Source organism: Aureimonas sp. SK2, assembly GCF_029813115.1.
In the GTDB taxonomy this organism is placed as follows: domain Bacteria; phylum Pseudomonadota; class Alphaproteobacteria; order Rhizobiales; family Rhizobiaceae; genus Aureimonas.
On record NZ_JAPZDS010000010.1, the window covers coordinates 113,200 to 167,248 of the forward strand.

The 54,049-nt window shown below is 69.3% G+C and carries 54 protein-coding genes (2 of these 54 running past the window's edge); 30 read left to right on the forward strand and 24 right to left on the reverse strand.

The window, feature by feature from the left end; genetic code table 11:
• Positions 1–135: the 3' portion of a mannonate dehydratase gene (gene uxuA, locus O5O54_RS14005; RefSeq protein WP_279482417.1), read on the forward strand. Its footprint begins 1,083 nt before the window's first position; the window shows 135 of its 1,218 coding nt (coding positions 1,084–1,218); the start codon falls outside the window, past its left edge; its stop codon occupies positions 133–135.
• Between the two features lie 440 nt (positions 136–575).
• Here uxuA and O5O54_RS14010 read toward each other — a convergent pair whose 3' ends face one another.
• The 7 genes from O5O54_RS14010 to O5O54_RS14040 form a co-directional block, all read right to left on the reverse strand.
• Positions 576–764, reverse strand: a complete 189-nt coding sequence (locus tag O5O54_RS14010; RefSeq protein WP_279482418.1) for a hypothetical protein — start codon at positions 762–764, stop codon at positions 576–578.
• Positions 765–914: 150 nt separating this feature from the next.
• Entirely contained in the window at positions 915–2,069 is a 1,155-nt protein-coding gene (locus O5O54_RS14015; protein WP_279482419.1) for a Gfo/Idh/MocA family oxidoreductase, read from the reverse strand.
• Between the two features lie 4 nt (positions 2,070–2,073).
• A complete protein-coding gene (locus O5O54_RS14020) occupies positions 2,074–2,832 on the reverse strand; it encodes a sugar phosphate isomerase/epimerase (protein ID WP_279482420.1) in 759 nt (252 codons plus the stop codon).
• Between the two features lie 102 nt (positions 2,833–2,934).
• On the reverse strand, positions 2,935–4,029 hold the full coding sequence (locus O5O54_RS14025; RefSeq protein ID WP_279482421.1) for a sn-glycerol-3-phosphate ABC transporter ATP-binding protein UgpC: 1,095 nt from the start codon (positions 4,027–4,029) through the stop codon (positions 2,935–2,937).
• Positions 4,026–4,946, reverse strand: coding sequence for a carbohydrate ABC transporter permease (locus O5O54_RS14030; RefSeq protein ID WP_279482422.1), 921 nt, complete (start codon positions 4,944–4,946; stop codon positions 4,026–4,028). Before O5O54_RS14030 ends, O5O54_RS14025 begins: the two co-directional genes overlap by 4 nt.
• Positions 4,946–5,830 (reverse strand): sugar ABC transporter permease, encoded by an 885-nt coding sequence (locus O5O54_RS14035; RefSeq protein ID WP_279482423.1) that lies wholly within the window; start codon positions 5,828–5,830, stop codon positions 4,946–4,948. Before O5O54_RS14035 ends, O5O54_RS14030 begins: the two co-directional genes overlap by 1 nt.
• Before the next feature lie 60 nt (positions 5,831–5,890).
• The gene (locus O5O54_RS14040; protein WP_279482424.1) at positions 5,891–7,138 is read right to left on the reverse strand and encodes an ABC transporter substrate-binding protein; all 1,248 of its coding nucleotides are present in this window, start codon (positions 7,136–7,138) and stop codon (positions 5,891–5,893) included.
• A gap of 54 nt (positions 7,139–7,192) precedes the next feature.
• Here O5O54_RS14040 and O5O54_RS14045 point away from each other — a divergent pair, with 54 nt between their 5' ends.
• The 7 genes from O5O54_RS14045 (at position 7,193) to O5O54_RS14070 (ending at position 16,703) form a co-directional block, all read left to right on the forward strand.
• A complete protein-coding gene (locus O5O54_RS14045) occupies positions 7,193–8,350 on the forward strand; it encodes a LacI family DNA-binding transcriptional regulator (protein ID WP_279482425.1) in 1,158 nt (385 codons plus the stop codon).
• A 273-nt stretch (positions 8,351–8,623) separates the two neighbouring features.
• Positions 8,624–8,710 carry a K(+)-transporting ATPase subunit F gene (gene kdpF, locus O5O54_RS22455; RefSeq protein ID WP_407061712.1) on the forward strand — a complete coding sequence of 29 codons (87 nt, stop codon included), beginning with the start codon at positions 8,624–8,626 and terminating at the stop codon, positions 8,708–8,710.
• 28 nt (positions 8,711–8,738) lie between these two features.
• The gene (kdpA, locus tag O5O54_RS14050) at positions 8,739–10,448 is read left to right on the forward strand and encodes a potassium-transporting ATPase subunit KdpA (protein ID WP_279482426.1); all 1,710 of its coding nucleotides are present in this window, start codon (positions 8,739–8,741) and stop codon (positions 10,446–10,448) included.
• A gap of 80 nt (positions 10,449–10,528) precedes the next feature.
• Complete coding sequence (kdpB, locus tag O5O54_RS14055) at positions 10,529–12,583, forward strand: potassium-transporting ATPase subunit KdpB (RefSeq protein WP_279482427.1); 2,055 nt, start codon at positions 10,529–10,531, stop codon at positions 12,581–12,583.
• Positions 12,584–12,605: 22 nt separating this feature from the next.
• Entirely contained in the window at positions 12,606–13,229 is a 624-nt protein-coding gene (gene kdpC / locus O5O54_RS14060; RefSeq protein ID WP_279482428.1) for a potassium-transporting ATPase subunit KdpC, read from the forward strand.
• 124 nt (positions 13,230–13,353) lie between these two features.
• Positions 13,354–16,029 carry a sensor histidine kinase KdpD gene (locus O5O54_RS14065; RefSeq protein ID WP_279482429.1) on the forward strand — a complete coding sequence of 892 codons (2,676 nt, stop codon included), beginning with the start codon at positions 13,354–13,356 and terminating at the stop codon, positions 16,027–16,029.
• Positions 16,026–16,703 carry a response regulator gene (locus O5O54_RS14070; RefSeq protein ID WP_279482430.1) on the forward strand — a complete coding sequence of 226 codons (678 nt, stop codon included), beginning with the start codon at positions 16,026–16,028 and terminating at the stop codon, positions 16,701–16,703. Before O5O54_RS14065 ends, O5O54_RS14070 begins: the two co-directional genes overlap by 4 nt.
• Positions 16,704–16,719: 16 nt before the next feature.
• Here the strand turns inward: O5O54_RS14070 and O5O54_RS14075 are convergent, their stop codons facing one another.
• Positions 16,720–18,045 (reverse strand): FAD-binding oxidoreductase, encoded by a 1,326-nt coding sequence (locus O5O54_RS14075; RefSeq protein WP_279482431.1) that lies wholly within the window; start codon positions 18,043–18,045, stop codon positions 16,720–16,722.
• Between the two features lie 203 nt (positions 18,046–18,248).
• On the opposite strand from O5O54_RS14075, the gene O5O54_RS14080 reads away from it, so the two are divergent.
• Positions 18,249–18,725: an Lrp/AsnC family transcriptional regulator gene (locus tag O5O54_RS14080; protein ID WP_279482432.1), complete on the forward strand. Its 477-nt coding sequence runs from the start codon at positions 18,249–18,251 to the stop codon at positions 18,723–18,725.
• Between the two features lie 59 nt (positions 18,726–18,784).
• Here the strand turns inward: O5O54_RS14080 and O5O54_RS14085 are convergent, their stop codons facing one another.
• From O5O54_RS14085 to O5O54_RS14105, 5 genes are all read right to left on the reverse strand, one after another.
• On the reverse strand, positions 18,785–20,446 hold the full coding sequence (locus tag O5O54_RS14085; protein WP_279482433.1) for an ABC transporter ATP-binding protein: 1,662 nt from the start codon (positions 20,444–20,446) through the stop codon (positions 18,785–18,787).
• On the reverse strand, positions 20,443–21,306 hold the full coding sequence (locus tag O5O54_RS14090; protein WP_279482434.1) for an ABC transporter permease: 864 nt from the start codon (positions 21,304–21,306) through the stop codon (positions 20,443–20,445). The genes O5O54_RS14085 and O5O54_RS14090 overlap by 4 nt, the downstream gene beginning before the upstream one ends.
• Positions 21,303–22,259: an ABC transporter permease gene (locus O5O54_RS14095; protein ID WP_279482435.1), complete on the reverse strand. Its 957-nt coding sequence runs from the start codon at positions 22,257–22,259 to the stop codon at positions 21,303–21,305. Before O5O54_RS14095 ends, O5O54_RS14090 begins: the two co-directional genes overlap by 4 nt.
• Before the next feature lie 85 nt (positions 22,260–22,344).
• Positions 22,345–23,955, reverse strand: coding sequence for an ABC transporter substrate-binding protein (locus O5O54_RS14100; protein ID WP_279482436.1), 1,611 nt, complete (start codon positions 23,953–23,955; stop codon positions 22,345–22,347).
• A 57-nt stretch (positions 23,956–24,012) separates the two neighbouring features.
• Complete coding sequence (locus tag O5O54_RS14105; protein WP_279482437.1) at positions 24,013–24,717, reverse strand: HAD-IA family hydrolase; 705 nt, start codon at positions 24,715–24,717, stop codon at positions 24,013–24,015.
• 496 nt (positions 24,718–25,213) lie between these two features.
• Between O5O54_RS14105 and O5O54_RS14110 the strand changes: the two genes are divergently transcribed.
• The gene (locus tag O5O54_RS14110) at positions 25,214–26,491 is read left to right on the forward strand and encodes an FAD-binding oxidoreductase (protein WP_279482438.1); all 1,278 of its coding nucleotides are present in this window, start codon (positions 25,214–25,216) and stop codon (positions 26,489–26,491) included.
• Positions 26,492–26,800: 309 nt separating this feature from the next.
• On the forward strand, positions 26,801–27,277 hold the full coding sequence (locus O5O54_RS14115; protein ID WP_279482439.1) for an Lrp/AsnC family transcriptional regulator: 477 nt from the start codon (positions 26,801–26,803) through the stop codon (positions 27,275–27,277).
• A 182-nt stretch (positions 27,278–27,459) separates the two neighbouring features.
• Here the strand turns inward: O5O54_RS14115 and O5O54_RS14120 are convergent, their stop codons facing one another.
• Genes O5O54_RS14120 through argE form a run of 6 tightly spaced genes read right to left on the reverse strand, consistent with a single transcriptional unit; the run spans position 27,460 to position 33,887 of the window.
• A complete protein-coding gene (locus O5O54_RS14120; protein ID WP_279482440.1) occupies positions 27,460–28,836 on the reverse strand; it encodes an aspartate aminotransferase family protein in 1,377 nt (458 codons plus the stop codon).
• Positions 28,837–28,867: 31 nt separating this feature from the next.
• Positions 28,868–30,331 carry an NAD-dependent succinate-semialdehyde dehydrogenase gene (locus tag O5O54_RS14125; protein WP_279482441.1) on the reverse strand — a complete coding sequence of 488 codons (1,464 nt, stop codon included), beginning with the start codon at positions 30,329–30,331 and terminating at the stop codon, positions 28,868–28,870.
• 17 nt (positions 30,332–30,348) lie between these two features.
• Entirely contained in the window at positions 30,349–31,392 is a 1,044-nt protein-coding gene (locus O5O54_RS14130; protein ID WP_279482442.1) for a tartrate dehydrogenase, read from the reverse strand.
• A 52-nt stretch (positions 31,393–31,444) separates the two neighbouring features.
• The gene (locus O5O54_RS14135) at positions 31,445–31,801 is read right to left on the reverse strand and encodes a cupin domain-containing protein (RefSeq protein WP_279482443.1); all 357 of its coding nucleotides are present in this window, start codon (positions 31,799–31,801) and stop codon (positions 31,445–31,447) included.
• Positions 31,802–31,833: 32 nt separating this feature from the next.
• Positions 31,834–32,769 (reverse strand): glyoxylate/hydroxypyruvate reductase A, encoded by a 936-nt coding sequence (locus tag O5O54_RS14140; RefSeq protein WP_279482444.1) that lies wholly within the window; start codon positions 32,767–32,769, stop codon positions 31,834–31,836.
• A complete protein-coding gene (argE, locus tag O5O54_RS14145) occupies positions 32,766–33,887 on the reverse strand; it encodes an acetylornithine deacetylase (RefSeq protein WP_279482445.1) in 1,122 nt (373 codons plus the stop codon). Before argE ends, O5O54_RS14140 begins: the two co-directional genes overlap by 4 nt.
• Before the next feature lie 278 nt (positions 33,888–34,165).
• Between argE and O5O54_RS14150 the strand changes: the two genes are divergently transcribed.
• Positions 34,166–35,035, forward strand: coding sequence for a GNAT family N-acetyltransferase (locus tag O5O54_RS14150; protein WP_279482446.1), 870 nt, complete (start codon positions 34,166–34,168; stop codon positions 35,033–35,035).
• A 90-nt stretch (positions 35,036–35,125) separates the two neighbouring features.
• On the opposite strand, the gene O5O54_RS14155 is transcribed toward O5O54_RS14150, so the two are convergent.
• A complete protein-coding gene (locus tag O5O54_RS14155; protein ID WP_279482447.1) occupies positions 35,126–36,055 on the reverse strand; it encodes an EamA family transporter in 930 nt (309 codons plus the stop codon).
• Between the two features lie 121 nt (positions 36,056–36,176).
• Between O5O54_RS14155 and O5O54_RS14160 the strand changes: the two genes are divergently transcribed.
• From O5O54_RS14160 to mnhG, 9 genes are all read left to right on the forward strand, one after another.
• Complete coding sequence (locus O5O54_RS14160; protein WP_279482448.1) at positions 36,177–36,632, forward strand: Lrp/AsnC family transcriptional regulator; 456 nt, start codon at positions 36,177–36,179, stop codon at positions 36,630–36,632.
• A 257-nt stretch (positions 36,633–36,889) separates the two neighbouring features.
• A complete protein-coding gene (locus tag O5O54_RS14165) occupies positions 36,890–37,054 on the forward strand; it encodes a hypothetical protein (protein WP_279482449.1) in 165 nt (54 codons plus the stop codon).
• 439 nt (positions 37,055–37,493) lie between these two features.
• The gene (mbhE, locus tag O5O54_RS14170; protein ID WP_279482450.1) at positions 37,494–39,809 is read left to right on the forward strand and encodes a hydrogen gas-evolving membrane-bound hydrogenase subunit E; all 2,316 of its coding nucleotides are present in this window, start codon (positions 37,494–37,496) and stop codon (positions 39,807–39,809) included.
• Positions 39,806–40,216: an MnhB domain-containing protein gene (locus tag O5O54_RS14175; RefSeq protein ID WP_279482451.1), complete on the forward strand. Its 411-nt coding sequence runs from the start codon at positions 39,806–39,808 to the stop codon at positions 40,214–40,216. The genes mbhE and O5O54_RS14175 overlap by 4 nt, the downstream gene beginning before the upstream one ends.
• Positions 40,213–40,596: an NADH-quinone oxidoreductase subunit K gene (locus O5O54_RS14180; RefSeq protein ID WP_279482452.1), complete on the forward strand. Its 384-nt coding sequence runs from the start codon at positions 40,213–40,215 to the stop codon at positions 40,594–40,596. The genes O5O54_RS14175 and O5O54_RS14180 overlap by 4 nt, the downstream gene beginning before the upstream one ends.
• The gene (locus O5O54_RS14185) at positions 40,596–42,119 is read left to right on the forward strand and encodes a proton-conducting transporter membrane subunit (protein ID WP_279482453.1); all 1,524 of its coding nucleotides are present in this window, start codon (positions 40,596–40,598) and stop codon (positions 42,117–42,119) included. Before O5O54_RS14180 ends, O5O54_RS14185 begins: the two co-directional genes overlap by 1 nt.
• Entirely contained in the window at positions 42,116–42,457 is a 342-nt protein-coding gene (locus O5O54_RS14190; protein ID WP_279482454.1) for a Na+/H+ antiporter subunit E, read from the forward strand. Before O5O54_RS14185 ends, O5O54_RS14190 begins: the two co-directional genes overlap by 4 nt.
• Positions 42,454–42,744, forward strand: a complete 291-nt coding sequence (locus O5O54_RS14195) for a monovalent cation/H+ antiporter complex subunit F (RefSeq protein WP_279482455.1) — start codon at positions 42,454–42,456, stop codon at positions 42,742–42,744. Before O5O54_RS14190 ends, O5O54_RS14195 begins: the two co-directional genes overlap by 4 nt.
• On the forward strand, positions 42,741–43,109 hold the full coding sequence (gene mnhG, locus O5O54_RS14200) for a monovalent cation/H(+) antiporter subunit G (RefSeq protein WP_279482456.1): 369 nt from the start codon (positions 42,741–42,743) through the stop codon (positions 43,107–43,109). Before O5O54_RS14195 ends, mnhG begins: the two co-directional genes overlap by 4 nt.
• Before the next feature lie 147 nt (positions 43,110–43,256).
• Here mnhG and O5O54_RS22460 read toward each other — a convergent pair whose 3' ends face one another.
• Positions 43,257–43,487, reverse strand: a complete 231-nt coding sequence (locus tag O5O54_RS22460; RefSeq protein WP_407061708.1) for an Rmf/CrpP family protein — start codon at positions 43,485–43,487, stop codon at positions 43,257–43,259.
• A 214-nt stretch (positions 43,488–43,701) separates the two neighbouring features.
• Here O5O54_RS22460 and O5O54_RS14205 point away from each other — a divergent pair, with 214 nt between their 5' ends.
• Genes O5O54_RS14205 through O5O54_RS14240 form a run of 8 tightly spaced genes read left to right on the forward strand, consistent with a single transcriptional unit; the run spans position 43,702 to position 50,669 of the window.
• The gene (locus O5O54_RS14205; protein WP_279482457.1) at positions 43,702–44,196 is read left to right on the forward strand and encodes a Na+/H+ antiporter subunit E; all 495 of its coding nucleotides are present in this window, start codon (positions 43,702–43,704) and stop codon (positions 44,194–44,196) included.
• The gene (locus O5O54_RS14210) at positions 44,193–44,477 is read left to right on the forward strand and encodes a monovalent cation/H+ antiporter complex subunit F (protein WP_279482458.1); all 285 of its coding nucleotides are present in this window, start codon (positions 44,193–44,195) and stop codon (positions 44,475–44,477) included. Before O5O54_RS14205 ends, O5O54_RS14210 begins: the two co-directional genes overlap by 4 nt.
• Positions 44,474–44,797 carry a monovalent cation/H(+) antiporter subunit G gene (locus O5O54_RS14215; protein ID WP_279482459.1) on the forward strand — a complete coding sequence of 108 codons (324 nt, stop codon included), beginning with the start codon at positions 44,474–44,476 and terminating at the stop codon, positions 44,795–44,797. The genes O5O54_RS14210 and O5O54_RS14215 overlap by 4 nt, the downstream gene beginning before the upstream one ends.
• Positions 44,794–45,729: a hydrogenase subunit MbhD domain-containing protein gene (locus O5O54_RS14220; protein ID WP_279482460.1), complete on the forward strand. Its 936-nt coding sequence runs from the start codon at positions 44,794–44,796 to the stop codon at positions 45,727–45,729. The genes O5O54_RS14215 and O5O54_RS14220 overlap by 4 nt, the downstream gene beginning before the upstream one ends.
• The gene (locus O5O54_RS14225; RefSeq protein ID WP_279482461.1) at positions 45,726–46,040 is read left to right on the forward strand and encodes an NADH-quinone oxidoreductase subunit K; all 315 of its coding nucleotides are present in this window, start codon (positions 45,726–45,728) and stop codon (positions 46,038–46,040) included. The genes O5O54_RS14220 and O5O54_RS14225 overlap by 4 nt, the downstream gene beginning before the upstream one ends.
• Complete coding sequence (locus O5O54_RS14230) at positions 46,037–47,515, forward strand: complex I subunit 5 family protein (RefSeq protein WP_279482462.1); 1,479 nt, start codon at positions 46,037–46,039, stop codon at positions 47,513–47,515. Before O5O54_RS14225 ends, O5O54_RS14230 begins: the two co-directional genes overlap by 4 nt.
• Positions 47,512–48,984, forward strand: coding sequence for a complex I subunit 5 family protein (locus tag O5O54_RS14235; protein ID WP_279482463.1), 1,473 nt, complete (start codon positions 47,512–47,514; stop codon positions 48,982–48,984). The genes O5O54_RS14230 and O5O54_RS14235 overlap by 4 nt, the downstream gene beginning before the upstream one ends.
• Positions 48,981–50,669 carry a proton-conducting transporter membrane subunit gene (locus tag O5O54_RS14240; RefSeq protein WP_279482464.1) on the forward strand — a complete coding sequence of 563 codons (1,689 nt, stop codon included), beginning with the start codon at positions 48,981–48,983 and terminating at the stop codon, positions 50,667–50,669. The genes O5O54_RS14235 and O5O54_RS14240 overlap by 4 nt, the downstream gene beginning before the upstream one ends.
• Before the next feature lie 19 nt (positions 50,670–50,688).
• Here O5O54_RS14240 and O5O54_RS14245 read toward each other — a convergent pair whose 3' ends face one another.
• Genes O5O54_RS14245 through O5O54_RS14255 form a run of 3 tightly spaced genes read right to left on the reverse strand, consistent with a single transcriptional unit; the run spans position 50,689 to position 53,635 of the window.
• The gene (locus tag O5O54_RS14245; RefSeq protein WP_279482465.1) at positions 50,689–51,444 is read right to left on the reverse strand and encodes an ABC transporter ATP-binding protein; all 756 of its coding nucleotides are present in this window, start codon (positions 51,442–51,444) and stop codon (positions 50,689–50,691) included.
• Positions 51,438–52,505 (reverse strand): iron ABC transporter permease, encoded by a 1,068-nt coding sequence (locus O5O54_RS14250; RefSeq protein ID WP_279482466.1) that lies wholly within the window; start codon positions 52,503–52,505, stop codon positions 51,438–51,440. The genes O5O54_RS14245 and O5O54_RS14250 overlap by 7 nt, the downstream gene beginning before the upstream one ends.
• Complete coding sequence (locus O5O54_RS14255; RefSeq protein WP_407061709.1) at positions 52,502–53,635, reverse strand: ABC transporter substrate-binding protein; 1,134 nt, start codon at positions 53,633–53,635, stop codon at positions 52,502–52,504. Before O5O54_RS14255 ends, O5O54_RS14250 begins: the two co-directional genes overlap by 4 nt.
• Positions 53,636–53,726: 91 nt before the next feature.
• Here O5O54_RS14255 and O5O54_RS14260 point away from each other — a divergent pair, with 91 nt between their 5' ends.
• Positions 53,727–54,049 carry the start of a class I SAM-dependent methyltransferase gene (locus O5O54_RS14260; RefSeq protein WP_279482513.1) on the forward strand. It continues 487 nt past the right edge of the window, so the window shows 323 of its 810 coding nt (coding positions 1–323); the start codon lies at positions 53,727–53,729; its stop codon lies off the right edge, out of view.

Here is a 54,049-nt window from a genome sequence, read left to right on the forward strand (position 1 = left end):
GGGCAGGACATCATCGACGACCTCAACCGTCGGGGCCAGCCGGGCTATCCGACGATCGGGCGATTGAAGGGCCTGGCCGAGCTTCGCGGCATCATGACCGCGCTGACCCATCCCAGCGTTTCGGTAAGCCCGTAACCAGGGCGATCCACGGCCCCGTCCTTGGGGAAAGGCCGGGACATCGATCCGACGCTGGATGCGAAGGCACCCGATACCAAAACCCGCACCGCCAAGGTTTCGCGGGGGCGGGCCGCCGTCCGGAAGCGCGTTTCCGGCGACCGCCGCCTCCAGGCAGCGCCCCGTCTCTAGAATCTCGCGGGCGCCGAAGCGGGAAGCCGCGAGGGAGCCTGCCCGGCGGCGGCATGCGCGCGGTGTTTCCCTCGTCCCGGCTGCGGCCGGCACGGGTGTCGACCTTTGTCGACAGGCTGGTGTCGTGCTTCAGGAGCGCTTAGCCGAGCACCGCGGCTTCGACGAGACGCCAAGCCTGCCGTCGTCCTGCCCGCCCCGAGCGGGACGGAGCCCTTGCCGTTCTGCTGGACGAAACGCGGTGGACCGGGCGCTGTACCGCCGGTGGAAGCTCACTTCGGCGAGGGCGGCAGCCACCGCGGCTTCGGCGTGCAGGGCGGTCGCATCGACGATCGGCACGAGGACGTCGAGCCCGTATCGCCCGGCGAGGCGGCCCTTTCGGACAGATGGAGCCTTTCGAAGCCGGCCTTGCGCGCCTGGACGGCCAGGTCGGGATCGTCTTCGACGAGAAGGATGCGCATGAAGGAAGCCTCGCCGGCCGGCCGTTCCGGGGTGGGAACCCACCTATAGCAGACCTCTTCGGCGACGAAGAGGCGGCCGGTCGGCCGGCGTTTCGCTTCATCGTCGCCGGCAGGACGTCGAACCCTCGGGCAATCGCCGCCGGCCCCGGTTCAGCCGACCCGGCGCAGCGGCGCCTCATGGAGCAGCGAGAGAGCCTCGTCGTCGGTCAGGGCCTCCGGTCGCGCGCAGCGCGAAGCCACGGCCAGACCGCGCCCCTCCTCCGCCGACCGAAGAATGGCGAGCATCACGTCGAGGATATGGAAGGCCCATGCGCCGCCGACGCGCGGCTCGCGCGCCCCTTCGATCGCGTTGGCCATCTCCGCGAGGCCGAGGCCGCGGTAGTTGGCATGGATCGGCTTGGCCGCGGGATAGTTCGCCCGGCCGTAGAAGCGGTCGGCCATGTCGGCGCCCGTCCAGCTGTCGCGGTCGACCGCCCGCTCGACGCGCCCGCCGAAGAAATTCGGGTCGGGCACCCGCAGCGAGGCGGTCTCGCCATGCAGTTCGATCGGCGCGTGGGCGTGTTTCCAGACGTCCCAGCTGGCCAGGAGCGTCACCTGCGCGCCGCTCTCGAAACCGAGGACGGCGTGAACCGTCGTCGGGACCTCGACGCGGATGCGCTGGCCGACATTCGGCCCCTCGGCCGTCACCACCCGCTCCGCCAAACCGACCCGGCCGACGGCCGTCACCTGGGCGACGGGTCCGAGCAGCGTGACGAGGGCGCCGATATAATAGGGGCCCATGTCGAGCACCGGGCCGCCGCCCGGCTGGAAGTAGTAGGCCGGCGCCGGGTGCCAGTGCTCCATGCCGCGCGACATGATGGTGGCGACGCCCGAGATCACCGGGCCGACCGTCCCGTCGTCGATCATGCGGCGGCAGGTCTGGAGGCCCGGCCCGAGGATCGTGTCGGGCGCTGAGCCGACCTGAAGCCCTTTTTCGCGCGCCTTGGCGACGATCGCCTCCCCGTCGGCGCGGGAGGTCGCCAGCGGCTTCTCGGTGTAGACGTGCTTGCCGGCGTCGAGTGCCTGGAGCGAGACGGCGGCGTGGGCCTCCGGGTTGGTGAGGTTGAGGACGATGTCGACCTCGGACGAAGCGTAGAGCTCGTCCGGCGACATCGCCCGCAGGCCGTATTGCGCGGCCCGCGCCTCGGCGGCCTCGGCGCGCATGTCGGCGCAGGCGGTGAAGCGGATGTCGCGGAAAAGGGCGGCGTTGCGCAGGTAGATGTCGGAAATGACCCCGCAGCCGATGAGGCCGATGCGCTGGACCATGGTCTCAATTCCCCTTGTCGAAGCGCCCGAAGGCTTCGATCGTGTTGCGTGCGAAGCGGCTGAAGTCGCTCGGATTGTCGTGCTCGGCGATCATCAGGTCGGCTCCCGCCGCCCGGCCCCTGGCCCAGAGCGAGGCCCAGTCGAGCGTGCCCTCGCCGACGTCGGCCCATCCGTCCTCGTCGGTCTTGGTGCCGGCTTCCGCGATGTCCTTGACGTGCAGCGCCGAGACGCGGCCGGAATAGCGATCGAGCCAGGCCGCCGGATCCTCTCCGCCGCGCACGACCCAGGCGAGATCGGCCTCCCATTCGAGCGCCGGATCGGCGTCGAGGATGTAGTCCAGCGGCCGCCCGCCGCCCTCGACCTCGCGCAGTTCGAAGTCGTGGTTGTGCCAGGCGGCGCGCAGGCCCTCCGCCTTCACGCGGCGTGCGACGGCCCCCATGCGGGAACCGAAGTCGCGCCAGCCGGCGGCGTCCGCCGGACGCTGGTCCGGCAGGAGGTAGGGCACAACCAGGATCTCGTTTCCGAGGGTGCGGGCGATCTCCAGCGAGCGGTCGAACTCCTTCTCCAGGAGATCGACGCTGAAATGGCCGCTGCGGGCCGTGAGACCGTTGGCCTGGAGGCCGGCCTTCAGCGCCGGCAGGTCGTCGTAGAGGCCGCGAAAGCATTCGACGTCGGTGTAGCCGAGTTCGGCGACCTCACGCAGCCGGTCGGCGAGCGGCGGAGCGTTGCGGGCGGAATAGAGCTGCATGGAGAAGGTGGTCATGAGGCACTCCGTGGATGCGAAGGATTGAAGGCGCGGGCACGGTCCGGCCGGCCGCGGACGTCGGACGGGCGTGCGGCGCGAGGGGTTGGGGAACGGCGGACCCTAGAGCCGCGCGCCGTCCGTGGCGAAGAGCGAGGCCTTGGGAAGGTCCAGACCGAACCGCAGCGTCTCGCCGACGCGATGGCGGCTTTCGCCGTCGGTGCGGATGGCGAGCGGCTGGCCGCCGAGGCTGGTCCAGAGCAGCGTGTCGGCGCCCATCGGCTCGACGACTTCGACGCGGCCCTCGGCCGACGCGAGGCCCGGCCCGACGGCCTCTCCGAGACGGATGTGCTCGGGCCGCAGGCCGAGGCTCGCCTCGCCGGACAGCGGGCCGGTTCCGGACGCCTCGTATCCTTCCAGCGAAAGCGCCTGCGAGCCGGCTTTGAAGCGCCCGTTCTCGACGCGACCCTCGACGAAGTTCATGGCGGGCGAACCGATGAAGCCCGCGACGAAGCGGTTCACGGGACGGCGATAGACGTCGCCCGGCGGTCCGATCTGCTGAATCACGCCGTTCTTCATGACGACGATCCGGTCGGCGAGGGTCAGTGCCTCGATCTGGTCGTGCGTGACGTAGATCATGGTGTTGCCGAGGCTCTGGTGGAGGCGCTTGATCTCCACCCGGAGCTCGGCCCTGAGCTTGGCGTCGAGGTTCGACAGGGGCTCGTCGAAGAGGAAGACGTCGACTTCGCGCACGAGGGCCCGGCCGATCGCGACGCGCTGGCGCTGGCCGCCCGACAGCTCCGCCGGACGGCGCTTGAGATAGGGCTCGAGCTGCAGCATCGTCGCCGCCTTCGCGACGCGCGCCTGGATCTCGGCTTTCGGGACCCCGTTCATCCGGAGCCCGAAGGACAGGTTGTCCTCGACGCTCATGCGCGGATAGAGGGCATAGGACTGGAACACCATGCCGATGCCGCGGTCCTTGGGCTCGGCCCAGGTCACGTTCCGGCCCGAGATCCAGATCTCGCCGTCGGTGATGTCGAGAAGGCCGGCGATCGCGTTCAGAAGCGTGGACTTGCCGCAGCCGGACGGCCCCAGCAGCACCAGGAACTCGCCCTGCCGAACCTCGAGATCGAGTCCGTCGATCGCCTTGTGCGCGCCGTAGTGGATGTCGAGCTCGCGCACCGCGACGCTCGACGGATGGACCGTTGATATCATCATCCCTTGACGCTCCCCGCTGCGATGCCCCGCACGAACCAGCGGCCGGACAGGAGGTAGACGACGAGCGGCACGAGGGCCGTCAGGATCGTCGCCGCCATGTTGACGTTGTAGAGTTTCTCGCCCTGGGCCGAGTTGACGATGTTGTTGAGCTGCACCGTCATCGGAAGGTTCTCCCGGCCGGCGAAGACGAGGCCGAGGATGAAGTCGTTCCAGATGCCCGTGACCTGTAGGATCACCGCCACCACCAGCATCGGCGTCGACATGGGCAGCATCACATGGACGAAGATCTGCCAGAAGCCTCCGCCATCGACGCGTGCCGCCTTGAACAGCTCGGCCGGCAGCCCCGCATAGAAGTTGCGGAACAGAAGCGTCATCACCGGCAGGCCGAAGATCACGTGCACGAGCACGATGCCAGGCAGCGACCCGTAGATGCCGAGCGCCGAGAAGATGCGCACGAGCGGATAGATGAAGACCTGGTAGGGGATGAAGGCGCCGAGCAGCAGGACGACGAAGAGGACGTTGGCCCCTTTCACGCGCCAGAGCGACAGCGCGTAGCCGGTGACGGAGCCCAGCGCGATCGAGGCGATCACCGACGGGATCAAGATCTTTACCGAGTTGAGGAAGCCGACCTGGATACCGGAGCAGTCGAGCCCGGTGCAGGCGGTGGACCACGCCGCGACCCAGGCCTGGAAGCTCGGGTCGGACGGCCAGGCGAAGATGTTGGCGAGGCGCACCTCGTCCATCGTCTTCAGCGAGGTGACGACCATGATGTAGAGCGGCAGCAGGAAGAACGCCGCCGACAGGGCGAGGAAGGCGTAGAGGCCGATCCGGCCCGCCGTCAGGCGCCGGGGCTTGCGGCCCCGATGGGTGGCGGCGCGGTCGAGCGTCGCCGGCGAAAGCGTGTCGATCGCGGTCATCAGGCGCCTCCCCGCTCTTTTCGGAAGTATTCGGCGTAGATCCAGGGCGCGAGGACGCAGAGCACGGTGACGAGGAGGACGGTCGAGGCCGCCGCCGCGAGGCCGATGTTCTGCCGCTCGAAGAGGTAATCCATGACGTATTTCGCGGGCACGGCCGTCGAGGTGCCGGGGCCGCCGTTGGTCAGCGCCACCACGAGGTCGTAGACCTTCACCACCGCGATCGAGAGCAGCACGACGGAGGTGATGATCATGGGTTTGAGGAGCGGCAGGACGATCGAGGTGTAGACGCGCCAGGCAGGGATGCCGTCGACGCGCGCCGCCTTCCAGAGGTCCTCGTCGACGCCGCGCAGGCCCGCCAGCATCAGCGCCATGACGAGGCCCGCCGACTGCCAGACGCCGGCGATCACGACGGCGTAGATCGCCATGTCGCGCCGCACGACCCAGTCGAAGCGGAAACTCTCCCAGCCCATCGCCTGCACGGCTTCCTGGATGCCGAGCGTCGGGTTCATCATCCACTGCCAGACGAGGCCGGTGACGATGAAGGACATGGCGTGCGGATAGAGGAAGATGGTCCGCAGCCCGTCCTCGCCGCGCACCCGCTGGTCGATCGCGACCGCCAGGAGAAAGCCGAGGACCAGGCAGAACCCGATGAACAGGACGCCGAACAGCGCCATGTTCTGGATCGACACGAGCCAGCGCGGATCGCCGAACAGGCGCTCGTACTGCTGCGTGCCGACGAAGCTGTTGACCGGCAAAAGGCGGGAGCCGGTGAAGGACATCCAGATCGTCCAGCCCATCGTGCCGACATAGGCGAAGAGGACGATCAGGATCGTGGGGGACAGCGCGACGACCGGAGCGGCCGAGCGCAGGGTGCGCGTCGCCATGGGCGGGCCTCCATTTCGAGCGATAGGGCTGGGCCGCCCGACGGGCGACCCGCCGTAGCGTCAGTCGGCCGAGCCGATCACGGAGGCGAAGTCCGAGGCGAAGTCTTCCGCCGTCGCGGACGGGTCGTTGAAGTAGGAGGTGATCGTGTCCTGCAGCGCGCCCACCGTGTCGGCCGAGACATGGAAATTGACCGAAGGGATCTGGTTGGCCTCGTCCCTGACGAGTTCGGCCCCGCGGCGCGCGCAGGCATCCATGCCCGAGACGTCGACATCGGTCCGCACGGGGATCGAGCCCTTCTTCTCGTTGAAGGCGATCTGCGTGGCGGGGTCGAGCATGGTCCTGGCCAGGAGGTTCTGCGCCTCGGTCGCCGCGCCGCCGCCGAGCTTGGGGAAGACGAAGACGTCGCCGCCCATCACGTAGCCCGTCTCGCCCGGCACGAGGGCGCAGCCCGCGTCCTCGCCCGGAACCATGCCGGCGGCGATGAAGTCGCCCTTGGCCCAGTCGCCCATGATCTGGACGCCCGCCTGGCCGGTGATCACCATGTTGGTGGCGTCGTTCCAGTTGCGGCCCGGCGCGCCGGCATCGACATAGTCGCGCATCCGATGGAAGGTGGCCGCGACGTTCCGGAACGCCTCGGAGGCGATCGCCTCCTCGTCCTTGTCGCGATAGACTTTCAGGAACAGTTCCTTGCCGCCTTGGCCCAGCAGCACGGCGTCGAAGACGAGGGCCTCCTGCCAGGGCTGGCCGCCCCATGCGATCGGCGTGACGCCGGCGGCCTTGAGCTTGTCCATGTCGGCGAAGAAGGCGTCGAAGGTCGTCGGCGCCTCGGTGATGCCGGCCTTCTGGAGGGTCGCGGTGTTGTAGAACATCCAGTTGTGGCCGTGGATGTTGACGGGAACCGCATAGAACTTGCCCTCGCGCGAGGCCGCGTTGACGATCGGCGCGGGGATCACCTCGCGCCATCCGCCCTCGCCCGCCACGGTGTCGAGATCGACCAGCAGACCCTGGCCGACGAGATCGTCGAACTGGCGGCCGGTGTTGAACTGCGACGAAGTCGGCGGATTGCCGCCGACGATGCGGTTGATGGCGGCCGCCCGGAGATTCTGTCCGCCGGCGATCGCCGCATCCACCCAGGTGCCGCCCGCCTTCTCGTAGGCTTCGGCGAAGACGCGCACGCCCGCAGCCTCGCCGCCCGAGGTCCACCAGTGCATGACTTCGGCTCGGTTCGGCTCCTGCGCCACCGCACCCGACAAAGAGGCGCAAAGCATCGTTGCGCTCAAAAGAGCGCCGCGCATCAGTTTCGACATGGTATCTCCTCCCAGAGACGTCTCGTTCGACTGATGTAATCGATTACAGATACGATGCTATTCGACAAGGAAATCGATTACAAGTATGCCTGTGCCAAATTCGTTCTTGCGGAGCAGCATCACGTGAATGGGAGGCGGACGCAGGCTGCGGGACGGGGCGTACGAATCGGCGATGTGGCGGTGGAGGCGGGCGTCTCCACCGCGACCGTCAGCCGCGCCCTTGCCAGCCCCGACCAGGTGCGGCCTGAGCTGCGCGCGCGCGTCCAGGCCGCCGTCGCCAAGCTCGGCTACACGCCGAACGCCGCCGCGCGCCAGCTGCGCGTCAAGCGCAGCCGCACGGCGCTCGTCGTCACGCGCCGCCGCTGGAGCGCGCCCTTCTTTGCCGAAGTGCTGCGCGGGCTGGACGAGGAACTTTCCGCCGCCGGCTATGCGATGGTGCTCGGCAATCTGGACGAGGAGGGCGGCGAGCGAAGCCGCCAGCTGGTCGACATGATGTTCTCCGGCACGATCGACGGAGCGGTGCTCCTGTCCGGCCGCGTGGCGGCGGCCGACGGGCGCGACATGTTCGGCGCGGGCCTGCCGCTCGTCTCGCTTTGCGCTGCCATCGAGGGCACGCACACGATCCTGACCGACGAAGGCGCGTGCATCGCACGAGGCGCGCGCGAACTCCTGGCGCTCGGCCACCGCGACTTCCTGTATCTGCCGGGACCGGCGGACAACTACAACGAACAGGTTCGCTGGGCGGCGATGTCGGAGGTCTTCGCGTCGGCGCCGTCCGACGCACGGCTCTTCCGCGCCGATCACTGCGATTTCTCCTTGGCGGCGGGTGTCCTCGCCGCCCGGGACTTCCTGGCCATGTCCTGCCGGCCGACAGCCGTCGTGGCGGTGTCCGACGAGAACGCCATCGGCTTTCTCCAGACGGTTCAGGAAGCCGGCGTCCGCGTGCCGGAGGACGTCTCGGTGTTGGGCTTCGACGGCATCGAGTTCGCCGACTTCTGCCGCCCGGCGCTGTCGACCATCCGCCAGCCGCGCCTGGAGCTCGGCCGTGCCGGGGCGCGAGCCCTCCTGAAGGCCATCGAAGACGGCCCCTCCCTGCCGCTCGTGCGGCAGGTCCTGCCGAACGAGTTGTGCCTGCGCGGCTCCACGGGTCCGGTCCGAGAGGCCGGACGCTCGTTCACGAGAGACTCGGGTCCGGGCGTCTCGCGGACCTGACGAGGGGGCCTCGGCCGATCCCGAGACGAACGCTCCCCGCGGGCGGGGCGGCTCCCCGCCATCGACACCCTGACGGTCGGCAGGCTGCGCCGGGCCGAAGCGGCGGCGCGCGGCCGGGCGAAAACTCGTATGGATCCTTTATGCCGATCGGGTCCACTTGAACGGCGATCCCGAAAGGAGGGTTCGCATGTTCGATCTGATCTACCTGGCCGTGGGCCTGGGCTTCTTCGTCTTGATGGGCGCCTATGCGCGCTGGGCGGGCCAGGCCTGACGATGTTCGACCTCGTCCTTGGCGGCGCCACGGCGCTCGCCCTCGCCGGATACCTCGTCTACGCGCTCGCGCGTCCCGAGCGGTTCTGATCCCCATCTTTTCCGAAAGTCAGATGCCATGACCCTCGTCGGCTGGCTGCAAATCATTCTCATCCTGGCGGCCGTGGTCGCCTTCGCCGTTCCGCTCGGCGCCTATATGGGCCGCGTCTTCGCGGGCGAGCGCACGATCCTCTCGCCCGTGCTCGATCCCGTCGAGCGCGGCTTCTACCGTGCCTCCGGCATCGACCCGGCACGGGAACAGGGCTGGCTCGCCTATACGCTGGCCATGCTCGCCTTCAACGCGGCGGGCTTCGCCCTCCTCTATGCGATCCTGCGGGCGCAGGGCGTCCTGCCGCTGAACCCGCAGGGCTTTTCCGGCCTGTCGCCGCACCTTGCCTTCAACACGGCCGTGTCCTTCGTGACCAACACGAACTGGCAGAGCTACGGCGGCGAGACCACGATGAGCCTCTTCAGCCAGATGGCCGGCCTCACCGTGCAGAACTTCCTGTCGGCGGCGACCGGCATCGCGCTGGCCGTCGCGCTGGTACGCGCCTTCGCGCGCTCGGGCGCCCAGACCGTCGGCAACTTCTTCACCGACATGACGCGCGCCACGCTCTACGTGCTCCTGCCGCTCGCCATCGTCACGGGCCTGGCGCAGGTCGCCATGGGCACGCCGCAGACGCTCAACGCGTCGGCGACCGTAGAGACGCTGGAAGGCCAGCCCCAGACACTGGCGCTCGGCCCCGTCGCCTCGCAGATCGCGATCAAGCAGCTCGGCACCAACGGCGGCGGCTTCTACAACGCCAATGCCACGCACCCCTACGAGAATCCCTCCCCGCTCTCCAACGCCCTGACGATCTGGCAGATGCTGGTGGTTTCCGTAGCGCTCGTCTTCGCCTTCGGCCGCCTCGTCGGCGACCGGCGGCAGGCGGTGGCGATCCTCTCGGTGATGGGGCTCCTCCTCCTCTCCGCCACGACGGTCTGTTACTGGGCGGAAGCCGCCGGAACCCCGGTCCTTTCCGCGGCCGGCATCGATCCCGCGGGCGGCAACATGGAGGGCAAGGAGGTCCGCTTCGGGCTTGCCGCGTCCGCCTTCTTCGCCTCCGTGACGACCGGCCTGTCGGACGGCGCGGTCAACGCCATGCACGGCTCCTTCACGCCGATCGGCGGCATGGTGCCGATGGTGCTGATCATGCTCGGCGAGATCCTGCCGGGCGGCGTCGGATCCGGCCTCTACGGCATCCTCGTGATCGCGATCATCTCGGTCTTCGTGGCGGGCCTCATGGTCGGCCGCACGCCGGAATATCTCGGCAAGAAGATCGAGGCCAAGGAGATGAAGATGGCGGTGCTCGCGATCCTGATCCTGCCGGCCGCGATCCTCGGCTTCTCGGCGGTCTCGGCCGTGCTGCCCGTCGCCTTGTCGGGTCTCGGCAATGCCGGCCCGCACGGCCTGTCGGAGATCTACTACGCCTACGCCTCGGCGGCGGGCAACAACGGCTCGGCCTTCGGCGGACTGTCGGCGAACGCGCCCTGGTGGAACACGACGCTGGGGCTCGCCATGCTCCTCGGCCGCTTCGCCTATATCGTGCCGATGATGGCGATCGCGGGCTCGCTGGTGGCCAAGACCAGGCTTGCCCCCTCCGCCGGCACCTTCCCGACCCACGGGCCGCTCTTCGTCGGGCTGCTGGCCGGCATCATCCTGATCCTCGGCGGCCTCCAGTTCTTCCCCGCCCTCGCCCTCGGCCCCATCGCCGAGCAGGTGCAGATGCTGGCGGGCAGGACCTTCTGACGCTTCAGGCACGGGGCCCCCGTCATCCGTTTCCATTCTTCGTCGCTCGCCCGCGCGATCCGACCACAAGGAATTTTTCCATGGCTGCCAAGGCCGCAACATCCACCTTCCGGCCCGACCTCGTCGGCCGGGCCACGGTCGACGCCTTCAGGAAGCTCAATCCCGCCGCCCTCTTGCGCAACCCGGTGATCTTCGTCACGGAAGTCGTCGCGGCCGTCGTCACCGTCCTCTTCCTGCGCGACCTCGTCGCCGGCAACCCGCTCCTCTTCACCGGCCAGATCATGGCCTGGCTCTGGTTTACGGTGCTGTTCGCCAACTTCGCCGAAGCCATCGCCGAAGGGCGCGGCCGGGCGCAGGCGGACTCATTGCGCAAGGCGCGCACCGACACGGTGGCCAAGCGCATGGCCTCGGCGAAGGACCGCGGCGCCATCCAGTCCGTCTCGGCGCTCGACCTGAAGGTCGGCGACCACGTGCTGGTCGAGACCGGCGACCTCGTGCCGGGCGACGGCGAGATCGTCGAGGGCATCGCCTCGGTCAACGAAGCGGCCGTCACCGGCGAATCGGCCCCCGTGATCCGCGAGGCGGGCGGCGACCGATCGGCGGTGACCGGCGGCACGACCGTCGTCTCCGACTGGCTGGTGGTGCGCATCACGGCGGCACCCGGCTCCTCCTTCCTCGACCGCATGATCGCGCTGGTCGAGGGCGCCGAGCGGCAGAAGACGCCGAACGAGCTGGCCCTCACCATCCTCCTCGTCGGCATGACGCTGATCTTCCTGATCGCCGTCGTCACCCTCGCCGGCCTCTCGACCTATGCCGGTGCCGCGGTCTCCGTACCGATCCTGGTGGCGCTCCTCGTCACCCTGATCCCGACCACGATCGGCGGCCTCCTGTCGGCCATCGGCATCGCCGGCATGGACCGCCTGATCCGCCACAACGTGCTGGCCATGTCCGGCAAGGCGGTGGAGGCGTCGGGCGACGTCGACACGCTGCTTCTCGACAAGACCGGAACGATCACCTTCGGCAACCGCATGGCCTCGGAGTTCGTCGCCGTCCAAGGGGTGACGGACACGGAAGCCGCCCACATCGCGGTGCAGGCCTCGCTTGCGGACGAGACGGCCGAAGGACGCTCGATCCTCGTTCTGGCGCGCGAGACCTACGGCGTCGCCGTGCCGGAGGCGCCGGAGGCGGGATCGACCTTCATCCCGTTCTCGGCCGCCACCCGCCTGTCCGGCGTCGACATGGGAGGCAGGACCATCCGCAAGGGCTCGGTCGACGCGATCCGCCGCTTCGTGCGCGAGACGGCGGGCCGCGAGGTGCCGGAACCCGCCGCCTTCACCCAGGCCGTGGAGCGCATCGCGAAATCCGGCGGCACGCCGCTGGGCCTTGCCGAGAACGGCCGCTACATCGGCGTCATCCACCTGAAGGACGTCGTGAAGCCCGACATCAAGGAGCGCTTCGCCGAGCTGCGTCGCATGGGCATCCGCACCGTGATGGTGACGGGCGACAACCCGGTCACGGCCGCCGCGATCGCGGGAGAGGCGGGCGTCGACGACTTCATCGCGGAAGCCACGCCCCAGGACAAGCTGAACTACATCCGGGCCGAGCAGCGCCAGGGACGGCTGGTCGCCATGTGCGGCGACGGCACCAACGACGCGCCCGCCCTCGCCCAGGCCGATGTCGGCGTCGCCATGCAGACCGGCACGCAGGCCGCGCGCGAGGCCGGCAACATGGTGGACCTCGATTCGGATCCCACCAAGCTCATCGAGATCGTAGGCATCGGCAAGCAGCTCCTGATGACGCGCGGCAGTCTCACCACGTTCTCGATCGCCAACGACGTCGCGAAGTACTTCGCGATCATCCCGGCGCTGTTCATCGCGGCGATCCCCGAGCTCGGCGTCCTCAACGTCATGCACCTTGCGACGCCGGAAAGCGCGATCCTCTCGGCGGTGATCTTCAACGCGCTCGTCATCGTCGCGCTGATCCCGCTGGCGCTGCGCGGCGTGCCCTACCGAGCGATGAGTGCCGCGACGGTGCTGCGGCGCAATCTCCTGATCTACGGCCTCGGCGGCATCCTCGTGCCCTTCGCCGGCATCAAGCTGATCGACCTCGCCGTTTCCGCCCTCGGCCTCGCCTGAACCTTTTCCAGGGACCTCCCACATGCTTTCGCAACTTCGCGCCGCGGCCACGCTCCTCGGCGTCCTCACGATCCTTCTCGGGATCCTCTACCCCGCGACGATGACCGCGATTGCGGGGGCTGTGATGCCGGGACAGGCGAACGGCAGCCTCCTGACGCGCGACGGCCAGCCCGTCGGCTCCTCGCTCATCGGGCAGGCCTTCACGCAGCCCGGCTACCTCCAGGGCCGCCCGTCGGCGGCCGGCAACGGCTACGACGGCGCGTCGTCGTCGGGCACCAACCTTGGCCCCACCAGCGCCAAGCTGGCGGACCGCCTGAAGACGGACGGCGAGGCGATGAAGGCCGAGACCGGGGCGGCGCTTCTTCCCGCCGATGCGATCACCACCTCGGGCTCGGGCCTCGACCCCGACGTTTCGCCCGCCTTCGCCGACATCCAGGTCGCCCGCATCGCCGCGGCGCGGAACATCTCGGCCGACGAGGTGCGCCGCCTGATCGCCCGCAACACGGCGGGCCGCACCTTCGGCGTCCTCGGAGAACCGCGCGTCAACGTCCTGGCCGTCAACCTCGCGCTCGACACGCTGCCCCCTGCACCCACCGGCGCGAACGAGGCCATGCCGACGGCGTCAGTCGCGGCGCCCGCGAACTGAAGCGCCGAGCGGTCCGGCCCGCCGGACCGTACCCTTGACCGCGCGGCGCGGATGGCCCCAATCGGATGGCCTTCCGCGCCGATGCCCGTATCCGGGCCGCCCCCCCGCGAGATCCCGACCGGCCATGATCCAGGACGACGCGCCCCGCGCTTCCCCCGACGCCCTTCTCGGACAGGCCGAGCGCGAGGGCCGGGGCAAGCTGCGCCTGTTCCTGGGCGCCGCGCCGGGGGTCGGCAAGACCTACGCGATGCTGCAGGCCGCCCGCGCGGCGCGGGCCGGGGGACGCGACGTCCTCGTCGGCATCGTCGAGACCCATGGACGGGCCGACACGCAGGCCATGGTCGCGGACCTCGAGGTGCTGCCGCGTCGCCTCGTCCCCTACAAGGGCCGCCTCGTGCCCGAGTTCGACCTCGACGCCGCCCTCGCCCGCCGCCCGTCGCTCCTTCTCGTCGACGAGTACGCCCATTCCAACGTCGAGGGCTCGCGCCACGCCAAGCGCTGGCAGGACGTGGCGGAAGCCCTGGCGGCCGGGATCGACGTCTGGACCACGATGAACGTCCAGCATGTGACGAGCCTCAACGACGTGGTCCAGCGCATCACCGGCGTGCGGGTGCGCGAGACCGTGCCGGACACGACGCTGGACGTGGCCGACGAGATCGTGCTGGTGGACCTGCCGTCCGACGAGCTGATCCGGCGCCTCGCCGAGGGAAAGGTTTACGTCGAGGACACGGCCACCCGCGCCACCCAGAACTTCTTCAAGCCGTCCAATCTCACCGCGCTGCGCGAGCTGGCCCTGCGCCAGGTGGCGGCGCAGGTCGACTCGGACCTCGTCGAGCGCATGCAGGGCGGCGCGATCGAGGGTCCCTGGGCGGCCGGCGAGCGTCTCCTCGTCTGCATCGGCCCCGACGCGCAGGCCGAGCGCCTGGTGCGCGAGGGCAAGCGCCTCGCCGACCTCCTCGACGCGCCCTGGTTCGCGGTGACGATCGAGCGCCCCGGCGCGACGCCGGAGCCTGCCGACGCCTCGCGGCTCGACGCGTCCCTGCAACTCGCCAAGAGCCTCGGCGCCGAGACGCACAATCTCGTCGCCGCCGATCTGCCGACCGAGATCCTGCGCTTCTCGCGCTTCGAGAACGTCACCCAGATCGTCGTCGGCAAGGCCCGGTCGCGCCGCCTCCGGCTGCCCTGGTCGAAGGCGAGTCTGGCCGACGCGCTGGTGAGCCGCGCCAGGGGCGTGTCCGTCTTGGTCCTCACCGAAGGCGAACCTGCGCCGATCCGGGTGCGGCGCTGGCCCGAGGCCGGCGGCTGGATCGGCTACGGGGCGGCCCTCGCCAGCGTCGGCGTGGCGACGCTGCTCGGCACGGAGCTCGTGCGGTTCGTCTCCCTGCCCAACGTCTCGATGCTCTATCTCCTGGCCGTGCTCGGGCCGGCCCTCCTTTATGGCGTCTGGGCGGCGATCTTCGCCTCCTTCCTGTCGTTCGGCGCCTACAACTTCTTCTTCATCGATCCAGCGGGCACGTTCACCGTCGCCCGGCCGCACGAGCTTCTGGCGCTGGCGATCTTCCTGATCATCGCCGTCACCATCTCGGCCGTCGCGGGGCAGGCGCGCGAGCAGATGCGCGCCTCCGCCCGGCGCACGCGCGCCGCCCGGCGCCTCTTCGAGTTCACGCGCACGCTCTCGGCCCTTCCCGACGCGGGCGCCGTGGCCGAGGCCGCCGCCAGCGAGATCAACGCGGCCGTGGGCCGCGCGGTGACGATCCTGCAGTCCGACGGGGCGGACCTTGCCATCGCCGCCGCCTGGCCGCCGGACGACCGCCTCGACGTTCCCGCCCGCACCGCCGCGCGCTGGGCGCACGAACACGGCGAGACGGCCGGCGCCGGGACGCAGACGCTGCCCTCCAGCGGGTGGACCTTTCTCCCGCTCGTCGTCCAGGAGGCCAAGGTCGGCGTGCTCGGCATCGAGCGTGCGGCGGGGAGCGAGCCCCTGGACGCGGAGGTCCGGACGCTTCTGTCGGCGCTCGCCGAGCAGACCGCGGCCGCGCTGCACCGCGCGCTCCTCTCGACCGAGGTGCGCAGTGCGCGGACCGCGGCCGAGACCGAGCGCGTCAGGAACATCCTCCTCGCCTCGATCAGCCACGACTTCCGCACCCCGCTCGCCTCCATCCTCGGATCCGCGACCGCGCTCATCGAGTATCGAGACCGGCTGGACGCCGCCGCGCGCGAGGACCTTCTCGCCCAGGTCCGGGACGAGGCGCGCCATCTCGACCAGATGGTCCGCAACCTCCTGTCGATGACCCGCCTGGAAGCGGGCGCGCTCGAGATCACGAGGGACTGGGTCGACATCCGGGAAATGCTCGACCGGCTCGCCGACCAGGCGCGTCGGCGCGGCGCCGCGCAGCGCTTCGTCCTCGACGTGCCCGGTGCGCCGATCCTCGCCTATGGCGACGGGACGCTTCTCGACCAGGCCGTCGGCAACGTCGTCGGCAACGCCGTCAAGCACGCGGGCGCCAACGCCACCGTGACGCTCCGCGCCCATGCCGGCCCCGGCGGCGTGACGATCGAGATCGCCGACGACGGACCCGGCGTGCCGGAAGACCTTCGCGGGCACGTCTTCGAGAAGTTCACGCGGTTGCGCCGCTCCGCCGCGGACGGCGGGGACAGCGCGGGGCTCGGCCTCGCCATCACCAGGGGCATCGTCGAGGCGCATGGCGGGACGGTGGAACTCCTGCCGCCCGATGCGTCACGGCCGCGCGGCGCGACCTTCCGCATCAGGCTGCCCAACCAACCGGACGGACATCCATGACCCAGACGACCATTCTCGTCGTCGACGACGAGCCGGCGATCCACCGCTTCCTGAAGCCGGTCCTGACCGCCGAAGGCTACCGCGTCGCCCAGGCCATGACGGGTGCCGAGGCCTTGCGGCTGGCCACGGACAGCCCGCCCGACGCCATCGTCCTCGACCTCGGGCTCCCCGATCTCGACGGCAAGGAGGTGATCCAGCGCATCCGCCGGGCCTCGTCCGTTCCGATCGTCGTCCTGTCGGCGCGCGACCGCGAGGCCGAGAAGATCCAGGCGCTCGACCTCGGCGCCGACGACTATGTCGAGAAGCCCTTCGGCGTCGGCGAACTGACGGCCCGGCTGCGCGCCGCCCTCAGGCACGCGAGGCCGAGGACCGACCAGGGGAGGTTCGCAGCGGGGGACGTCGAGGTCGACATCGGTGCCCATGTGGTGCGCAAGGCCGGGGCCGAGATCCGGCTGACGCGGCGCGAGTTCGACGTTCTCGTCGTCCTGATGCGCGAGGCCGGGAAGGTCGTCACCCATTCGCGAATTCTGCGCGAGGTCTGGGGCTCGGCGAACGCGGGCGACACGCAGTACCTGCGCGTCTATGTCGGCCAGATCCGCCAGAAGCTCGAGGACGACCCCGCCGCACCGCGCCTGATCCTGACCGAGCCCGGGATCGGGTACCGCATAGGCTGACGGGCGGTCTCACGCTTCAGAAATCGGCGACCTTTCCCCAGGCGGAGGTATCGAGGCGGGCCGGCGCATAGGGCCTCGGATCGACGATGGGCTCGGCGCCGGTCACGAGATCGGCCACGAGATGGCCAGCGCCCGGCCCGATGCCGAACCCGTGTCCGCTGAAGCCGGCCGCCAGCACGAAGCCCGGAACCGCCGCGATCTCGCCGATCGCCGGCACCCCGTCGGGAGTCGAATCGATGTAGCCGGCCCAGCTATGGGTCACGGTCGTGCCGCGCAGCCCCGGCAGGAGGTCGAGGGCGCGCCGATGGGTCAGCCGGATCTGCTTCATGTCGGGTCGGGGATCGAGGATGCGCATGTGCTCCATCGGCGTCGCCGCGTCCAGGCGCCAGCGGGCCAGCGTCTCGTGGCCGGAGCGCCAGCCCTCCAGGCCGCCGGGCGCGAGGCTCTTCCAGCGGCGGGCGAACATGGGCACGAACTCGCGCGCGAAGCGGATCTGCTGCGGCGTCGGGTCGACCCGCGCGCGGCCGCTGATGGCGAGCGTGTAGCCGCCGTTGCCGCGACGCGTCACCGAGACGTCGGCCGTATGGAGGGCGTCGGGCAGGTCGTTGGCGCCGGGCGAGACGGAGAGGATGGAGGAGCGCACCGCCGATTGCGTAAAGCGCAGGCCGAGCTGGCGGCAGAAGGACGAGGCCCAGGCCCCGCCGGCCATCACGGCGATCGTCGTGCGGATCGTGCCCTTCTCGGTGACGACGGCGCTGACCCGCCCGCCCGACAGTTCGAGGCCGCGGGCGGCGCATCCCTGGTGCACCGTGCCGCCGTGGGCCATGATGGCGCGCGCCACCACGGGCACGGCGCGCGAGGGGTCGGCCGTTCCGTCGCTCGGTGAGAAGACGCCCCCCTTCCAGGCGCGGCCGGTGGCGGCGCCACGCGCCGTCGCCTCGTCGGCGGTGAGCATGTGGGTCGTCACCCCCACCGTTCGGGCGAAGTCGCGCCACCGCGCCCAGCCCTCCAGCTCGGCCTCGTTCTGCGAGAGGTAGAACAGGCCGCAGCGGCGGAAGCCGACGTCCTCCCCGGTTTCCTCCGCGAGCCGGTCCCAGAGGTCGAGGCTGCGGGTCGAGATCGGGAGTTCACGCGCGTCGCGGTTCTGCTGGCGGCACCAGCCCCAGTTGCGGCTGGACTGCTCGGCGCCCACGAGCCCCTTCTCGACGAGCGCGACCTTCACGCCGCGCCGGGCGAGATAGTAGGCCGAAAAGACCCCCGCCACGCCGCCGCCGATCACCACGACGTCCGCTTCGGCGGGAAGCCCGGGGCTCGTCTCGATCTGCATCAAAGGGGCGCGCATCGGATCTCCTTGCAACGGGCGGCCGAGATAGCGGGGGTCCGGCATCCCCTGATGCCCATATCGCCGATCGCCCCGCAGATCCTGTCGTTCCTCCGAGGTGCCGCAGACGAATGTCCCGTTCGCTCGCAGGGGCGGCGGCGGGGTGACCACGCGCCAGAGCTGCGATAAGAAATCAGCCACGACACGAAGCCCGCTGGAGGGTCATGAAGCTCGACCGGATCGACTTGAGAATTCTCTCGGAACTTCAGAAGAACGGTCGCATCTCGAATGTCGAGCTGGCCGGGCTCGTCAACCTGTCGCCGAGCCCATGCCTCATGCGTGTGCGCAGGCTCCAGAGCGAAGGCTTCATCACCAACTACTCGGCTCAGATCGACCTTTCCAAGCTCGGGCAGACCCTGACCGTCTTCACCGAGATCACGCTGAAGAACCATCACCCGATCGACTTCAACCGCTTCGTGGCGGCGATCGAGACGGTGGACGGCGTGATGGAATGCTATCTGATCTCGGGCGGCTACGACTATCTCATCAAGTTCGTGATGCCGGGCATCGTCCAGTACCAGGCGACGATGGAGCGGCTGATGAAGATGGACATCGGGATCGAGAAGTATTTCAGCTTCGTCGTCCTGAAGGCGCCGCTGATCCGAACCCATCTGCCGCTCGACAAGATGTTCCCGGCCTGAACTCTCGGAGGCTGTTCTTCGCTGATCCGACCAACGCCTGTCGAAGACCCATAACAGCCTCAGCGCTGCGCGAAGGCCTGCAGGAGTTCGGGGTCCTGCTCCAAGCCGTCCAGCCAGCCGGTCCGAAGCTGCGGCACGGAGGAGAACAGGAGCCGCGAATAGGGGTGGGCCGGCTGCCCGCCGTTCAGCGTGGGTGAAAGGTGCTCGATCTTCTGGCCCTTGTACATCACCACCACCTCGTCGCAGATCGCGCGCACCGTGGTCAGATCGTGGCTGATGAACAGGTAGGACAGGGACAGCTCGCGCTGCAGCTCCTTCAGAAGCTCGATGATCGCGGCGGCCACCACCGTGTCGAGCGCGGAGGTGATCTCGTCGCAGAGGATCAGCTTGGCGTCTGCGGCCAGCGCGCGGGCGAGGTTGACGCGCTGCTTCTGTCCGCCCGAGAGCTCGCCCGACCGCCGGTCGCGAAGGGCTCTGGGGAGGTGGACCATGTCGAGGAGCTGATCGATCCGCGCCTCGCGCTCGCGCCCTCCCGTGCCGTGGTAGAAGACCAGCGGGCGGGCGAGGATCTCGCCGATCGATTTGGCCGGGTTGAGCGCGGTGTCGGCGAACTGGAACACGATCTGAAGGTCGCGCAGTTCGCTCCGGCTGCGCTGGCGCAGGTCGCGCGCCAGCGGCTTGCCGTCGAAGACGACCTCGCCGGAGGCGGCGGGCAGGATGCCGGCGATGACGCGGGCGAGCGTCGATTTCCCGCAGCCCGATTCCCCGATGATGCCGAGGTTGCGGCCGCGCTGGAGTTCCAGGCTCACGTCGTCGAGGACGCGGATCTTGGGCGCACCCTCGGACGTGAGTTCGCCGTAACCCGCTACGATGTTGCGCACGGCAAGGAGCGGCGCGGGCGAGGCCGTGTCCGCCTCGGGCGCCTTCGCCTTTGCGGCGGGGCGGAAGGCGGCGAGAAGCTGCCGCGTGTAGGGATGCTGTGCGCGTTCCAGGATGTCCGCCGTCGTGCCCTCTTCCTGCACCTGCCCGTGGCGAAGGACGATGATCCGGTCGGCGATCTGCGCCACCACGGCCAAGTCGTGCGAGACGTAGACGCCGGCCGCGCCGCTCTTGCGCATCACCGACCGGAAGGCGCGCAGCACCTCGACCTGCGTGGTGACGTCGAGCGCGGTGGTCGGCTCGTCGAAGACGACGAGCTTGGGATCGCCGATCAGCGCCATGGCGGCCGACAGCCGCTGGAGCTGGCCGCCCGACACCTGATGCGGGAACCGGTCGCCGATGGTCTCGGGGTCGGGAAGGGCGAGCGCGCGGAACAGCTCGACGGCCTTGCGCTTCGCCTCGGCGAGCGGCATCGAGCCGTGGATGCGCGTGACCTCCACGACCTGATCGATGATCCGGTGCGCGGGGTTGAAGGCGGCCGCCGCGCTCTGCGGCACGTAGGAGATCTGCACGCCGCGCCGCTCGGCCCTCTGGCGCTCGCTGAGCGTGACCATGTCGTCGCCGGCGAAGCGGACGGAGCCGCCGGTCACGCGGCATCCCGGCCGCGTGTAGCCCATGAGGTTGAGCGCGATGGTCGTCTTGCCCGAGCCGCTTTCCCCGATCAGGGCGACGATCTCGCCCTCGGCTATGTCGAACGAGACGCCCCGGATGATCTCGACGTTGCGGCCGGCGTCGGTGCGCGCCTCGATCTTCAGGTCGCGGACTTCGACGAGGCGGCTCATGCTTCTTCGCTCCGGTCGCGGATCTTTCGGGGCAGGTTGTCGATCAGAAGGTTGACGCTGATCGTCAGGCTGGCGATGGCGATCGAGGGGAAGATCACGGCCGGAGCCGCAAAGGACAGGCCGCCGATGTTCTCCTTCACCAGGGCGCCCCAGTCGGCGTTCGGGGGCTGCACGCCGAGCCCCAGGAAGGACAGGCTGGACAGGAGAAGCACGATGAACACGAAGCGCAGGCCGAAGTCGGCGAGGACCGGACCGATGATCCCGGGCAGGATCTCGGCGCGGATCAGATAGCCGAGCCGCTCGCCTCGCGCGCGCGCCACGGTCACGTAGTCCATGGCGTTGACGTTGACCGACAGCGCCCGGGCGAAGCGGTAGCAGCCGGGAATGTAGATGAAGGCCAGCGTCAGGATCAGGATCGGGATCGACGAGCCGACCGCCGCGACGAGAACCAGCGCCAGGATCTTGTTCGGGATGGAGGTGAGGGCGTCGAAGAAGCGGCTGAGCACGCTGTCGAACCAGCCCCCGACGACCGCCGCGGTCATGCCGAAGGTGACGCCGCAAAAGCATGCGATGGACACGGCCGCCAGCGAGATGCCGACCGTGTAGCTCGCGCCGTGGATGATGCGCGACAGGACGTCCCGCCCGAGATAGTCGGTTCCCAGGGGATAGAGTTCCGACATCGGACCGAAGAAGTCGAAGTCCACGATCTCGCCCACCGGATGGGGCGCGATCCAGGGCGCGAGGACGGCGACGGCGGCCCAGGCGAGGATCACCAGGAAGGACAGGACGCCGACGGCGTTGACGCTGTAGCGGTCGCGGCGACGGCCCCGCTGCCCGCCGCTTGGGATCGAGAGCGTCATGACCGGCGAAGCCTCGGGTTGGACACGATGGCCACGAGGTCGGCGATCGTGATGAGGATGAGATAGGCGACGCAGAAGATCATCGCGCAGCTCTGGATCAGCGGGAGGTCGCGCGTCGAGACGGCGTCCAACATCAGCTTGGCGATGCCGGGATAGTTGAAGATCGTCTCCACGATGATCACCCCGCCGAGGAGGTAGGACAAGGACAGCGCCACCGCGTTGACGATGGGACCAAGCGCGTTGGGCAGGGCATGGTGCAGCACCATGCGGCGGCGCGAGGCGCCCTTCAGGAGCGCCATCTCGACATAGGGCGTGTTGAGCGTCTCGATCACGGCCGCGCGCGTCATCCGGATCATCTGCGCCGAGATCACGAAGCTCAGGGTGATGACCGGCATCGCGTAGGCCTTCAGGAGGCCCGCGAAGCTCGCCACGTCCGCCGTCATGGAGAGCGCGGGAAGCCAGCCGAGATAGACGGCGAAGATCAGAACCGCGAGCGTCGCCACGAGGAATTCGGGGATCGAGATGATGCCGATCGTCATGAAGGAGATGGCGCGGTCGTAGACCGTGCCGCGCAGGATGGCGGCCGTGATGCCGAGGCTCAGCGCGACGGGAACCGAGATGACGGCCGTGATGCCGGCGAGCTTCAGGGAGTTCCCGAGGCGGCTGCCGATGAGGTCGGCGACGGGGATGTTGTTGACGTAGGAAACGCCGAGATCGCCCGTGGCGATGTTTCCGAGCCAGAGAAAGAACCGCGCGACGGCTGGCTGGTCGAGATGCATCGCGGTTCGCAGGCCCGCGACCGCCTCGGGCGTCGCGGCCTGGCCGAGAAGAATCTCGGCGACGTCGCCGGGCAGGAGCGCGGTGGCGCAGAAGATGGTGACCGCGACGATCAGGAGCGTCACCAGCGCGACCCCGACGCGCGCCGCGACCAGGCGGAGGATGAGAGAGTTCATGGACGACCCATCCGTTGCGACGAGGTGAAAAGAGTATCGGGCGAGGGCGCGGGACGCGCCATCGCCCGATGGAACGGATGGTCGATCAGGCCTCGAGCCAAGCGTAGGCCGCCGCGTTGAAGCCCATCTGGCCGCCCAGGGGGTTGGCGACGAGCCCCCTCAGCTTGGGCGACAGGCCGTCCACGTTGGACTGGAACACCGGAATGACCGTACCGGCCTCGTTGTGGACCATGGTCTGCATCTCGCCGTAGATCTCCTTGCGCTTGGCATCGTCCAGAAGACCGCGCGCCTCGAGCAGCATGGCGTCGAACTTCGGCGACTTGAAGCCGCTTTCGTTCCAGGCCGCATCGGACTGGTACAGGAGCGAGAACAGAATGTCGGGCGTCGGGCGGGCGTTGAGATTGCCGAAGTGGACCGGATCCTTGATCCAGTGGTTCGACCAGTAGCCGTCGGAGGGAACGCGGTCGATCACCACGTTCAGGCCGATCTGGCCCGCCGCCTGCTGCACCACGGCGGCATAGTCGAGCGATGCGCTCGCCGCTTCCGACGCGGTGATATGGATGGCCTGGCCGAGCACGCCCGCCTTCTCGAACAGGGACTTGGCCCGATCGGGATCGAACTCGCGCTGCTTCAGTTCGGCGTTGAAGTACGGGTTCCAGGGCGGGATCGGATGGTCGTTGGCGATCTCGGCCAGACCGCGCATCACCGACTTCTGGATCGTTTCGCGGTTGATGAGGTACTTGAACCCTTCCGCCACGCCCGCCTTGTCGCCCGGTGCCATGTCGAGGCGGATGTTGAGATTGGTGTAGGTGCCGAGCTTGGAAATGAAGATCTGAGCTGCCGGATCGTTCTCCAGGACGCGCAAGGAGCGCGGGCTGAGATTGGCGGCGATCCCGATGTCTCCCGAAAGAAGCGCGTTGCGTCGCGCCGTCTCGTCGACGATCGCAAAGGACTCGAACGAGTCGAGATACGGACCGCTGGACTTCCAGTAGTTCTCGTTCCGCTCGACCACCGCACGCACGCCCGGCTGGAACTCGCGCAGCTTGAAGGGACCGGTGCCGTTGCCCTTCGAGAAGTCCGTCGTGCCGTCCGCCACGATCATGAAGTGGTGGAGGCCGAGGATCGTCGGCAGGTCGGCATTGGGTGCCGTGAGGACAATCTCGGCCGTGGTGTCGTCGACGGCCTTGATGTCGGCGAACTGCTTGGCGAGGGCGTTGACCTTGGAGCCGACGGCCGGATCGAGATGGCGCTTCAGCGAAAAGACGACGTCGTCGGCGGTCAGGCTCTTTCCGTCATGGAACGTGACGCCTTTGCGCAGCTTGACCGTCCACGTCGTCGCGTCGGCGCTTTCGACGCTTTCCGCCAGCTCCATCGTCGCGTTGCCGGAGCCGTCGATGAAGGTGAGACGATTGTAGACGTTGCAGCAGCGCGTGTAGTCGGTCGAGTTGGACGCTTTGGCCGGATCGAGCGTATCGGCGGTGGAAGACGTCCAGCCCGCCGACTTGAGATGGCCGCCGCGCACCGGCTCGGCGGCGACCGCTGCCGTGGCGCGGCCGAGGATGCCGGCGCCGGCCGTCAGCGCGACGCCGCCCATCAGCATCATCTGGAGAAGTTCGCGGCGGTTCGCCCCGCGCCGAATCGCATTCTCGACCGCGGCATCGTCACGAGACGTCCAGTTGGCGATCTTATCGGACATGGCATTTCCCCTGAGTTGACGGCGGATGGTCGGTTGAGGGATGGGGCGAATGGGTGGTCAGGCTTCCACAGCGTCGGCAAGGCCCGCCAGGCTGGTGAAATGGTAGTCCGGCTTGGTGAAGCCGCTCGGCTCGATCGAGCCGCCGTAACCTGCGACGCCGTGACGACGCTCGATCCAGCAATTGGTCATGCCGAGCTGACGCGAAATGCCGATGTCGTGGTATTGGCTCTGGGCGACGTGGAGGATGTCGTCCTTGGAATATCCTTCGCTTTCAACGAAGCGGAAGACCTTCTCGAAGAAGGCGGGATCCGGCTTGTCGACGCCGGTGTCGTCGACCGTGAAGCTGGCGTAGAACGGCTCTCCCAGAGTGCGCGAGAAGCCTTCGAAGGCCCAGCGCTGCGCATTGGTCATTGCCACGAGGCGGTAGCGCTTGGCGAGGCGCGCCATGGCCTCGACGCTGTCGGGGAAGGCCTTCCAGTCCTTGACTCCGTCCCGGAGGGCGTTTGCATGATCGCTGCCCTCCGGCAGGCCGAGCGCGGGCGCGATCTGATGGTAGACGCGAACAAGATCGTCGGGGAAGCGTCCGACGTCCTTGTCGGTGCGGGCCTTGCGATACAGGTTGAGCGCATGCTCCCCGTCGACCTCGCGTCCCGCCGTCGCGCCGATCTTCTTGAGCGAGGCGATGAGCCCCCCTTCGAAATCGATCAGGGTGCCGACGACGTCGAACGTCAAGTAGCGGAAAGAATTGAGGTCTTTTGCCATGGGTCGCCGTTTCCTGAACCCAACCGGTTGCTCGCCGGGCGTTCCCGGCATCCGATCGAGCCATCCGTCCAGAAGGTTTCGATCGGTCCAGTTTGCATTCTGGCTTTTGCAAATTGCGCCGAAATTCACTTCTCAGACAGCATAAAATTGCGAATATGACAGTCTGACAGCACTCGTGCGAAGATCGTCACCTGTGCTGAAAAACTGGTCAGTTGGACACGACCCGACCGGGCCGCGGTTGCGGGACGCGCGCTCGCCCATCCCATACAAAGTCTTCGGCGGGCCGGCCGGCATCCGCGGCGGGGCCGCGAGATCGCGGTCGTGTTGCCGGGCGGGAAAACACTCTGCCGCCGGGATCGAGCGATACGCAACAATCTGCTTCGCCGCGCCACCAATGCAGTCGAACGTCCGGCTGACCCGTCACTATGATCCGAGGCGTCCGGCGGCCCTCGGGCCGCCGGGAACCTCTGAGGACCCCAGGCCGGGAAGCGCAACCATGCAGTTCAAGTCCTACTGGCACGACACCGCCCCGCGCTTTGCCGGAGGCGCCACGGGTCCCGTGGAGGGGTCCTACGACGTCGCCGTGATCGGAGCGGGCTTCACCGGTCTTTCCGCCGCGCTGCAGCTCGCCAAGGCCGGCACGCGGGTGATCGTCCTGGAAGCGGGAACCGTCGGCGTCGGCGCCTCGGGGCGCAACGGCGGACATCTCAACAACGGCGTCGCTCACGGCTATGCCAGCGCCAAGGCCCATCTGGGAGCCGAGCGCGCCAAGCGGCTCTACAAGACCTACGACGACGCGGTCGACACGATCGAGCGCATCGTCCGGGAAGAAGGCATCGACTGCTCCTTCCGCCGCTCCGGCAAGCTCAAGCTCGCCTCCAAGCCTGCACATGCCGAAAGTCTGCGAAAGAACTTCGAACTGATCCATGCGGAGGTGGACCCCGATACGGCCTTCCTGACGCGCGAGGACCTGCGCGACGAGATCGGATCCGACGCCTTCCACGGGGCGATGCTGTCGAAGAAGAGCGGCATGGCCCATATGGGCCGCCTCGTGACGGGGCTCGCGGAGACCGCCGCACGCCATGGCGCGACGATCTACGAGCACACGCCCGTCTCCGAGCGCAGGACGGAAGGCGGGCGAAGCCGCCTCGTCACGTCCCGCGGCACGGTCACCGCCGACACGGTCCTCCTGGCGACCGGTGCCTATACGACGGAGGGCTTCGCCCATTTCCGGCGCCGCATCATTCCCGTCGGCAGCTTCATCCTCGCCACGCGCCCTCTCACGCAGGACGAGATCGCGCGGACCTTGCCGGGCAACCGGACCTACACGACCTCCCTGAACATCGGAAACTACTTCCGCCTTTCCCCGGACGGGCGGCTGATCTTCGGGGGACGGGCGCGCTTCTCGTCGCGATCCGACCAGACCTCGGATGCGCGCAGCGGCGCGATCCTGCGCGCCAGCCTCAAGCAATTTTTCCCGCATCTGGCCGATGTCGAGATCGACTACTGCTGGGGCGGCCTCGTCGACATGACGCAGGACCGCTTTCCCCGGGCGGGGTTCGCCGACGGCGTCTGGTTCGCCATGGGCTATTCCGGCCACGGGGCGCAGATGTCGACGCAGATGGGCACGATCATCGCCGACGCGATCCTCGGCCGGGAGAACCGCAATCCGGTGGACGGGCTCGATTGGCCGACGATCGCGGGCTATTCCGGCAAGCCCTGGTTCCTGCCCATGGTCGGCCTCTACTACAAGATGCTCGACAAGATCCGTTGAGGCTCTTCGGCCGGTGACGAAGGCGGTTTCGGCCGTCTGGGCCCCGAGCCCGACGGTCGGATGGTCGGCACGACCCGGTGGCCTCCAACGGGGCGGCCGGCGCGATCGTTCATCGAAACCGCGCAGGCTCTCGCCACCCTGGCAACGTCTTTCGCCGGAGGAGTTCGTATTGTTTCCGCCGCCGCAGCCCTTCGAGGTCGAGACACGCGACGGGGGAGAAACGCGGTCGACAGGGGGTTTCGATGTGCTAGCGTGGCGCCGATTCCCGTCCGGCGGCTCCCGTCCGGATTCGAGACTCGGATCCCATCGATGAAGCTCGACCGCATCGACATCAAGATCCTGCACGAGTTGCAGAAGAACGGTCGCGTGACCAATGTCGAACTTGCCAAATTGGTCAATCTGTCGGCGAGCCCCTGCCTGATACGCGTGAAGAAGCTTCAGGCGGAAGGCTACATTTCGGGCTATTCCGCTCAGGTCAACGTCGCCAAGCTCGGCGCGACCCTGACGGTCTTCACCGAGGTCACGCTCAAGAACCACCAGCAGATCGACTTCGCCCGCTTTCTGGCGGCCGTCGAGAAGATCGACGAAGTGGTGGAATGCCATCTCGTGTCGGGCGGTTACGACTATCTCCTGAAGGTCGTCACGGCCGGCATCGGCGAGTATCAGGCCATCATGGAGCGCCTGTCGGGCCTGGACGTCGGGATCGACAAGTATTTCAGCTACGTGGTGCTGAAATCCCCGCTCGTGCGTGCGCATCTGCCTTTGAAGTCGCTGTTTCCCTATTGAGCCTCCGCTCCCGTCCGCACATCCGAGCTATTCCGCCGGCTCGATCGGGATGAACGGCGTTGGCCGCCGGACGCGATGAGCGTCCGGCGGCATGGCGGTGAGTTCGGCCGGGGCCCTATGATCGGGCCGGCGTGTCCTGTCCGGCCGGTTGTTCGGGCGATGCCAGCTCGTGCGGGGAGGTGTCAGCCTGTCATGGCGGCCCGCACGTCCGGGTCCTCCAGCGTCTGGTCGAGCGTCCTCCTCGTGCTCTCGACGATGGCGTCGATATCGTCGTCCGTGCAGCAGAGCGGCGGGGCGAAGCCGAGGATCCCCGTCGGGAAGGCACGCACGACGAGTCCGTTGTCCCAGGCGCGGTCGAAGACGCGGCGGGCCGGATCGGCGCTTGCGGGCAGCGGCGTCTTCTTCGCCTTGTCGGTGACGAGTTCCACGGCGGCCAGCATCCCGCGCCCGCGCACCTCGCCGACCAGCGGATGGTCCGACAGGCCGCGCAAGCCCGCCATCAGCCGCTGCCCGGCACGGCGGCCGTTCTCCAGGAGGCCGTTCTCGTAGAGGTCGAGGCAGGCGAGCCCGACGGCGGCGCTCACCGGATGGGCGGAATAGGTGTAGCCGTGGCCGACGGCCGCCGCCCCCGCCCCGTCCGCGATCGTGTCGTAGACCTTGTCCGACAGGAATACCGCGCCCATCGGGCAGTAGCCGGAGGTCAGGCCCTTGGCGACCGTCATCAGGTCCGGCACGACGCCCTCGTCCTCGCAGGCGAAGAGCGGGCCGGTGCGCCCGAAGCCGGTGATGACCTCGTCGGCGACGAACAGGATGTCGAGTTCGCGGCAGGTCTCGCGCATCGCCTTGACCCAGCCGTCCGGCGGCACCAGCACGCCGCCCGAGCCCTGGATCGGCTCGAGATAGAAGGCGGCGACGCGATCGGCGCCCAGTTCCTCGACCTTGGCGCGCAGAGCCGCCACCGAGGCGTCGATGATGGCGCGCGGATCGCTGCCGACCGGGTTGCGGTAGCTGTAGTGCGAGGGGATCTTGTGCTGCCAGTCGAAGGGCAGGCCGAAGCCGGCATGGAAGGCCGGCAGGGCGGTCAGGCCCGCACCCACGGTCGAGGAGCCATGGTAGCCGTTCATCACGGAGATGAACTGGTCCTTTTCCGGCTTGCCCAGCGAATGGTAGTAGTAGCGGATGAAGCGGACGGTGGAATCCACCGCGTCCGAGCCGCCGAGCGTGAAGTAGACGTGGTTGAGATCGCCCGGCGCGCGGTCGGCGAGTTCGGAGGCCAGCCGGATCGCCGGTTCCGAGCCGAGGCCGAAATAGCCCGTCGCATAGGGAAGCTCGCGCAGCTGGCGCGTCGCGGCCTCGACGATCTTGTCCTGCCCGTAGCCGGCATTGACGCACCAGAGCCCGGCGAAGCCGTCGACGAGCTCGTGGCCGGAGGCGTCCCGGACGCGGGCCCCCCTGCCCGAGGCCAGGACCCGGACGCCAGTCTTCTCGTGGCCGCGATAGGAGGCCACGGGATGGACGAGATGGGCGCGGTCGAGCTCGACCAGCGAATTCATGAACATGGTGACACTCCTCTAAGTGGCGGCCGCTTCGTCAGGCGCTCTGACGGATGCCGCCCATGTGGAGGGTCTTCACCTCCAGATATTCCTCGATCCCGAGATGGGATCCCTCGCGCCCGAGGCCCGACTGCTTGACGCCGCCGAACGGGGCGACCTCGGTCGAGATCAGGCCCGTGTTGAGCCCGACCATGCCGAACTCCAGCGCCTCGCCGACGCGCCAGGCGCGCGACAGGCCTTCGGTGAAGAAATAGGCAGCCAGGCCGAAGGGCGTGCCGTTGGCGATGGCGACGGCCTCTTCCTCGGTTTCGAAGCGGAAGAGCGGGGCGACCGGGCCGAACGTCTCCTCCGAGGCGAGCAGCATCTCGGTCGTCGCCTCGCCGATCACGACGGGGCGCGCATACTGCGCACCGTCCGCAACGCTCTGGCTTTCGGCCAGGATCCGGCCGCCCTTGGCCTCGGCGTCCGCGACGTGGCGCTCGATCTTCTCGATCGCCGCCCGATTGATCATCGGGCCGATCGAAACGCCGTCGTCCGTGCCCGGCCCGACCTTCATGGCCCGGACCTTCTCCGCGAGGCGCTCGGCAAAGCGATCGTAGATGCCGGACTGGACGAGGATGCGGTTGGCGCAGACGCAGGTCTGGCCGCCGTTGCGGAACTTCGAGACGAGGACGCCCTCGATCGCGAGGTCGAGATCGGCGTCGTCGAAGACGATGAAGGGCGCGTTGCCGCCGAGCTCCAGGCTGAGCCGCTTGATCGTGTCGGACGCGCCCCGCATCAGGAGCGCGCCGACGCGGGTCGAGCCGGTGAAGGAGATCTTGCGGACCGCCTCGCTCTCCATCATCGCCTTGCCGATGCCGGCCGGCATGCCGGTGACGATGTTGACGACGCCTGCCGGAATGCCGGCGCGCTCGGCCAGGACGCCAAGGGCCAGCGCCGAATAGGGCGTGAACTCGGACGGCTTGATGACGACGGTGCAGCCGGCGGCGAGGGCGGGCGCGACCTTGCGGGTGATCATCGCGTTGGGGAAGTTCCAGGGCGTGATGATGCCGCACACGCCCACCGCCTCCTTGACGACGAGGATGCGCCGGTCGGGCGTCGGCGAGGGGATGGTCGCCCCGTTGATGCGCCGCGCCTCCTCGGCGAACCACTTCACGAAGCTCGCGCCGTAGCGGATCTCGCCGCGCGCCTCGCCGAGCGGCTTGCCCTGCTCCCATGTCAGGATGCGGGCCAGGTCCTCCTCGTGCTTGACCATGAGCGCGTGCCAGGCCTCCAGAAGGCTCGCGCGCTCGGCATGAGTCTTGCGTTTCCAGGGCTTGAAGGCGCGCTCGGCCGCGGCGATCGCCGCCAGCGTCTCCGTCTCGCCCATGTCGGGCACGGTGCCGATCGCGCCCTGGCTGGCGGGATCGACGACCTCGATCGTCGCACCCGAGCCCGCGTCCTGCCAGCGCCCGTCGATCAGCCCCTGGAAGCGCAGGAGATCCTTGTCCGTCAACTGCATGTCGCTCGTCCTTGTCGTCAGCCCAGCGCTTCGAGAACCGCCTTGGCGATCGCGTCCGTCTTGTCCTGGCCGGGCCGGATGCCGATCCCGCGCCCGGTCGTCGCCTCCACCGCGCGCATCACGTCCGCGGCGGCGCCCTGCTCGCCCAGATGCTCCAGCATCATGGCGCCCGACCAGATCGTCGCGATCGGGTTGGCGACACCGAGATGCGCGATGTCCGGCGCCGAGCCGTGGACGGGCTCGAACATGGAGGGCGCGGTGCGGTCTGGATTGATGTTGGCCGAGGCCGCGAAGCCGAGGCCGCCCTGGATGGCCGCGCCGAGGTCGGTGAGGATGTCGCCGAAGAGGTTGGAGGCGACGACCACGTCGAGCGTCTCTGGCGCCATGACCATGCGGGCCGCCATCGCGTCGATGTGGTAGGGCGTCACCTCGACGTCCGGATACTCGGCGGCCAGGAGCTGGGTCATCTCGTCCCAGAACACCATCGTGTGCTTCTGGGCGTTGGACTTCGTGACGGAAGCCAGCTTGCCGCGGCGCGCGCGCGCCTGCTCGAAGCCGAAGCGCAGGATGCGCTCGACGCCGACCCGCGTGAAGATCGCCGTCTCCACCGCGACCTCGTCGGGCGTGCCGACATGGACCCGGCCGCCGGCGCCCGAATACTCCCCTTCCGTGTTCTCGCGGATGCAGAGGATGTCGAAGCCCTCCTTCCGCAGGGGACCCTCGACGCCGGGCAGCAGCCGGTGCGGCCGGATGTTGGCGTACTGGCGGAAGGCCTTGCGGATCGGCAGGAGAAGGCCGTGCAGCGAGACGGAATCGGGCACCTCGGCCGGCCAGCCGACGGCCCCGAGAAACACCGCGTCGAAGCGGCGCAGCGTCTCGATCCCGTCCGCCGGCATCATCGCGCCGGTCTGGCGATAGAAGTCGCAGGACCAGGGGAAGCGCGTGGCGGACAGCGAGGCGCCGTGGCGCGAGGCGGCGCGCTGAAGCACCTCCCAGGCGGCGTCGATGACGGCCGGGCCGATGCCGTCGCCCGGAATGAGCGCGATGTCGTGGGTCTTCATGATCTTCCCTGATGATGGAGGGGGTCCGGCCGGCGCGACGGCCGGCGGTCCGTCACTCGTAGACGCAGACGTAGATCTTGCGAACCGTCTCGATCGTGCGCCAGACGCCGACGAAGCCGGGCTTCATCACGAAGCTGTCGCCCGCCTTGAACGTGTAGGTCTGCCCGTCCTTCTCGGCGATCTCCACATGGCCGGAGAGGATGTGGCAGAACTCGAACGTGGTGCCCTTGATCGAATGCGTCTCGCCGGGCGTCGCTTCCCAGACGCCGGTCTTGACCATCTCGCCCTTGGAATCGTCCTGCGCCCAGGTCTTGAAGGTCGGCGAGCCCGAGATCAGCCGCTCTGGCAGCGGCACGCCGGGCTTGGGATCGAAGGACGGGTTGGGATCGATCGGAACGATCAGCGACATGGGAACTCTCCTTGAGTGGGAAAACGAAGGGGTCAGTAGCCGCGCGCGCGGTCGACGAGGCCGACCATCGGACGGCCGGCCCGGTGGCGGCGGACATTGTCGATCACGGTGCGGGCCGCCGTGCCCGCTTGCGTCACGCTCGCCACGTGCGGCGTGATCATGATCTTGGGGTGGCGCCAGAGCGGGTCGCCGGCCGGCAGCGGCTCGGGGTCGGTGACGTCGAGGACGGCCCCCGAAAGGTGCCCGGCGTCCAGCGCCGCGAGCAGCGCGGCCGCGTCGAGCTGCGGCCCCCGCCCGGTATGGACCAGCGCCGCCCCTTGCGGCAGCCGGGCGAACAGCTCGGCGTTCAGGAAGCCGCGCGTCTCGTCCGTCAGCGGCAGGAGGCACACGAGGATGTCGGTCCGCGCCAGGAATTCGCCCAGACCCGCCTCGCCGTGGAAGCTCTCGACTCCGTCGATGGCGCGCGCCGAGCGGCTCCAGCCGGCGAGCGGGAAGCCGAAGGGCCGCAGCCGCTCCATCGCCGCCTGCGCCAGCATGCCCTGTCCCAGGAAGCCGACACGGCGCTCGCCTGCCTGCCGGGGCGGCAGGGCGCGCCAGACCTCGGCGGCCTGCTGGCCGAGATAGGCCGGCAGGTCGCGGTGGAGTGTGAGGACCGCCAGCGCGACATATTCCTGCATCATGCGGATGATGCCGTCCTCCACCATGCGCACCAGGGCGACATGCGGCGGCAGGCCGGCCGCGTCGAACTGGTCCACGCCGGCCCCGATGGAGAAGACGACCTCGAGGTTGCGGTAGCGGGACAGGTCGGGGGGCAGCGTCCAGGTGATGAGGTAGCGCACCTCGTCCGGCGCGACGGCGGCGGCGTCCGTCTCGAAGGCGATGTCGGGCAGATCCGCCGCAAAGGCCGGCCCGAAAACGGCGGCGCGTTCGGCGGTGGAGTTGAACAGGAACACGGGACGACCGGTCATGCGCGAAGCCTTTCCCCCAGGGCGAGGATCATAGCGAGGCAGGCCGCGAGCTCCCCGCGCGTGACGAACTCGTCGGGTCGATGGGCCCGGGCGATGTCGCCGGGTCCGCAGATCACGGCGTCGTAGCCGGCCTCCTGGAAGAGCCCCGCTTCCGTCCCGTAGCTCACCGCCGCGCACGGGGGCCGGCCGGTGAGCTCGCCCGTCAGCCGCGCGAGGTCGCTATCGGCCGGGAGCGCCAGCGCCGGATAGGCCGAGAGATCCGTCCAATCGACGCGAAAGCCCTTCGGCTCCAACGCCGCGAGACCGGCCCGCACCGGCTCCAGCAGGGCGCCCGGGTCGGCGCCCGCGATGGCACGGACCTCGATCTCGGCGATGCAGCGATCGGGGATCACGTTGAGCGCCCGTCCGCCCGAGACGATGCCGACCTGGAGCGTCGAATGGGGCGGCTCGAAGCGCGCGTCGAAGGGACCGCCCTCCAGGTCGCGCCCGTGCGCGGTCGCCGCGCCCAGGACCTCGATCATCGCATGCACGGCGTTGAGGCCCTGGTCGGGACGCGAGGAGTGGCCGGACCGCCCGGTGATCTCCAGCCGCGCCGCCGCCTTGCCCTTGTGGGCGAGAACCGCCTGGAGACCGCTCGGCTCGCCGACGACGACGCCGAGCGGCTTGGCGCAGAGCTTCGGCAGTTCGGCGATCATGTGCGGGACGCCCCGGCAGCCCGCCTCCTCGTCGTAGGAGAAAGCGAGGTGCAGGGGCCGCTTCAGCGGGCCGGCGGCGAGGACGGGGAGCGCGGCCAAGGCGCAGGCGAGAAAGCCCTTCATGTCCGTCGTGCCGCGCCCGTAGAGGCGCTCGCCCTCCACCCGCAGCGTAAAGGGATCGGCGCTCCATCCGTCCTCGCCGGCGGGCACGACGTCGGTATGGCCGGACAGGACATAGCCCGGCACGTCGGCGGGGCCGAGCGTGACGAAGAGGTTGGCCCGGTCGCCCTCCGGCCCCGGCAGGACATGGACCCGCGCACCGTGCGAGCGGCAGTGGTCGGCGATCCAGTCCGTGATCGGGGCATTGGGCGTGCCGACGACGGAGGAAAAGGCGACCAGCCTCGCCAGGATCTCCTCCACCATGTCAGCGCCTCCTTCGGGAATATGCGCTCAGCGTAAAGAAACGGGTGTGCCGTTCCTGCCGTAGATCGGGGATCTTCGAAACATGATGCCGAAATGCCGTTGATCTGCGGTAGAACCTTCGGCCCCTCCCGGAACACCATGAAGGCCGGAAATACGGCGCTTGCGCTCTCCCGACGGGAGGGGGAACCCGCAAGCCCCCTCCCGTCGGAACGAAGGCGGGCGGGTGCGCGATATCCGGGCGCGCACCCGAAACGCCAGCAGGGACATGCGAAGGCATCATGGATAACGCAGCCATTCGGGATCGGGAGACCGCTTTGGGAGAGGTCGCGATGGTGCCCTTCTCCACCCGCCATCTCGCGGGCGCCCACAAGCTCTCCCTGGATCTTCGCTGGCCCTACCGGCTGGAGGACTGGGCCTTCGCCCTCCACCTCGGTCGGGGCTTCGTCCTGGAGCGCGGCAGCGAGGTGGTGGGGACCGCCGCCTGGTTCCCCTATGGCGAGACCTGCGCGACGGTCGGCATGATCATCGTGTCGGGCGAGATCCAGGGGCGCGGATACGGCGCCAAGCTCCTGGATGCGCTTCTGGCGGCGGCCGGCCCGCGCACCGTCCTTCTCAACGCGACGCCGGAGGGCCAGGCGCTCTATGCGCGCCGCGGCTTCGTGCCGGCCGGGACGATCCACCAGCACCAGGGCGTCCCGTCCCGGCCGATCGCGGCGCCCCCTTCGAGTGTCGTGCGCCCGATAGCGGCCGGCGACATCGAGGCGGTCCTGCGTCTCGACCGCGAGGCGACCGGCTTCGAGCGCCGCCCGCTCCTGGAAAGGCTCCTGGAGACCGGCGAGGCGCAGGTGCTTCTCGAAGGGGGCGGCTTGGCCGGCTATGTCGTGTCGCGCGTCTGGGGGCGCGGGCATGTCGTGGGGCCGGTGGTGGCACCCACGTCCGAAGGCGCGCGTCGCCTGATCGAAGCCGCCCTGTCGCGTCTCGAAGGCTGCTTCGTGCGCCTCGACACGGAGGTCGGCACCGGCCTGTCGCCCTGGTTCGAGGCGATCGGCCTGCCGCAGGTCAGCGACGCGCTGGTCATGGTCCGGGGCACCATGCCGCCGACCGGTCCGGCGCGCGTCTTCGCCCTATCCAACCAGTCGCTCAACTGAGGGCACCGATCAGGACGCCGTCATGGACCTCGGGGACGCGTCGGATCGCCGACATTGTCCAGGTTCCCTGTCCGAGGTCCGCAACGATCTTCAGCGCGCCAAGGCGGGAGCTTTCGGCAGGCCCCTCAGCGCATTGGCAAGGGCGACCCCCGCCGCGACCGCGACGACGCCGACCAGGGTCAGGACCGTCGGCTGCTCGCCGAGGAGGGGCATGGCCGCCGCCGTCGCCAGCACCGGAGCCAGGGCGCCCATCGTGCTGCAGCGCAGGGCGCCGAGATGCCGGACGGCCAGGGCGTAGACGAGCGTCGAGACGATGCCCGTGCCCACGCCCTGCACGCCGGCAAAGAGAAGGATCTCCCGGAGATCGACGCTTGCGAGGTGGCTGTCGAAGACGCCGGCCAGTTTCAGGACCGCGATCACGATCGCCGACGGATAGGTCACCAGCATCAGGCAAGTCAGCGGCCGCACCGCGGCCATCCGCATGCCCAGCGTGTAGCCGCCCCACAGGAGACTGGCCCCGAGAAGCAGGCCGGCGCCGAGGATCGCCCGGGCGTCGAAGCTTCCCAGCCCTGCGACGAGCAGCACGACGCCGAGGACAATCGTCACGAGGCCCGGCCCGAGCGCCAGCCTCTCGCCCATGAGAAGGCGGGCGAGGATGGAGACGGCCAGCGGCGCCGTCCCCGCGACCAGGGCGCTGACATGCGCCGCCGAGGTGAAGCCGCCGCCGGCCGCGACGAGCCCGAAGAAGGGCAGGCCCGCCCCCGATGCGATCATCGCGGCCGGCGCGAGCGGAAGGGACGTCAACTCCCGCAGGCGCGAGGGCAGGAGCGGCAGCAGGATCAGGGCTGGGACGGCGAAGCGCAGCAAGGCGACGTCGCTCGGGCTGAGCGTCGAGGCGCCGATGCTGCGCATCGACAGGCTGAAGCCCGCCCAGGTGACGAGCGCGGCTCCCATGGCCGCCCAGCCGACGATCGAGCGGGTGGCGAGCGGCGGCGCGAATGTTGTCGGGGCGAGAGACACGTGGCCGTCCTTCGTCGGAGAGATGGCCGCAAAATACCAAGATGCCCGCGCTAAATCCTGCCTATCTCAACCACATCGGCATCTGATATTGGCAGATCATACCAATCGTGGGAGATGTCTGATGGATCGCAAGGACCGGCAGATCATCGCCGAGCTCCAGGCCAACGCCCGGCTCACCAACAACGAGCTCGCCGAGCGCGTGAACCTGTCGCCCTCGCCCTGCCTGCGCCGGGTGCGCCTTCTGGAGGAGGCGGGCGTTCTCAAGGCCTATACGGCGATCGTGGACGCCGAAGCCTGCGGCTACCCCGTGACGGCCTTCGTGCGCATCCGCCTGTCGCCCCACAACGGCGAAACCGTCCAGGCCTTCGAGGAGGCGATCGCGCGGATCGACGTCGTGATGGACAGCTACGTCATGGCCGGCAACGCCGACTACATGCTGCGGGTGGTCGTCAAAAGCCTCAAGCATTACGAAGCCTTCATCCGCAACGACCTCCATTCGGTGCCGGGCGTCGCCTCGATCGACACGAGCTTCACCTATGGGCACGTCAAGCGCTCGCTGGTGCTCCCGATCGACTGACGGGGCGCCCGACCAGCGCCCGGCCGCCCCGCCCATGCCGGCGGTCATGCCGCCGAGCCGAAGAGGGACGCGGACGCCATTGGCCCTGGATCGGGCTGCGCAGACCGAGGTGCCCGGATCATCGGCGCTCCCGAACGTGTGACATCCACCCCCTTGTCGGGCGGATTTCCTGTATCAATTCATGGGACGGGTGTCGGTCCATCGGGGGCCGGCAGGTCTATCGCGTTGGTCGGGCCGCCAGCGGCGGGGACCTGTGCATGACGATTGCAGACCTCTTCGTCCTTGGCGTCGTGGCCACGTTCCTCGGCTTCGTCGTCTGGGTGAACGTGCATCATCGGAAGAAGAAGGTTGCGAGAAAGGACAGGACGCGTGAAGGCTCCAGGTTCGATGCCCCTGTCACCAGCGTGAATCGAGCCGCCTGAACCCCGTGCGTCGCCGCCCTGTTCATCGGATAGTCTTCGTTGCCGAGCCACCGAGCGTTGAGCGTCGGGGCCGTCGCTCGCATGTGAGCGCCGTGGGCCGACGGCAGAGCTGTGCATCGCCGCGGCCCGGTCCCGCAGCTGCGAAGGTGCGGTTCGGCTTTCTGTCGATGGGCGTCGCCATCGACGGCGCAACCCTGCGTGAAGCGTGGGCTGCGCCCTTCCGACGGACAAGCCCAACGGGAAAATCCGGGCCGGTGCCCTCGCGAATCGCCGGCGGATCTGTTTTCACGACCCCTGCTCCGAAGGACGGGCGGAATCGCAGATCCCCTGTGGTCGGCCGTCGCCGGCCCGACGGGGCGTCGCCACGACGCTCGGATCGTGCTCCGGCTTGGAGACCGACCATCCCCAACCTCGCCGCCCAAACGGAAGGCAACGCTCCATGCCGCTGACGGCCTGTATCGCAGTCGCCTTCGTCTCCGCCCTCGTCGCCCGCCTTTCCGCCCCTCGGCTCCGGCATCCCGGCTGGGTCCTGGCCTCGATCCCGGCGGCGCTGTTCGTCGCCTTCCTGTGGCTGGGCGCGGGGATCGAGGGCACGGCGGCCGTAACGGAGCGGATCGAGTGGGTTCCGGCGCTCGGCGTCGCTCTCGATTTTCGCCTCGACGGCTTCTCGCTCCTGTTCTGCCTGCTGATCACCGGGATCGGTGCGCTGGTGACGATCTATGCGGGCGCCTACTTCGCCGAGAAGCCGCGCGACAAGGGCGCGCGCTTCCTCGCGCTCATCCTCCTGTTCATGGCGGCGATGCTGGGCACCCTCCTCTCGGACAACCTGATCGGCCTCTATGTCTTCTGGGAACTGACCAGCCTCGTCTCGTTCCTGCTCATCGGCTTCGATTCCCAGCAACTGGCCGCCCGCAAGGCCGCGCTGCAATCGCTGATCGTCACCGCCGGCGGCGGGCTCTGCCTCTTTGCCGCGATCCTCCTGACCGGGTCGGCACTCGGTACCTTCACCCTGTCCGAGGTGGTCGCGCGCGGGGGCGAACTCACGGCCTCGCCGCTGGCACCGGCCATCCTCGTGCTCCTGTGCCTCGGCGCCTTCACGAAGTCGGCGCAGGTGCCGTTCCACTTCTGGCTGCCCAACGCCATGCAGGCCCCGACGCCGGCTTCCGCCTATCTCCACTCGGCCACCATGGTGAAGCTCGGCGTCTACCTCCTCGCCCGCTTCGACCAGGCCTTCGCCGGGATGCCGGCCTTCGGCACCACGCTCGTCGTCTTCGGCACGGCGACGCTCCTGGTCGGCGGGCTTCGGGCCATGATGCAGTCCGGCTTCAAGGGCGTGCTCGCGCAGTCCACCGTCGGTTCGCTCGGCCTCCTCGTCCTCCTGATCGGCCTCGGCGGAGAGACGGCGGCCGTGGCGACGGTCGGCTTCATTCTGGCCCATGCGCTCTACAAGGCCGCCCTGTTCTTCTGCGCCGGCAACGCGATCCACGCCACTGGTAGGACCCAGATCACGCAGATGTCCGGTCTCGGCGCCCGGCTGCCGATGACGGCGCTGGCCGCCGCGCTGGCGGCCGTCTCGATGGCGGGCCTGCCGCCGATGGTCGGCTTCATCTCCAAGGAGCTCGTCTTCGAGGCACAGCTCGCCGACACAGCGAGCGCGATCGCCGTCGCGCTGGCCGTTCTCGGCAATGCGGCCTTTGTGATGATCGCGCTCCTGTCGGCGATCGACCCGTTCTGGAAGCGTCGCCAAAGCCCGAGCGAAGTGCATCACGACGAGACGCCGGGCCTCGTCGCCGGGCCGCTCGTGCTGGCGGGCCTCGGCCTCCTGTTCGGGCTCTTTCCGGCCCTCGTCGCCCATTCGCTCGTCGTGCCGGCCGCGAGCGCCCTTGCCGGCCGGCCGATCGAGGCATCCTTCTATCTCTGGCACGGCTTCACGCCGATGCTCGCGCTCAGCGCGGCCGTGGTCGCTCTCGGCGCCGTCCTTTATGCGATCTGGCCACGCATCCATTGGCGCCTCGGCGAATGGCCTCCCCTCGTCGCGCTTCTCGGAGACCGGGGCTACTTCCGCGTCTTCGACGGTCTCCTCGACCTGGCCGGCCGCTCGACCCGCCTTCTCCAGAACGGCGACCAGCGCGCCTACACCGCCACCGTCGTCGCCGCGACGCTGGTGCTCCTGGCCGCGGGCCTCGTCGCGGCCTCGCCCGGCTTCTCCGTCGATCTCGACCTGTCGGATCTGCGGATCGCGCCGGTCGCGGTGCTGGTCTTCATGGTGATCGGGGCGGTCGCCGCCACACGAACGCGCTCGCTTCTGGCAGCCATGGTGTGCGTGGGCGTCGTCGGCTTCGGTTCGGCCCTGGTGTTCCTCCTCAACGGCGCGCCGGACCTTGCCCTCACGCAGTTCTCCGTCGAGGTGCTGGTGGTGGTGATCCTGACCGCCCTTCTCCTGCGCATACCGCTGCGACCGGCTTCCACCCGCACGACGGGGGAGAAGGGCTTCGACGTGGTCCTTGCAGGCGGCTTCGGCCTGTTGGTGTTCGGCGCGCTCGCCGCCATGACGGCCGTGCCCTTCGATCCGCGTCTGTCGGCCTTCTTTGCCGCGGCGAGCTATCCGGAGGCCTGGGGCCGCAACGTCGTGAACGTCATCCTGGTCGACTTCCGGGCGATCGACACGCTCGGCGAGATCGCCGTCGTCTGCTTCGCCGCTCTGGGCGCCTGGAGCCTTCTGTCGCGCACGCGCCGGCGCGGAGGCGCCCGATGAACTCCCTGGTCCTGTCCGCCTTCGCGCGGCTCTTCTTCTGGCTGATGATCGCCGTGTCGCTCTACATCCTCTATCGCGGGCACAACGAGCCGGGCGGCGGCTTCGTCGGCGGGCTCGTCGGCGCATCCGCCTTCGCCATCCTGGTGCTGGCGGAGGGCGTCGGCGCCGCACGCGCCGCCCTGCGCGTCCACCCCGTCGTGGCCATGGGCACGGGGCTTGTCCTCGCCCTCCTGTCGGGCCTGCCGGGCCTGTTCCTGGAAGGGTCCTTCCTGACCCATTGGTGGCTGCATCTCGGCAGCTTCCACACCGGAACGGCGCTTCTCTTCGATATCGGTGTGTATCTCGTGGTCGTGGGCGGCATCCTCGCCCTCGTCCTGCGCTTCTACGAGGAGGACGCCCGTCCATGACGCTCGTCTATGCCCTCGCGATCGCGGTCATCGCGGCCTGCGGCGTCTATCTCATGCTGTCGCGCCATGTCGTGCGCATCCTGTTCGGCGTGGCGGTCCTGTCGGCTGCGGTCAACCTCGTGATCCTCTATGCCGGTCGCATCGTCTCGACCGTGCCGCCGGTGATCCCGGGCGGCGAGACCGCGCTGGCGGTCGATGCCGCCAATCCCCTGCCCCAGGCGCTGATCCTGACCGCCATCGTCATCGGCTTCGCTCTGGTCGCCTTCTTCGCGGCGCTCGCCCTGCGGACCCAGCGCTCGCTCGGAACGCTCGACAACCGCGCCCTCGACGATGCCGAGCGCCTCGGCACGCCCTTCGGCGACGAGGGGAAGCGCGCGTGATGGGGGCTCTCCTGCAGAACGCCGTCCTCTGGCCCGTCGCCGTGCCGCTCGCGACGGCCGCGCTCTGCGCCGCGCTCTGGGGCCGCATCGAGGCGCAGCGCCTCGTATCCTGGATCGGTACGCTTCTCCTCTTCGGCGTATCCCTGGTCCTCCTGTCGCGCACCGCCTCGCAAGGCATGCAGACCGTCCAGTTCGGCAACTGGGCGGCGCCCTTCGGCATCACCTTCGCGGCCGATCGCCTCGGCGCCGCCATGGCGGCGATCACCGGCCTCATGGCGCTCGCCACGATGATCTTCGGCCTCGCCGATATCCGGCGACGCGAGGAGCTGGCCGGTTTCCACGTCCTCTTCCACGGCATGCTGGCAGGCGTGAACGGCGCCTTCCTGACCGGCGACATATTCAATCTCTACGTCTGGTTCGAGATCATGCTCATCACCGCGATGGGCCTTCTGTCGATCCGGCGCACGCGCGCGCAGCTCGACGGCACGCTGAAATACGCCGTCCTGAACCTCTTCTCGACGCTGCTCTTCCTTATGGCGGTCGCCCTTCTCTACGGCGCGACGGGCACGCTCAACATGGCCGATCTCGGCCGCATCATGCCGACCCTGCCGCCCTCCGCGACGCTGACCCTCTCCGCGCTCCTGTTCCTGGCGGGCTTCGGTATCAAGGCGGGCTACTTTCCGCTCTTCTTCTGGCTGCCGGCCTCCTACCACACGGCCTCGATCACGATCGCAGCCATCTTCGCCGGGCTCCTGACCAAGGTCGGCGTCTACGCCTGCTACCGCGTGTTCACGCTGATCTTCGCGGTGGAGGCGAGCGGACTGCGCGACATCCTGGCGGTGATGGCGGCGGGCACGATGCTGTTCGGCGTCTTCGGGGCGGCCGTGCAGTGGGACGTTCGACGCATCCTGTCCTTCCACATCGTCAGCCAGATCGGCTACATGCTCCTCGGCCTCGCGCTGGCGACGCCGGCAGGCCTTGCGGGCGGCGTCTTCTACATCGTCCACCACATCGTGGTGAAGGCGAACCTCTTCCTGATCGCGGGCGCGATCCACCGGGCCTCCGGCACGTTCGACCTGCGGCGCTCGGGCGGGCTCCTGAAGCGCTCGCCGCTGCTCGCCATGCTGTTCCTCGTTCCGGCCCTGTCGCTGGGCGGCATCCCGCCCCTGTCCGGCTTCTGGGCGAAGTTCATGGTGATCGACGCCTCCGTACAGAGCCGGGCCTGGTGGCTGGTCGGCGTCTCGCTCTTCGTCGGTATCCTGACCCTCTACTCGATGACCAAGATCTGGATGGAAGCCTTCTGGAAGAGCCCGGTCCTGCCGCGCAAGGCGGCGCGTCCCGTGCCCCGTCCGATGCTGGCGGCCATCGCGCTCCTGTCGGCCGTCACCATCGCGATCGGCCTCTTCGCAGAGCCCTTCGTGCTCTACGCCAACGAGGCGGCGGTGGGCCTTTCCGATCCCGCCGCCTATGTCGACGCGGTGCTCGGGCCGGGCATGGCCGCCCACGGGGGGATGGCGCCATGAGACGCTCGCTTCCCGCCCGTGCCGTCGATGCCGTCGTGCTGACGGTCGTCTTCCTGCGCGAGCTCCTGAAGTCCTCTGTCGCCGTGGCGCGCGCCGCGTTCGCGCGCCATCCGCGAACGGCGTCCGCGATCCTCGCGGTGCCGATCGACCTTCGCACCGACTTCGGCATCGCGGTTCTCGCCAATCTCGTCACGCTGACGCCGGGAACCTGCTCGCTGCATGTCAGCGACGACCGGCGGACGCTCTATGTCCACAGCCTCGACGCCGACAATCCCGCCGCGATCGTCGCCGACATCCGCCGGACGTTCGAGGACCGCATCCGGAGGATCGAGGGATGATCGATACCCTGTCCGCCATGCTCGACTGGCTCGCCGCGGGTCTCGTGGCGGTGCTCATGGTGCCGCTGGCCATGACCTTCTGGCGCCTGGTGCGCGGCCCCGGCTATGCCGACCGCTTCATCGCCGTGGACATGCTGACCGGCATCGCCGTCGCCATGGCCGCGCTCGTCGCGGGGACGACCGGGCGGCGCGAGTTCCTCGACGTCGCCTTCGGCATCGCGCTCATTTCCTTCGTGGGGACCTGCGCCTTCGCCGCCTTTCTGGAGCGCAAGGGGGGCCGCCGATGATCCTGCTCGCGCTCCTGTCCCTCGTCGCCAAGCTCGTCGGCACCGTGTTCCTGTTCGCCGCCGCCCTCGGGCTCCTGCGCTTCTCCGATCCGTTCCAGCGCATGCACGCCGCCACCAAGGCCGGGACGCTGGGCGCGGGCTTCGTGGTCCTGGGCGTCCTTCTTCAGCTCCAGCGGCTTGACGCGACGCTGATCGGAATCGCCGTCATCCTGTTCCTGCTCCTGACCATTCCGGTCGCCGGCCACCTTCTCGGCCGGGCCGCCTACGTGTCGGGCGCGAGCATCGGCGGGTTGACGGGAGACGACGCGCTGCAGGGCGTGCTCGACCGGCAGCAGGGCTCGCTAGAAGCGCGGCTGGACGAGTGAACGAGACTTCGGGCGCCGATGCGGGAGCGCGTCATGCGACCGCCGGCCGAAGGTACAGCAGTCGCGCGGTGCGCGATGGCGACGGAACGTCGACGGGGTTCGCTCCGAGCCTCGGCCGACATGCGCACCGCCCGCCTCTCCCTGGGGTCATCGACCGCTGGGGCCGCTCCCAGGCCGCAGAAGCCCGGCCGAACGCAGAGCGTCCATTGGATCGAACGAAGCGCCGCGCTCGCCGTTTCGACGGGACTCGGCGGCCGCGCCGTCCCAGCCTGCCATCCAGTCGGAGCAAGCGGGCGCATCCGACGGATCGTAGGGGCAGGCGGAACGCGGCAGACCCTTCTCGTGGGCCAAACGGCCTTCGCGGACATGGGACATCATCGACCCTCCTTTCGTCAGAGCAGCAGCTTTGAATTATGCTCCCGTCGAAGCCGGACAATGTCCGTAAAGTCCATGGCATCGCGCGGGGGCCAAACCACAGATCTGTACACGGCTATCCCTTCGCAACGGCGGGTCGGCAGCCCTGACGAACTTTTGACCGGAGCTCCTTAGGCGCGACTGGACCACGTGCATCCACGCGCCAGGTACCGGGCTCATGAAGCATTTCGCTACATTGGCCGCCCGTTCTGTCGTGTTCACGCTTCTCTGGCTCGTGCTCGCCGGGCCGGAGCCGTTCTCCCTTGTCTACGGCCTGCCCGGCGCCGTCGCGGCGGCGTGGCTCAGCCTGCGCCTGACGCCCCCCGGATCGAGCGGCATCCGCCTGCCGGCGGCACTCAGCCTCGTTCCCAACGCGGCCTATCGCATCCTGCTCGGGGCGATCGACGTGTCCTGGCGGGCCTTGTCGCCGACGCCGCGCATCGCGCCGGGCTGGGTGCTGCACCGCTCGCGTCTTCCGGCGGGCGCCCCGCAGCTTCTCCTGACCTGCGAGACCAGCCTCTTTCCTGGGTCGCTCGTGGCGGCCCGGCAAGGCGATCGCCTGCTGATCCACTGCCTCGACCGCACGCTGGACGTCGCATCCGAGTTCGCCCGCGAGGAGCGGCGCGTGGCCGAGAGCGTGGCCGCCCCACAAGCGGGGGGAGGCCGGGCATGAGTCTGTTCCTGGACCTCGCCGCGGTCGTCCTCGCGGCCACCATCGGCTTCAGCCTCGTGCGGACCTTTCGCGGGCCGACCCAGGCCGACCGAATGATGGGCATCCAGCTCGTGGGCACGGGCGGCATCGCGGCCGCGATCCTCTTCGCCGCCCGGGCGCGCGAGCCGGCCATGGTGGACGTCGCCCTGATCCTCGCCCTGTTCGCCGCCTTCGCGGCCGTCGCCTTCGTGAAGTCGACCACGCCGGACGGCGCAGGCGATCCGGAGGCCGACGACCGGTGACCGCCCTGCTCGACCTTCTGGCGGGCGCGAGCATCCTTCTCGGCCTGTTCTTCTTCGTCGCCGGCACCGTCGGCCTCCTGCGCTTTCCCGATCCGCACAGCCGGCTCCACGCGCTGACCAAGGCCGATACGCTGGGCCTCGGCTTCGTCGCGCTGGGCGCCGCCCTTCACCTCGGCGACCTCGGCCTCGGCGCCAAGCTTCTTCTGGTCTGGCTTCTCGTGCTCTTCGCCGCCGCCGCGATCGCCCAGCTCGTGGGCCGCGCCGCGCTGGCCGAGACGCCGGTCGACGTCGCCCGATCCCTGCCCGCGGAGGACGTGTGAGCGCCCTCGTCGCCGACCTCGCCTTCGTCGTCATCGCGCTCGCCACGGCGGCCGCCGCCGTCCTGGTGCGGGACCTCTTCGCCGGCATCGTCCTCTTCATCGGCTACGGCGTGGTCCTGGCGCTCCTCTGGTTGCGCCTTGGCGCCGTCGACGTCGCGATGGCGGAAGCGGCCATCGGCGCCGGGCTGACGGGCGTCCTTCTGATCGGCGCCTGGTCGCGCGTCGGCCGGCTCGGCGCCCTTGCCGAGCCGAGGGCGCCGCTGGCCGGGCGCGCGGCCGCCGCCGCCCTGTCGGGGGGCGTCGGACTCCTGCTCGTGGTCGCCCTCGTCGCCCTGCCGGCCGGGGAGCCGGGGCTGGGGCCGTCCGTCATGGGCAATCTCGACCGCGCCGGCGTCCCGCAGCCCGTGACCGCCGTGCTTCTCAACATGCGCGCCTTCGACACGCTTCTGGAAAGCATCGTTCTCCTGGCGGCCCTCGCGGCGGTCTGGACTCTCATGCCGCGCGACGCGCTGGCGAATCCGGCGGGCCTGCGCCAGCGTGCCGCGCCGGACGGCGTTCTCGCCGCTCTCGGCCGGCTCCTGCCGCCGCTCGGCATCGTGGTGGCCGTCTATCTCGTCTGGGCGGGCAGCAGCCGGCCGGGCGGCGCGTTCCAGGCTGGAACCGTGCTCGCCGCCGTCTTCCTCCTGACCATGCTGGCCGCGCTGGTGCCGGCGCCCCGCCCCGCCTCGCGCCGCCTCGCCCTGGCGCTGGTCGGGGGGCCGTTCGTCTTCCTCGCCGTGGGGCTGGCGGGAGCCGCGTCCGGAACCTTCCTGCTCCTGCCCGAAGGCTTGGCGGGAACCCTGATCGTGCTGATCGAATACGCCCTCGCCGCCTCCATCGCCCCGGCCCTCGCCATGCTCGTCGTCGGTGTGTCCAAGGAGGGCGGCCGATGAGCGGGACGCCGCTGGTCCTGGCGCTGTGCGGCGCGGGGCTCGTCTCCATCGGCCTCTACGGCTTCCTGGCGGGGCTCCATCTCCTGCGGCGCGTTCTCGCCTTCAACGTCATGGGGGGCGGTCTCTTCCTCCTGTTCGGGGCGACGGCGGCCCGATCCGGCCCCGTGGATCCGGTGCCGCAGGCCCTGATCATCACCGGCATCGTGGTCGCGCTGTCCCTCACGGCCCTGGCGGTCGCCCTGGTCGCCGCGCTCGCCGGCGAGAGCGGCCGGGGGACGCTCCCCGAGGAAACGCCGGACAGCGCCCCATGACGGTCCTTCGCGAACTCGCCCTGCCCGAACTCCTCGTCGCGCTGCCGCTCCTGGCGGCGCTGGTCTCGCTCGTCCAACCGTCGCGGCCGGGCCTCGTCCTCGCGCTCTCGCAAGGGGCTCAGGTCGCCTGCGCCGTGGCGCTCGCCGCCACGGTCTGGACCGGCGGGCCCGTGGCGCGCGCCGTGGGCGGCTGGGAGCCGCCGCTCGGGATCGTCCTCCATGCCGATGGGCTGGCCACCGCCTTCGTCCTCGCCTCGACGATGCTGATGCTCGGCGTCGGGGCCTTTGCGCATCTCTCCTCGGAACTCGCGCGCGTGCGGGGGCCGGGACCCTTCGCCTTCTGGCCGCTGTTCCATCTGATGGCGGCCGCCCTGGCGGTGCTCTTCCTGTCGCGCGACCTCTTCAACCTCTATGTCGGCCTCGAGCTTCTCACCATCTCGGCCGTCGGCATGGTCGCGCTCGGCAGCGTCGCGGCGGCGACCCGCTACCTTCTCTTCGCGCTGATGGGTTCGCTCGCCTATCTCGCCGGCGTCGTCCTCTTCTACGCGGCGGCGGGAACGCTCGACATCGACTTCCTGGCCGCAAGCGGCGGCGAGCCGACGGTCGTGGGCATCGGCGCGGCCCTCGTGACGGCGGGGCTCCTCGTCAAGACGGCGCTGTTTCCCTTCCACGCCTGGCTGCCGGAAGCCCACGGCAGCGCCCCGGCCCCGGCGAGCGCCCTCCTTTCCGCCCTGGTCGTGAAGGCCTCGTTCCTGATCCTCGCGCGCCTGTGGTTCGAGATCCTGCCCGACGCGGGACCGGACGCGCTGATGCAGCTCCTCGGCCTTCTCGGCGCCTGCGCCGTGATCTACGGCTCGCTTCTGGCCCTGCGCGAAGACAGCCTGAAGCGCATCGTCGCCTATTCCACGGTCGCGCAGCTCGGCTACCTCTTCTTCGTCTTCCCGCTCGCCGCCGTCGGCGGCGCGAGCGAGCCGATCGAGGCGGCCGGCTGGTCCGGCGCGATGATCCATGCCCTGTCGCACGCCTTCGCCAAGTCCGCCCTCTTCCTCTGCGCGGGGATCGTGGTGACGGCGCGCGGCGGCGGCACGCTGGAGCACATGCGCGGGCTGGCCCGTGCCCTGCCGATGACGATCACCGCCTTCGGCCTTGCCGCCGTCTCGATCATGGGCCTGCCGCCGAGCGGCGGCTTCATGGCCAAGTATCTGATGCTCACCTCGGCGCTGGCGCAAGGCAAGCTCGCGCTGGCGCTCGTCATGCTCGTCGGCGGACTGCTCGCCGCGATCTACCTGTTCCGCCCGCTGAACGCGGCCATGGCCAGGTCGGACGTGCCGGAGATCCGCCCGGTGCCGCGCAGCCTGGAGCTGATCGCGCTCGGCCTCGCGCTCGTCGCCACGCTTCTCGGCATCTTCTCGGCCGCCCCATACGAGTTCCTGCAGATCGGCCGTCCGGCCATCACCGGCGAGGCGATCCCATGAGCGCGGCCGTTCCCGTCCTGCTTCTCCTCTGCGCCTTCGTGCCCGCCGTGATCACGCTGTTCCTGCCGGAGCGCCGGGCCGCGCTGCGCAACCGCATCTCGATCGGCTCGGCCCTCGTGAAGCTCGCGCTCGTGGCCTATCTCATCGAAAGCGTCAGGCGGGGCCAGACGTTCGAGGCCCGCTTCGCCTTCGTGCCGGGCCTCGACATGGTGCTGCGCGTCGATGCGCTGGCCCTCCTGTTCGTGACGCTGTCGGTCTTCCTGTGGCTGGTCACCACGATCTACGCGATCGCCTATTTCGGACGGGGCGCCAACCTCTCGCGCTTCTTCGGCTTCTTCAATCTGTGCGTCTTCGCCACCACGGGCATTGCCCTGTCGGGATCGCTCATCACCTTCTTCTTCTTCTACGAGCTCCTGACCCTCTCCACCTGGCCGCTCGTGATCCACAAGGGCGACGACAAGTCGATCGCGGCCGGGCGCACCTATCTCACCTATACGATGGTCGGCAGCGCGGCCCTCCTCCTCGGCATCGTCTCGCTGGAAGGGCTGGCCGGGCCGGTCGAGTTCGTGCGTCCCGGCTCGCTGGATGCGATCGACCCCTGGGCGCTCAGGGCGATCTTCGTCCTGTGCATCGGAGGCATGGCGGTGAAGGCCGCGGTGTTCCCCCTGCACGGCTGGCTGCCCAAGGCGATGGCCGCGCCCGCGCCGGTCTCCTCGCTGCTTCATGCCGTCGCGGTCGTGAAGGCCGGCGCCTTCGGCATCGTGCGCTTCGTCTACGACGTCTACGGCACCGCGCGGGTCGACGCCCTGTCGCTCGCCCTGCCGCTCGCGATCCTCGCCTCCTTCACGATCCTCTACGGCTCGGTCCTCGCCGTGCGCCAGACGGACATCAAGCGGCGCCTCGCCTATTCGACCGTCAGCCAAGTCTCCTACATCGTGCTCGGCGCGAGCCTCGCCGGGCCGATCGCCACGATCGGCGGCCTCGTCCACCTCGTGCACCAGGGCCTGATGAAGATCACCCTGTTCTTCGGCGCGGGCGCGCTGGCCGAGCGGATGGGCGTGACGCGGATCGACCAGCTCGACGGGGCCGGCCGTCGCATGCCGATCACCATGGCCGCCTTTTCCATCGCCGCGTTCGGCATGATCGGGGTGCCGCCGGTCGCCGGCTTCGTGTCGAAATGGTATCTCGGCCTCGGCGGCCTGCAGGGCGGCGAGACCTTCGTGGTCGGCGTCCTCGTCGGTTCGAGCCTGCTCAACGCCGCCTACTTCCTCCCGCTCCTCTACCGGGCTTGGTTTCTGCCACCGCGCGAGGGGTCGCGCGCGCCGGAGGGGGGAGAGGGCCCGCGGGCGCTGATCTGGCCTGCCGCCGTGACCGCGGCGGCGGCGCTCGGCGCCGGCCTCTTCGCGGCCTATCCGCTCTCGCCGCTCGGCTGGGCCACGAGCATCGTCGAGGAGTTCTACTCGCAGTGATCGACGCGCTCTCGCCCCTCTTGATCCTTCTGGCGGTCGCGCTGCCGCTGGCGCTCGCGCTGGCGGCGGCCCTGCCGGCCTTCCGTGCGCGGGCGCTCGATCTCCTGCCATTCGCGCCGCTGCCGAGCCTTGCCGCCGCGCTCCTCGCCACCGAGGGCGCGCGCGTCGGCGTGCCCGAACTTCTCTTCGGCGTCCGTCTGGAGCTGCGGGGCGAAGGGCGCCTCTTTCTCGGCTTCGCCTCGTTCCTCTGGTGCCTTGCGGGGCTCTATGCCCGTTCGGAAATGCGGGGGACGCAGCGGCCGACGCTGTTCGCCGTGTCCTGGTGCCTGGCGCTCGCCGGCAATCTCGGCGTCTTCCTGGCCGGGGACGTCGTCACCTTCTACACGGCCTTCGCGTGCCTGACCTTCGCGGCCTATCCGGCGATCGTATCGAGCGGCACCGAAGCGGCCTATCGGGCCGGGCGCGTCTACATGGTCTTTTCCGTGGCGGGCGAGACCGCGCTCCTCGCCGCCCTCATGCTGGCCGCGTCCGGGGCCGTGTCGCTGTCGATCGGCGGGGTCTCGGCCTCGATTGCGTCCCTGCCGCAGCGCGACGTGGTGCACCTGCTTCTGCTCGTCGGCTTCGGCATCAAGGCCGGTCTCGTGCCGCTCCATCTCTGGCTGCCGCTGGCCCACCCAGCCGCGCCTCCGGCGGCGTCCGCCGTCCTGTCGGGCGCCATGGTCAAGGCCGGCCTCTTCGGTCTCATGCGCTTCATGCCGGGCGACGGGGCGCTGGGCGACGCCTGGCCACTTCTGCTTTTGGCGCTCGGCCTCGCCGGCTGCTTCTACGGCATCGCGATGGGGCTGACGCAGACCAAGCCGAAGACGATCCTCGCCTATTCCACCGTCAGCCAGATGAGCCTCATGGTGGCGCTGCTGTCGGCCGGCCTCGGCGAGGGCGCGGCGGGCGCCGCCTTCGGCGCCCTGTCGCTCTATGCGCTGCATCACGGACTCGCCAAGGGTGCGCTGTTCATGGGAGCCGGGCTCGCCCCCCTCGCCCGGCCCGGCGCGCGGATCGGATTTCTCGCGCTTCTGGCCCTGCCGGCCCTTTCCGTCGCCGGCCTGCCGCTCACCGGCGGCGCCTTGGCAAAGCTCGCGGGCAAGATGCCCTTCTCGGGCGCGGCCGAAACGCTGGTGACGCTTTCGGCCGCCGGCACCACCCTCGTCATGCTCCGCTTCCTGGCGGCGGCGGGCAGCCAAGCGGGGTCCGGGAGCGAGCGGCTTCCCGCGGCCCGCCTCGCGCCGATGATCGCCGCGACGCTCGCGGCCGTCGCGCTGCCCTGGTGGCTCTTTCCGGCGCTCTCCGGACAGGATCTCGGCTACGTCCTGCGGCCGGACAACCTGTGGAGCGCGGCCTGGCCCGTCGCGCTCGCGGCCGCCGGCTTCCTGGTCTGGCGACGGGCGGGGTTTCCGGCGCCGGCCGTGCCGCCGGGCGATATCCTCGTCCCCCTCACCGCGGCCCTCGAAAGGCTGCGCAAGCCCTGGGCCGCCATCCACTATCCGCCCTTTCCCAAGCGGCGCAGCGCGCAGCTCCGGGCGCGCGGGATGAAGGTCCTTCTCGCCTCGGAGCGCGGGCTGCTGAGCTGGTCCCTGGCGGGGCCGCTCGTATTGGCGGTGGTTCTCTTTGCCGCCCTCTACCGTCCCTGAAGCGGAGGGCGCATCGGTATCAGGCGGCCGTCCTGTCGACGATGACGTGGCGCCGGCCCTGCGAACAGGTCTCGACGCGGGCTTCGACGCGGTAGACCGCGCGCAGCATGTCCGACGTGATGACCTCCGCCGTCGAGCCGCCCGCCGCCATGCGCCCGTCGGCGATCACGATGGTCTGGTCGCAGTAGCGCAGCGCATGGTTGAGATCGTGCAGCGCGATCAGGACCGCCATCCCGCGCTCGGCCGCGCGCCGGGACATGAAGTCGAGCACCTCGATCTGCCGGTAGAGATCGAGCGCGGAGGTCGGCTCGTCCATCAGGAGGACGTCGGGATTGCGCACCAGCGCCTGGGCGATGGCGACGAGCTGGCGCTGGCCGCCCGAGAGTTCGCCGAGGCCCCGGAAGGACAGCTCGGTGATCTTCAGCGCGGCGAGGATGCCGTCGATCTCGGACAGCTCGCCGTCGCTGACGCGCCAGCCCGAGCCTTGCTTGGCGGCGAGAAGCACGGATTCGTAGACGGTCAGGACGGCATTGCCGCCGGTGTCCTGGGGCATGTAGCGGATCGCGTCCGCCCCGGCTCGCGCATCCGTCAGATGCACCGTTCCCGGGCCGGAGATCAGCCCCGCGATCCGCCGGAAGAGGGTCGACTTCCCCGCTGCGTTCGGGCCGATCACCGCCGTCAGCGTGCCGCACCGCAGGAGGCCGGTGGCGATGTCCGACAGGATCGTGCGTTTGCCGTAGGAGGCGCCGAGGCCGTCGAGCGCGAGGGCTACCATGCGCGTTTCCGGTTGGTGAAGATCAGGACGAAGAAGAAGGGCACGCCGACAAGGGCCGTGATGACGCCGATCGGCAGGATCGCGCCCGGCAGCAGCGTCTTGGAGACCACCGACGTCACGGACAGGAGCAGCGCGCCGCACAGGACGGAGGCCGGCAGGAAGAAGCGCTGGTCCTCGCCCACCAGCATGCGCGCCATGTGCGGGCCGACCAGCCCGACGAAGCCGATCGTGCCGACGAAGGCGACGGGGATGGCGGCCAGGAGGCTGACGGTCAGCATGGTGCGCAGGCGCAGACGCCGCACGTTCACGCCGAAGCTCGCCGCCTTGTCCTCGCCGAGGCGAAGCGCGGTCAGCGCCCAGGCCTGGCGGGCGAAGAGCGGCACGGTGACGACGAGGACGGCGGCCGTGATCGCGACCTTCGGCCAGGTCGCCTTCGTGAGGCTTCCCATGGTCCAGAACACCACGGCGGCCAGCGCCTGTTCCGAGGCCAGATACTCCAGGAGCGACAGGAGCGCGTTGAAGGTGAAGACGAGGGCGATGCCGAGGAGCACGATCGTCTCCACCGTGACGCCCCGCATGGTGGAGGCGAAGTGGATGAAGAGCGCGGCGGCCATCGCCATCAGGAAGGCGTTGATCGGCACCATGTAGTTGATGGCGACGGGCAGGATCGCGGTGCCGGCGACCAGCGCCAGCGCCGCGCCGAAGGCGGCGGCCGCCGAGATGCCGAGCGTGAAGGGGCTCGCCAGGGGGTTGGCGAGGATAGTCTGCATCTGCGCGCCGGCCACCGAGAGCGAGGCGCCCACCGTCACCGCCATCAGCGCGATCGGCATGCGGATGTCCCAGACCACGACGCGGAGCTGGTCGCTGACGGACGAGGCGTCGAACAGGGCGTCGAGGACCTGTCCGACCGCGTAGTTCGCCGGCCCCAACGCCATGTCGACGCAGATGCTGACGAGAAGGGCGGCCAGGAGGACGAGGAGAAGGGCGATACGGCGAAAGGCGAGGACGCGATAGCGCCCCTGCCCCTCCGCCGCGCACTCGGGCAGGGCGATGGCGCTCATTTCGGGTCCGTCAGCGAGACGAAGTAGCCCGGCTTGTAGTCGAGCGGCAGGAAGCGGGCGTGCAGTTCCTTGAACGTCGCTTCCGGGTCGAGGTCGCGGAACGCTTCGGGATGCAGCCACTTGGCGATCTCCTGGATCGCCACGAACTGGTAGGGATTGTTGTAGAACTGGTGCCAGATCGCATGGACCTCGCCGTTCTCGACCGCCTTGATGCCGGTGAAGGCGGGACGCTTTGTGAGCGCCTCCAGCTTCTCGCGCGCCTTGGTGAGATCCGCCCCGTAGCCGACGCCGACCCAGTTGCCCCCGGGCACATAGCCCTCCCAGTTGCCGCCGGTGATGATCACCTGGTCGGGGTTGGAGGCAATGATCTGCTCGGGGTTGACCGTGCCGAACGTGCCGGGGATGAGGTCCTTGGCCATGTTCCGGCCGCCGGCGATCTCGACCATCTTGCCGAAGTTCTCGTCGCCGAAGCTCATGCAGCAGTCGTCGGAATAGCCGCCGGCGCGCTCCATGAAGACGAGCGGGGCCTTGGGCTTCTCCCTTGCCAGCACGTCCGTCACCGCCGCGATGCTCTTGGCGCGGAAGGCGATAAAGTCCTCGGCCACCTCTTCCTTGTCGAAGAGCTTGCCGATCAGGCGCATGGAGGGCTCGGTGTTCACCATCGGCTTCTCGCGGAAGTCGACATAGACGAGCGGGATGCCGACCTTGGCCAGCGTCTCGATATAGCCCGCCTCCTCCGTCGCCGTCTTGGCGTCGACGTTCATGAGAATCACGTCGGGCTTCAGCGAGACGGCCTGCTCGACGTCGAACGTGCCGTCCTTCATGCCGCCGAAGGTCGGCAGCTTGGCGATCTCCGGATACTTGGCGAGATAGGCCGCATAGGTCTCGGGGTCGGCCTTGCCGAGATCGTCACGCCAGCCGACGATATGCTCGAAGGGCGCCTCGCGCTCAAGCGCGGCGACGAAATAGATCTGGCGTCCCTCGCCCAGGATCACCCGCTGGACCGGCGCCTCGACCTGGACCTCGCGTCCGGTCACGTCGGTGACGGTCACCGTTTCGGCCAGCGCCGTGCCGGCTAGGAACGGCAGACAGACGAAAGCGGCAAGCATGGCGTAGCGCGTGGTCGACATTGCGGACCCCCTGGTGGACGACGGCGCGTTCTACGAATACTGGAAAACCGTGGTCAACTATTATGTTTTAGAAGCATTCAAGGCGGAACGCATGACGGACGATGTGACCGGGCGCAGCAACTACGGTCTTCGGGAGGACATCCAGGCGTTCTGGTCGGAGCGCGCGGCGACCTTCGACGAGTTCCCGGGGCACGAGATCTTTTCCGACGCCGAGCGCCGAGCCTGGCACCGGCTCCTGACGCGCCATCTCGGGCCGGCGAACGGGCGCGCGGCGCTCGACCTCGCGTCCGGCACCGGCGTGATCTCCCATCTCCTCGACGATCTCGGCTTTCGCGTCACCGGCCTCGACTGGTCCGAGGCGATGATCGCCAAGGCCAGGGCGAAGGCGGCCTCGCGGGGCCGCTCCATCGCCTT

Bases quoted from the DNA above. Each gene is read 5' to 3' on its own strand.
- O5O54_RS14180 (WP_279482452.1), top strand. From the start codon at position 40,213: ATGACGCTCGTCTATGCCCTCGCGATCGCGGTCATCGCGGCCTGCGGC.
- O5O54_RS14140 (WP_279482444.1), bottom strand. From the start codon at position 32,769: ATGACCGGTCGTCCCGTGTTCCTGTTCAACTCCACCGCCGAACGCGCC.
- O5O54_RS14195 (WP_279482455.1), top strand. From the start codon at position 42,454: ATGATCGATACCCTGTCCGCCATGCTCGACTGGCTCGCCGCGGGTCTC.
- O5O54_RS14205 (WP_279482457.1), top strand. From the start codon at position 43,702: ATGAAGCATTTCGCTACATTGGCCGCCCGTTCTGTCGTGTTCACGCTT.
- argE (WP_279482445.1), bottom strand. From the start codon at position 33,887: ATGGTGGAGGAGATCCTGGCGAGGCTGGTCGCCTTTTCCTCCGTCGTC.
- kdpA (WP_279482426.1), top strand. From the start codon at position 8,739: ATGACCCTCGTCGGCTGGCTGCAAATCATTCTCATCCTGGCGGCCGTG.
- O5O54_RS14100 (WP_279482436.1), bottom strand. From the start codon at position 23,955: ATGTCCGATAAGATCGCCAACTGGACGTCTCGTGACGATGCCGCGGTC.
- O5O54_RS14030 (WP_279482422.1), bottom strand. From the start codon at position 4,946: ATGACCGCGATCGACACGCTTTCGCCGGCGACGCTCGACCGCGCCGCC.
- O5O54_RS14070 (WP_279482430.1), top strand. From the start codon at position 16,026: ATGACCCAGACGACCATTCTCGTCGTCGACGACGAGCCGGCGATCCAC.
- O5O54_RS14010 (WP_279482418.1), bottom strand. From the start codon at position 764: ATGCGCATCCTTCTCGTCGAAGACGATCCCGACCTGGCCGTCCAGGCG.
- O5O54_RS14230 (WP_279482462.1), top strand. From the start codon at position 46,037: ATGACGGTCCTTCGCGAACTCGCCCTGCCCGAACTCCTCGTCGCGCTG.
- O5O54_RS14025 (WP_279482421.1), bottom strand. From the start codon at position 4,029: ATGATGATATCAACGGTCCATCCGTCGAGCGTCGCGGTGCGCGAGCTC.
- O5O54_RS14235 (WP_279482463.1), top strand. From the start codon at position 47,512: ATGAGCGCGGCCGTTCCCGTCCTGCTTCTCCTCTGCGCCTTCGTGCCC.
- O5O54_RS14020 (WP_279482420.1), bottom strand. From the start codon at position 2,832: ATGACCACCTTCTCCATGCAGCTCTATTCCGCCCGCAACGCTCCGCCG.
- O5O54_RS14075 (WP_279482431.1), bottom strand. From the start codon at position 18,045: ATGCGCGCCCCTTTGATGCAGATCGAGACGAGCCCCGGGCTTCCCGCC.
- O5O54_RS14150 (WP_279482446.1), top strand. From the start codon at position 34,166: ATGGATAACGCAGCCATTCGGGATCGGGAGACCGCTTTGGGAGAGGTC.
- O5O54_RS14135 (WP_279482443.1), bottom strand. From the start codon at position 31,801: ATGTCGCTGATCGTTCCGATCGATCCCAACCCGTCCTTCGATCCCAAG.
- O5O54_RS14015 (WP_279482419.1), bottom strand. From the start codon at position 2,069: ATGGTCCAGCGCATCGGCCTCATCGGCTGCGGGGTCATTTCCGACATC.
- mbhE (WP_279482450.1), top strand. From the start codon at position 37,494: ATGCCGCTGACGGCCTGTATCGCAGTCGCCTTCGTCTCCGCCCTCGTC.
- O5O54_RS14210 (WP_279482458.1), top strand. From the start codon at position 44,193: ATGAGTCTGTTCCTGGACCTCGCCGCGGTCGTCCTCGCGGCCACCATC.
- O5O54_RS14190 (WP_279482454.1), top strand. From the start codon at position 42,116: ATGAGACGCTCGCTTCCCGCCCGTGCCGTCGATGCCGTCGTGCTGACG.
- O5O54_RS22460 (WP_407061708.1), bottom strand. From the start codon at position 43,487: ATGATGTCCCATGTCCGCGAAGGCCGTTTGGCCCACGAGAAGGGTCTG.
- O5O54_RS14040 (WP_279482424.1), bottom strand. From the start codon at position 7,138: ATGTCGAAACTGATGCGCGGCGCTCTTTTGAGCGCAACGATGCTTTGC.
- O5O54_RS14085 (WP_279482433.1), bottom strand. From the start codon at position 20,446: ATGAGCCGCCTCGTCGAAGTCCGCGACCTGAAGATCGAGGCGCGCACC.
- O5O54_RS14105 (WP_279482437.1), bottom strand. From the start codon at position 24,717: ATGGCAAAAGACCTCAATTCTTTCCGCTACTTGACGTTCGACGTCGTC.
- O5O54_RS14245 (WP_279482465.1), bottom strand. From the start codon at position 51,444: ATGGTAGCCCTCGCGCTCGACGGCCTCGGCGCCTCCTACGGCAAACGC.
- kdpC (WP_279482428.1), top strand. From the start codon at position 12,606: ATGCTTTCGCAACTTCGCGCCGCGGCCACGCTCCTCGGCGTCCTCACG.
- O5O54_RS14035 (WP_279482423.1), bottom strand. From the start codon at position 5,830: ATGGCGACGCGCACCCTGCGCTCGGCCGCTCCGGTCGTCGCGCTGTCC.
- mnhG (WP_279482456.1), top strand. From the start codon at position 42,741: ATGATCCTGCTCGCGCTCCTGTCCCTCGTCGCCAAGCTCGTCGGCACC.
- O5O54_RS14045 (WP_279482425.1), top strand. From the start codon at position 7,193: ATGCTATTCGACAAGGAAATCGATTACAAGTATGCCTGTGCCAAATTC.
- O5O54_RS14065 (WP_279482429.1), top strand. From the start codon at position 13,354: ATGATCCAGGACGACGCGCCCCGCGCTTCCCCCGACGCCCTTCTCGGA.
- kdpB (WP_279482427.1), top strand. From the start codon at position 10,529: ATGGCTGCCAAGGCCGCAACATCCACCTTCCGGCCCGACCTCGTCGGC.
- O5O54_RS14250 (WP_279482466.1), bottom strand. From the start codon at position 52,505: ATGAGCGCCATCGCCCTGCCCGAGTGCGCGGCGGAGGGGCAGGGGCGC.
- O5O54_RS14175 (WP_279482451.1), top strand. From the start codon at position 39,806: ATGAACTCCCTGGTCCTGTCCGCCTTCGCGCGGCTCTTCTTCTGGCTG.
- O5O54_RS14080 (WP_279482432.1), top strand. From the start codon at position 18,249: ATGAAGCTCGACCGGATCGACTTGAGAATTCTCTCGGAACTTCAGAAG.
- O5O54_RS14165 (WP_279482449.1), top strand. From the start codon at position 36,890: ATGACGATTGCAGACCTCTTCGTCCTTGGCGTCGTGGCCACGTTCCTC.
- O5O54_RS14090 (WP_279482434.1), bottom strand. From the start codon at position 21,306: ATGACGCTCTCGATCCCAAGCGGCGGGCAGCGGGGCCGTCGCCGCGAC.
- O5O54_RS14120 (WP_279482440.1), bottom strand. From the start codon at position 28,836: ATGTTCATGAATTCGCTGGTCGAGCTCGACCGCGCCCATCTCGTCCAT.
- O5O54_RS14185 (WP_279482453.1), top strand. From the start codon at position 40,596: ATGGGGGCTCTCCTGCAGAACGCCGTCCTCTGGCCCGTCGCCGTGCCG.
- O5O54_RS14255 (WP_407061709.1), bottom strand. From the start codon at position 53,635: ATGTCGACCACGCGCTACGCCATGCTTGCCGCTTTCGTCTGTCTGCCG.
- O5O54_RS14160 (WP_279482448.1), top strand. From the start codon at position 36,177: ATGGATCGCAAGGACCGGCAGATCATCGCCGAGCTCCAGGCCAACGCC.
- kdpF (WP_407061712.1), top strand. From the start codon at position 8,624: ATGTTCGACCTCGTCCTTGGCGGCGCCACGGCGCTCGCCCTCGCCGGA.
- O5O54_RS14130 (WP_279482442.1), bottom strand. From the start codon at position 31,392: ATGAAGACCCACGACATCGCGCTCATTCCGGGCGACGGCATCGGCCCG.
- O5O54_RS14225 (WP_279482461.1), top strand. From the start codon at position 45,726: ATGAGCGGGACGCCGCTGGTCCTGGCGCTGTGCGGCGCGGGGCTCGTC.
- O5O54_RS14115 (WP_279482439.1), top strand. From the start codon at position 26,801: ATGAAGCTCGACCGCATCGACATCAAGATCCTGCACGAGTTGCAGAAG.
- O5O54_RS14110 (WP_279482438.1), top strand. From the start codon at position 25,214: ATGCAGTTCAAGTCCTACTGGCACGACACCGCCCCGCGCTTTGCCGGA.
- O5O54_RS14125 (WP_279482441.1), bottom strand. From the start codon at position 30,331: ATGCAGTTGACGGACAAGGATCTCCTGCGCTTCCAGGGGCTGATCGAC.
- O5O54_RS14095 (WP_279482435.1), bottom strand. From the start codon at position 22,259: ATGAACTCTCTCATCCTCCGCCTGGTCGCGGCGCGCGTCGGGGTCGCG.